A 54,510-nucleotide genomic window follows, 5' to 3' on the forward strand; every position below is an offset into this window, starting at 1 on the left:
CCGTCGATCAGCGGGCGGACGGCAGCGCGGCCGACGCGGTCGAGCCGGGCCTTGACGTCATCGACGTCGCCGCGCAGCGCCTCGACGGCGGCTTCGGTGGCGTCCTGGCGGGTGACCAGGTCGAACGAGGCATCGAGCGCCTCGACGGGGGTGGGGGATTCCATGGGGCATTCACCTTTCTTTGGTGGGGAAACGGGGTGGGGGAGGCGGGAACGTCGCGCCGGTCCGCGCCTGCGCGGGGACGACGGTGACCTTCAGGTAATCAGGTGCACCCGCGAGCCGTGCTGCATCGGGTGGGTGACGAGGCTGACTTCGAACAGGTCGATGTCGAGCAGTTCGCGCCCCGCTTCGCTCTGGCGGCTGGAGCGGGCGCGGTAGCCGAACGACAGGCCGGTGACGGTGCCGCGCCTGAGCGCCAGGCCCGCCGCGCCGAGCGGGTTGTCGACCCTGGCCACCACGCGCAGGCCGCGCGCGTCCTCGGCCACGGTCTCGACCCAGCCGATGCGCAGGTCGGCGCGGTGCTGCCACAGCAGCGGGACCGGATCGGCCCGCTCGGCCAGCGTCCGGGCGAAGGCGCCGGGGCGGATGACGTCGCGCCCGGCGTCGGGCTTGCCGAACAGGGCCGCGTAGCCGGCGAAGCGCAGGGTGTCGGCGCCGCTCACCGCAGCAGCCCCGTCGCGCCGAGGCGCACCGCGATGCCGAGCATGAGCAGGGCGAGCGCGCCGCGCACCGCCCAGCCCACCACGGCCGAGCGCGCGCTCGACTTGGCGTCGCGCCAGGCGCGGAGCAGTTCGCGCAGTTCGCCCATGTCGTGCGGGGCGGTCTCGTCGTCGAGGCCGATGCGGGCGAGCATGCGCCGCGCCCCCAGCTCGCTCGCTTCCTCGACGATGGCGCGCAAGGTGACGAGGTCGCCGCCTTCCATCGCCGCCTGGGCGAGCAGGCCGGCCAGCATGTCGTTGGAGTTCATGATTTGTTCTCCGTGTCAGGGGTCCGTTCGGGCAGGCCCAGCAGGGCGCGCTTCTCGTGGGCGTCGAGGAAGTCGGCGGCGCTCACCTGCGCCCACAGGCGTTCGCGGTCCTCGGCGAGCGCGGGCACGCGGTCGAGGTCGATGGCCAGCGCCGCATCGGGGAACCAGGGCGCGAGGCCCTCGCCGATGGCGGCGAAGATCTTCGAGGCAAGCGGCAGCAGCGTCAGCCGCCACAGCGCGCGGTTAGCCTCGCGGTAGTTGTTGTAGGTCGCATCGCCCGGCAGCCCGAGCAGCATCGGCGGCACCCCGAAGGCGAGCGCGATGTCGCGCGCGGCGGCGGCCTTGAGCGTGGCGAAGTCCATGTCGGCGGGGGTCATCGCCATCGCCTGCCAGCGCAGCCCGCCTTCGAGCAGCATCGGCCGGCCGGCATTGGCCATGCCCGCATAGGCGCTGGTCAGCTCCGCCTTGAGCCGGTCGAACTGGTCGCCGGTGAGGGGCGCGCCGTCGCCGGCCTCGTAGACCAGCGCGCCCGATGGCCGCGCCGCGTTCTCCAGCAGCTGGCGGTTCCAGACCGAAGCGGCGTTGTGCGTGGCGACCGCCTCGTCAGCGGCGCAGAGGCAGCCGGCGCCGTAGTGGTCGTCGCCCGGATGGAAGTGGCGGATGTGGATCAGGTTGAGCGAGGCGTCCTCGTCCAGCAGCGGGATCGACAGTCGCCGGCCCGCCACGTCGTAGGCATAGGCGGACGGCCAGCCGTCCTCGCCCGCCACGACGCTGACCCGCTCGGGCCGCAGCGCGAAGAGTTCGACGGGAACCCCGCGCGCGTCCTTCATCACCTGCACGTAGGCGTTGCCGTGCAGCAGCAGGTGCGAGGCCAGCGTCTCCAGCAGCGACTGCCCGGCGCTGGTGTCGGTGACCAGGGCGGCGAGCGCCGGGTCGGCGGGCCGCAGCGGCGCGCCGCCGATGCCCTCGGCGACAAGGCGCACCGCGCGCTGGGCGACCGGGTTCTCGAGGTAGGCCCGGCGGACCGCGGAGTTGTACTCGAAGGGGGTACGCCCGTCGCCGCAGTCGGTGAAGAACCATGGCGATGCCGAGCCGCGTGCGAGGGGCACGCGGGGGCTTGCGCCCTTGAAGGCGGCGACGAGCGATTCGAGGAAGGACATGGGGTTCCTTTCAGATGAGGTTCGAGAGGGGCTCGCGCGCGGGAGATGCGCGCAGGCGGGGACCGCGGTGATCTATGTAACCCTGACCCGGGGCTGCGAGACCTTGCCGAGCATCAGCTCGCTCAGCGCCCAGACCAGCGCGTCGGCCCGGTCCGGCGAGCGGCCCGGCCCCTGGTAGGCGCCGCCCGCGACGAGCCCGCACAGCTCGTCCTCCAGCGCCGGGTACGTCCCGGCGTGGCGCACGCGGCCGGCTTCGTAGAGGGCGGCGACCGGCTCGGCGCGGGCCGCCTTGCCGCGGCTGGCGTGGACCAGCCGCAAGGGAAGCGAGAGCCGCGCGGCGCGCAGCACCGAGGCGACCATCTCGCCGCCCTGGTTGGCCTCGGCGACGACGCGGTCGGCGTTCCACGCCTCGGCGGCGCCGGCGACGGCGCGGGCCCAGCGTTCGGGTCCGGCCTTCTCCACCGAGGCGTCGGCAAGGACATGCGCGGTGCCGTCGGCGGCGAGCCCGGCGACGACGATGCCGCAGGCGTCCCCGCCGGACGAGGCGGGCGGATCGACGGCGACGATCACGCGGGCCAGTTCGGGCGCGCCGTCCTCGCGGCAGGATTCCAGCAGGGCGCGGGTCCACAGCGCGCCTTCGACGTCGGCGATCAGCTCGCCCCCCAGTTCCTGGCGGCCAAGCAGCGAGCCGCCGAAGCTGCGGTGCACGTCGGCGAGGAAGCGCGCGGGCAGGTTGGCGCGGTTGTCCTCGGTGCGGCCGCGGGTGACGGCGATGTCGCTTTCCGGCGCGGCCATCAGCCGCTGGACCAGCGGCACCGCGCGCGGGGTGGTGGTCGCGGTGACGCGCGGGTGTTCGCCGAGCCGCAGGCCGAGCAGCAGGTTGTCCCAGGCCCGCGTCGCGCGGGCGGAGGCGTTGTCCCACTTGGCGATCTCGTCGCACCAGGCATGGCTGTGCTGGGGACCGCGCAGCGCCTCGGGTTCCTGCGCCGAATAGAGCATGGCCTGCGCGCCGTTGGGCCAGACCACCCGGCGCAGCGAGGGTTCGAACAGCGGACGGCTGCGCTCGGGGGCGATGCCCAGCACGCCGCTTTCGCCCTCGACCATCACCGCGCGCACTTCGGGCAGGGTCGCGCCGACGAGCGCGATGCGGGCGCCAGGGTCGGCATCGGCGACGGCGCGGACCCATTCCGCCCCGGCGCGGGTCTTGCCGAAGCCGCGTCCGGCCATGACCAGCCAGGTGCGCCAGTCGCCGGGCGGGGGAAGCTGCTCGGGCCGGGCCCAGAGCTTCCAGTGGGTCGCGAGTTCCTCCTGCTCCTCGGGCCGGAACTTGCGCAGCACGCCGAGGCGGTCGGCCAGCGGCAGGGCTTCGAGCGTTGCGAGCTGGTCACTGATCCGCATCGACGACCGCGCCGGGGAGGGAAGGGGCCGCGAGGCGGCGCTGCTTGATCTTCTCGATCTTGGCGTTGATCGCCTCGATGATGGCCTCGGAATTGCGGTTCTCGATCACCGCGCGCTGGCGGGCGGCGGTTTCGCGGTGAGCGACCAGCAGGCGCAGCGCGGTGGCGTTGTCGTAGACGCGCACCCCGCGCCGGGCGCCGGAGGCGGGCTTGATCTCGCCCTCGCGCAGGCGGTGGAGCAGGTTCATCTCGAGCAGGTCGTAGCCCTCGCAGAGCGCTTCCTGCCATTCGCGGTAGAACACCGGGTCGGCGCGGCGCGTCTCGTAGGCGGTCGTGGTGCTGACCTGCGCCGCCCGCGCCGAGGCGGCGACGTTGGAAGTCGCGGCGAGTTCGGCGAGGAACACGCGGCGCCAGGTCCGGGCGGGTTTCGCGGGCGCGGGTTCGCGCTTTCGAGGAGGGCTCTTGTCCGCCATCGTACAGGTCCGTTCATCGAGTGTGGGAGCGGGAGAAGGGGCCTGCCGAAGCGGCCCGTTCCTGCGCTGTTCCTGATGTGTACCGATACGACATGCCAATGTCAAGCATAAATAACCAAATAGGTTTTACGCTTCCTGCTTGCCGCAGTGCAGCGCGGCCCCTAATCAGGGCGCGACAGACCTCCGGGGGGAATTCCATGCTGCGCCGCCTCTACGACTGGACCATGGCCAAGGCCGCGCACCGCCACGCGGAGTGGTGGCTCGCCGCCTTCGCGTTCATGGAGGCGAGCTTCTTCCCGGTGCCGCCGCACCCGCTGCTCGGGCTGATGTGCCTGGCCGAACCGAAGAAGGCGATCCGCTTCGCGGTGATCGCCACGCTCGGCTCGGTGCTGGGCGGGCTGCTCGGCTATGCCATCGGCCACTTCGCCTATGCCGCGTTCGGCGAGGCGCTGCTCCACGCGCTGGGGCTGGCGGAGAGTTTCCCCAAGGCCGCCTGCTACCTGCGCGACTACGGCGCGGAAATCATCATCGTGAAGGGCGCGACGCCGATCCCCTTCAAGCTGCTGACGATCACCGCCGGCTTCATCGGCATGAACCTGTGGGTGTTCATCGGCGCCTCGATCGTCTCGCGCTCGATCAGCTTCATGATCGTGGGCGTGCTGTTCCGCCTGTTCGGCGCGCCGATCAAGGCGGTGATCGACAAGCACCTGGGCAAGGTGACGGCGGCTTTCGTGGTGCTGGTCATCGCCGGCTTCCTTGCGGTCACCCTGCTGGGCGGCGGCTCCAAGCAGACCTCCGAGAAGTGCGCCTCGGCTGTGGCGGCAAAAACCGCCTGAGCGACTTTACCCCCGCGGGCGGCGGGGCATACCTTCCGGGGAAATAATTCCGGGAGAGCCGCCAAGATGTCATCCTTCACCACCGCCCCGCTGCAGGAGGGCCTGCCCTTCGGCGTGCGCATCGGCGGGCTCACCCGCGCAGCGCTCGCCGACGAGGCGGTGCGGGGCGCGATCGACGCGCTGTTCGTGGCGCACGGCATGATCGTGTTCGAGGACGTCGAGCAGACCGACGCCATGCAGCTGGCGATCAGCAGCTGCTTCGGCCCGCTCAAGGAACACCCGGTCAAGGGCGTCGGCCGCGTCGATGGGGACCGGATGCCCGGCGTCATTGAGATCCGCAGCCGGCGCGGGCGCGGCATCGTCGAGGTGGACGGGCAGCGGCTTTCGCACTGGCTGCCCTGGCATTTCGACCACTGCTACAACGACGAACTCAACCGCGCCGGGGTGCTGCGCTCGGTCGAACGGGTGGAGGAGGGCGGGATCACCGGCTTCCTCGACGGCGTGGCGCTCTACGCCGCCTTCCCCGAGGACCTGCGCCGCCGGATCGAGGGCGCGGAGGTGGTCTACACCCTCAGCACCCAGTACGACGACCTGAAGTTCGGCCGCCCCGACGAGTACCGCATGGTCGAGCCCAAGCCGATGCCCGCCGGTTTCGCCGAACAGGTCGCCGCCATGCCGCGCGCCATCCACCCGGCGGTCTGGACCCGGCCGACCGGCGAGAAGGTGCTCCACGTCTCGGCCTACATGGCGCAGGGTCTGGTCGGCGACGAGACCGCGGCAGGCGACGCGCTGCTCGAGGAGGTGTGCCAGGAGATCAACCGGCTCGGCCAGTCGTGCAGCTACCACCACAAGTGGCGCGAGAGCGACATGGCGATCTGGGACAACCTGCGCATGCTCCACTGCGTCTCGGGCAACGACCCGGAGGACGAGCGGCTGATGTACCGCACGACGATCGCCGGAGACTACGGGCTGGGCCGCTGGGAGACTGCGCCCAAGCAAGCCGTCGGCGCGGACGCGATGGTTTGAACATGGCGAAGATCGAGGTGAACGGGCTGACGCTCGACTACGAGCTGCTCGGCGACGAGGGCGCGCCGCCCCTGGTGCTGACGCCGGGCGGGCGCTATCCGCGCGAGACGGCGGGCGTGCCGGAACTGGGCGCCAAGCTCGCCGAGGGCGGCTACCGCGTGCTGCTGTGGGACCGCCCGGGCTGCGGGGCTTCGGACGTCGCCTTCACCGCGCCCAGCGAATCGGTGATGAACTGCGAGGCGCTGGTCGGGCTCGTCGATGCGCTGGGCATGAAGGACGTGACGCTGGTCGGCGGCTCGGCGGGATCGCGCATCACCCTGATGGCGGCGGCGCGGATGCCGGACAAGGTGCGCAAGATGGCGATCTGGTGGATCAGCGGCGGCCCGGTGGGCCTCGCCGGCCTCGCGTGGTTCTACTGCGGCGACCAGATCGCGGCGGCCAGCAGGGGCGGCATGGAGGCGGTCGCGGCGCTGCCGAGCTGGGCCGACCAGACCGCGCGCAACCCCAGGATCCGCGACATCCTGCTCGCGCAGGACCCGGACGAATATATCGCGACGATGCAGCGCTGGGCCAAGGCCTTCGCCTATTCCGATGAGACGCCGGTGCCGGGCATGGCCGAGGCGGACTTCGCGAAGCTGACGATGCCGGTCATGACCTTCCGCTCGGGGAAAAGCGACATGGCGCACACCCGCGAGACGTCGGAATGGGTCCACCGCCTGCTGCCCAATTCCACGCTGTTCGAGCCGCCGTGGGACGATCAGGAGTGGAACTACGTCTCGACCTTCCCGGTCGATACCGCCGCCCGGCGCGGCCGGTTCGAGCGCTGGCCGCTGATGGCGCCGATGCTGCTCGACTGGTTGAAGGACTGACCATGGACCTCGCGGAACTGATCGACCGCCACGCCATCCACCAGGTCCTGCTGCGCTACGCGCGCGGGCTCGACCGGCTCGACAACGCGCTTGCGCGGGGGTGCTACTGGGACGATGCGATCGAGGATCACGGCCATTTCGTCGGCACGCCGGACGACTTCGTGCCCTGGGCGGACGGCACCACGCTGCTATTCGAGGCCACGCAGCACGCCATCCTCAACCACGTCTGCGACCTGCAGGGCGACGAGGCGTTCTGCGAGACCTACTACCACTTCTCCGGGGTTACCGCCGAAGGGCCGAACTTCATGTCCACCGGACGCTACATCGACCATTTCCGCAAGCGCGGCGGCGAATGGCGGATCGCCAATCGGGTGACGATCGTCGAGGGCACTTACGACGTGCCCAAGGCCGGCCTCGCGCCCTCGCCGATGACGGCCTACACGGCGGAGGAGCCCTGCCAGGCCCGGCGGGACCGCAGCGACGTGAGCTACCACCGCCCGCCCGTGCCGAGACAGCCTAAGGCGATTTAAGCGCCTACAGGCCTCACCCCTTCGCTCGACACGAATAGGAAGGCAGGCCGCTTTTTGTCCGCTCTTCCAGCCGCTTGACTGCCGCCGCCAATATGTCATCTTTCCACTGCTGCACCGCAACATGGAGCAGGGCGCTCCATCCGCACGCGGTGTCGGAAGGAGGAACATGGCCTGCCTGCCGCCTGCAACCACGACCCAAACCTCGCCGGATTTCCTGCGCCAGCTCGAAGGCTACGGCCTGACCACGATCGAGGTCCATTACTTCCTCCCCGACCATCCCAGCCTCCTGCAACTGTTCGCCTTCCAGCAGTACGACGTCGCCCCGCGCTTCCCGGTGCTGCGCGGGTTCCTCGACCACTGGCGGCGCGAAATCGAGGGGGCGCTGCATTCGGTGCGCATTGCCCACCGGCATCTCATCGGCCCGCAGGAATGGCGCGCGGTGGACGGGATCATCTCGATCCATTGAGGGGGCGCAAGGCGCAAGCCATGCCACATATCCCGTCGTCCCCGCGCAGGCGGGGACCCCGCTTGTTTCTTCGACCTCGCGGTCAGCCGCAAGGAAGCGGGGCCCCCGCCTTCGCGGGGGCGACGGGAAGTTGAGGCCGACGTTCCTGGTCCGCGCCGCGTTTCTGCCTCCATCCGCCCGCGCGCGATCGCGACGAGGGAACCGCCGCCGCCCGAACGGTCTTTCTCCCGACACCGAATGCGGCGATCCTCGCCCTCGGCATCATGACCCCAAAAGGAGCCATCCATGTCCCTCAAGATCGCCGTCGTCGTCGGCAGCCTGCGCGCCGGGTCCTACAACCGCCAGCTGGCCGAGGCGCTCACCCGCCTGCCCGCCGCCGAAGGCCACGAATTCACCTTTGCCGACATCGGTTCGCTGCCGCTCTACGACCAGGACGACGACGCCGACCAGGCGGGAAGCGTCAAGGCGCTGAAGGCGCTGGTTTCGGGCTCGGACGGGGTGATCTTCGTGACGCCGGAATACAACCGCTCGATCCCCGGCGTGCTCAAGAACGCCATCGACCATGCCTCGCGGCCTTATGGACAGAGTGCCTGGGCGGGCAAGCCGGCGGGCGTGATCGGCGTTTCGGTCGGCGCGATCGGCACGGCGCTGGCGCAGCAGCACCTGCGCAACGTGCTCGCCTATCTCCACATGCCCACGCTCGGCCAGCCCGAGGCGTTCCTGCAGTGGAAGGACGGGCTGCTGAACCCCGACGGCACCGTGGGCGCGGGCTCGGCCGAATTCCTCGGCGGCTGGCTGTCGGCGTTCCTGGGACTGGCGCAGGTCCACAAGGGCTGAGGACCAGGATTGTACGGTACAAGGTATTTCGACAAAAACGCCGTCGTCCCCGCGCAGGCGGGGGCCCCGCTTCTTTTTTCCGAGGGCCGCTAAACCGCCGGCAAAGCGGGGCCCCCGCCAGCGCGGGGGCGACGGCGTTTGTAAGGGCAGGCTTTTCCGGTGCTAGCCCAGAATCCCGACCGCCTTGCCGGCGCGGGTGAACATGCCGATGATCTGCTGCACCTGCTCCGCCGTATGCTCGGCGCAGAGCGAGCAGCGCAGCAGGGTCATGTTCGCAGGCGTCGCCGGCGGGCGGGCGAGGTTCACGTAGAGGCCTTCGTGCAGCAGCGCTTCCCACATCGCGGCGCCGCGCTCGAGGTCGGGCATGATGACGGCGATGATCGCGCTCTGCGGGCTTTCGGTGCCGAGCTGGAAGCCGGCGTCGCTCAGGCCCTTGTGCAGGACCTTGGAGTTTTCCCAGAGGTGCTCGCGCTTGGCCTTGCCGTCCATCAGCTTGCGGATCGAGGTGGCGGCGGTGGCGACCACGCTCGGCGGCAGGCTGGCGGTGAAGACGTAGGGGCGGCAGACCAGCCGCATGATCTCGAACTTGGGATGGTTCGAGACGCAGAAGCCGCCGACGGTGCCGACCGACTTGGAGAAGGTGCCGATCACGAAGTCGACGTCGTCGAGGCAGCCCTGGTCCTCGGCCACGCCGCGGCCGTTGGGGCCGATGAAGCCCATCGAGTGCGCCTCGTCGACCAGCACCATCGCGCCGTACTTCCTGGCGATGGCGATCATTTCCTTGAGCGGGGCGATGTCGCCCATCATGGAATAGACGCCTTCGAGGATCACCAGCTTGCCCGCGCCCTCGGGGATGCGGCGCAGGCGCTTTTCCATCGCCTCGATGTCGTTGTGCTTGAAGGGCACGACCTCGGCGTCGCCCATCTTGCAGCCGTCCCAGATGGACGCGTGGCTGTCGATGTCGAGGATGATGTAGTCACCCTTGCCGGCGATGGTCGAGATGATGCCCAGGTTCGCCTGGTAGCCGGTCGAGAACACCATGGCGTGATCCATGGCGTAGAAGTCGCAAAGCGCCTGCTCGACCACTTTGTGCCCGGCGTAGGTGCCGTTGAGCACGCGGCTGCCGGTGGTGCCGGCGCCGAAGTCGTCGAGCGCCTGCTTGCCCGCCGCGATGACGTCGGGGTCGAAGGTCATGCCCATGTAGTTGTAGGTGCCGAGCAGGATCGTCTCGCGCCCGTTGCAGATCGCCACGGTGGGCGAGACCACGCGCTCCATCACCATGCCGAACGGATCGGTCACGCCGGTGGAGAGCAGGTCGGTGCGCATCTGGATCAGCGAATCGAACTTGCTGAACAGATCCTTGTCGCCGCCCACGAGCGTCTCGGGCTGGTCGGGCTGGTTCACGGCTTCGGTCATGGGTATTCTTTCTCTCAGCCCTGGAGCTTGACCACGGCGTCGACGAGCTGGCCGTAGGTCTCGATCTCGGCCTGGGCGTTCATCGAGATGATGATGTCGAACTCGTCCTCGATGGCGGCGACGAAGTCCATCACCGTCAGGCTGTCGAACTCGAGGTCGTCGGTGAAGCGGGTGGCATCGGTCACGGCGACGCCCTTCTTGTTGAAGGGCTCGATGAGGCCGGCGATGCGGGCCGAGGTCTCTGCGCGGTCCATGGGTATCCTTCCGAAAGGGTCGTCGGCGCTGTGGCCGGGAATTGCGGCGCAAAAGCGGCGCGAGGGTATCATGTCAAGCGGGGTGTATCAGAGAAGCGCCCGCACCGCCTGCATGAAGGGCCCGATCGACACCGGCTTGGCGAGGTAGCCCTCGGCCCCGGCTTCGCGGATGCGTTCCTCGTCGCCTTTGCCGGCGTAGGCGGTGACGGCGAGGATGGGGATCGCGCGCAGCACCGGGTCCTTCTTCGCCGCCTCGATCAGGTCCAGGCCCGAGACATTGGGCAGCTGGATGTCCATGATGACGAGGTTGGGCACGAACTGGCGCGCGCGTTCCAGCGCGTCGAGCCCGTCCGCCACCGGCTCCACGGCGAAGCCCTGGCTGCGGAGCACGTCGCAAAAGAGCTTCCGGTTGAGATCGTTGTCCTCGACAACGAGGATTCGCTTTGCCATTCGACGCCCTGATGACCATCTGGAGGGAACAGACCCCTGCCAGGGTTCGGCACAGGTCTATTGCACGAGAGCGAGGCTGACAATTCTTCGAGATCCGCCATCCCCATCCGCCAACGATCCCCAGGCCCTGGCGCTCAACGCGCTGGGCTGGGTGCTGGGCGAGGATTCGCGCGCCGACCGGTTCCTCTCGCTCACCGGGCTGACGCCCGAGGAACTGCGCGCCTCGCTGGGCGAGCCGGCGACGCTGGCGGCGGTACTGGAATTCTTGTGCCAGCATGAGCCCGACCTGCTCGGAGCCGCCGATGCGCTCGGCGTTTCGCCCAAGGTGCTGGTGGCCGCGCGCGAAAGGCTCGGCGCATGACGCGTCCGCTGCTCATCACCGACTGCGACGAAGTGCTGCTGCACATGATCAAGCACTTCCGCGACTGGCTGGCCGAGGACGAAGGCATCGAATTCGACATGGCCGGCGGCGAGTTCTTCCGCTCGATGCGCCGCGTCGGCAGCGACGTGCCGCTGGAAAACGAGGAGATGTGGGCGCTGCTCAACCGCTTCTTCGACGGCCAGATGCACCGCCAGACCCCGATCGAGGGCGCGGTGGACGCGATCGCCGCGATCCGCGAGCATGCCGACGTGGTGGTGCTCACCAACCTGCTCGATTTCCGCCGCGAGGCCCGCGAGGCCCAGCTAGCGGGCCACGGCATGCCGCTGCGCGTCTTCACCAACCAAGGGCCGAAGGGTCCGGCGCTCCAGGCGATCCTCGACGAGTACAAGCCGAGCCGCGCGGTCTTCATCGACGACCTGTCGCAGCACCACGGCTCGGTTTTCGAGGTTGCGCCCGCCGTGCGCCGCCTGCACTTGTGCGGCGAACCGCAGATCGCGCCGGGCATCAAGTGCGCGCTGAAGCTCGGTCATGCGCATGCGCGCATCGACGACTGGGGCAGCGCGCTCCCCTGGCTGCTCGACAGTCTTACCAGTGACAGCCTGACCCGCGAAGAAGAGGACATTCATGAGCAACGTTGACGCCCGCCTGGCCGAACTCGGCCTGACCCTGCCCGTCGCCGCCGCGCCGGTCGCCGCCTATGTGGCGGTGGTCGAGGCCGGCGGCCTTGCCCACGTCTCGGGGCAGCTGCCCTTCGTCGAGGGCAAGCTCGTCACCGGGCGGCTGGGCGAGGACGTCTCGCTGGAGGCCGGGACCGAGGCCGCGCAGGCCTGCGCGGTGATGATCCTGGCGCAGCTCAAGGCCGCGCTCGGCTCGCTCGACCGGGTGGAGCGCATCGTCAAGCTCGGCGCCTTCGTCAATTCGGCCGCTGACTTCACCGACCAGCCCAAGGTCGCCAACGGCGCCTCGGAGCTGATGGTCGCGGTCTTCGGCGAGGCGGGCAAGCATGCCCGCAGCGCGGTCGGCGTGCCCGTGCTGCCACTCGGCGCCGCCGTCGAAGTGGACGCCATCGTGGCCGTTCGCCCTGCTTGACCGCTGGCTTTCCCCTGTGCCCGATCCGCGCAAGGTCGCGTGGATCGGAGCGCAGGACTTTGCCCATCGCGGGCTGCATGGGGGCGGTATCCCCGAAAACTCGCGCGCGGCCTTTGCGAAGGCCATCGCGCAGGGCCACGGCATCGAGCTGGACGTGCAGCGCTCCAGCGACGGGCAGCCGGTGGTCTTCCATGACGACGCGCTCGACCGGCTGACCGCCGAGACCGGCCCGGTCCTGCGCCGCAGCGCCGCGCAACTGGGCGCGATTGCGCTCGCCGGGACCGAAGACACCATTCCCACCCTGCGGCAGGTGCTCGCCCAGATCGGCGGGCAGGTGCCGGTGCTGATCGAGATCAAGTCCGACCGCCAGACCCGCATCGCCGCGCTCTGCCTCGCGGTGCGCCGGGTGCTGGAAGGCTATACCGGCCAGCATGCGGTGATGAGCTTCGATCCGCGCGTGGCGCGCTGGTATCGGCTCCACTCGCCCCACACCGTGCGCGGCCTCGTCGTCTCCGAGGGCGAGGACCGGGCGCTGCCGGGCAAGATCCGCCGCCGCCTCTGGCTGTGGTGCGCGCGGCCCGATTTCCTCGCCTACGACGTGCGCGACCTGCCGAGCCGCTTCGCCGCCCGCCAGCGCCGGCGCGGCGTGCCGGTCGCGACCTGGACGGTGCGCGAGGCCGAACACGACGAGCGCGCCGAGGCCTATGCCGACGCCGCGATCTTCGAGACCGGGAGCGAAGCGCAGCTGTGAGCGCCAACGAACATAGGGGCAGCTTCACCGCACGGGTCCTGGGCGGCGTCGGCGAACTTCCGGCGCAGGCGTGGGACGCGCTGACCGGCGGGAGCAATCCCTTCGTCTCCCACGCCTTCCTGACTGCGATGGAGCAGTCGCGCAGCGTCGGCGGGCGCAGCGGCTGGACCCCGCTGCCCATCGTCATCGACGGCCCCGACGGCAGCCTCGCCGCCGCGCTGCCGGCCTATCTCAAGGACCACTCCCAGGGCGAATACGTGTTCGACCATGCCTGGGCGGATGCGTGGCACCGGGCGGGCGGTTCGTACTACCCCAAGCTCCAGATCGCGGTGCCCTTCACGCCCGCCACCGGCCCGCGCCTGCTGACCCCGCATCCCGAACTCGCCCTGCCGCTGCTGCGCGCGGCCGAGACGCTGTGCCGCGACAACGGCTTCTCCTCGGCCCACGCGACGTTCATCGAGCCCGATCAGGTGGCGGTGTTCGAGGCGGCGGGCTGGCTGCTGCGCGAGGATATCCAGTTCCACTGGGAGAACCGGGGCTACGCCAGCTTCGAGGATTTCCTCGCCGCGCTCTCGTCGCGCAAGCGCAAGGACCTGCGCAAGGAGCGCGCGAAGGCGCAGGAAGGCGTGGAGATCCGCGCGCTTACCGGCGCGGAGATCACGGAGGCGCACTGGGATGCGTTCTGGGATTTCTACCAGGACACCGGCGCGCGCAAATGGGGCCGCCCCTACCTCACGCGCGAGGCGTTCAGCCTGCTCGGCGCGACGATGGCGGACAGCATCCTCATGGTGCTCGCCTTCGACGAGCACGGCGAGGCCATGGCCGGCGCGCTCAACTTCATCGGCGAGGACGCGCTATATGGGCGCTACTGGGGCGCTAATGTCGACAAGCCGTTCCTGCATTTCGAGCTGTGCTACTACCAGGCGATCGACGCCGCGATCGCGCTCGGCCTCAAGCGGGTCGAGGCGGGGGCGCAGGGCGGCCACAAGCTGGCGCGGGGATACGAGCCGGTGCGCACGGTTTCGGCGCACTACATCGTCCACGAATCGCTTCGCGCCGCTATCGCCGACTACCTCGCGATGGAGCGGGCCGGGATAGCGCAGGACCAGCTGTCGCTCGGCGGACGGACGCCGTTCAGGAAAAGCTAGGATTCACGCCGCCTTGCGCATCGAACCCGCCAGCCACTGGCGCGCGCGGCGCTGGGCTTCGGCGATCTCGCGGGCGGTCATGTCGTCGGACACTTCGGCGCGGCAGGTGGCGGCTTCCTCGTGGCCGGCGACAGCGGCGAGGTTGAACCACTTGTGGGCTTCGACGAGGTCGCAGTCGACGCCGTGGCTGCCGGTCGAGAAAGCGACGCCGAGGTCGAAGTAGGCATCGCGGTCGCCCGCGGCGGCATCGGCGAGCGCTCCGGCCACCACCATGTCACCGGCGGCGAAATCGAGCACGGCGGCGGCGGCCGCATCGGTATGCTTAATCCAGACAGCTTCCATCGTCAGTTCCATCAGGTTCGATCGACGCATTCCTTTGCAATCGATGATCGGAATTTCGATGATTCGCCCGAACATATAGTTAACGCTGGCTGCGCGTCTCTCCGTTACGCAGGCGGCACCTGTACCGCCCCGGCATTTCGTTAAGATTTTTGTGGACGATCGATCATATCCGCTTGTGCCCGGATTCATGCGCAACTATAGGCCGCTCGAACCGCGGATCGTTGTTGGGTTACCGGAAAAAATCCGGGGCCGCAGGGCGTTGGCGATCCGATGGAGACACTTGCGGAGTTTCTCTGGATGGCAACGGCCCTTGCTGACGAAATCGATGTCCTGGCAAAAGCGAAGCGTGCGATTGGCGGCGCCTATCTTCCTTCTGCCGACGAATCCTACATGAACGAAGGGCAGCAGGATTATTTCCGTAAGCTGCTCATGGCCTGGAAAAGGTCGATCCTCGATGCTTCGGCAGGTACGCTGCAGCAGTTGCAGGACGGCCCGATCCGCGACGCGGACCTCAACGACCGCGCCTCGAGCGAGACCGACTGGGGTATCGAACTGCGCACCCGCGACCGTCAGCGCAAGCTGATCGCCAAGATCGATTCGGCACTGCGCCGGATCGAGGAAGGCGAATACGGCTACTGCGAGGTCACCGGCGACCCGATCGGCCTGGGCCGTCTGGAAGCCCGCCCCATCGCGACGATGACGGTCGAGGCGCAGGAAGCCCACGAGCGCCGCGAAAAGGTCTCGCGCGACGACTGAGATCGGGTGATGGCCCGGTCGCCGGGGGAACCGGGACCGGGCTATTAAGCCTTTGTTTGCCATTGGCCGCTAGGCATGGAGGCTGAGGCGCGTTATCCTGCGCGGGCCCGCTCTCCATGGCCCGACCGAACGGAGCGTGCAGGTCGAATGCCGGACGGAGCGCATGAACGAAGGTGAAAATCGGCAGATCGCGCGCGACAGCCTGTTCCTCATGGCTGACTTGCGCGTCGATGGCCTGGACGGCGATTTCCGCATCAAGGTACGCAACCTCTCTGCCGGCGGAATGATGGGCGAAGGCTCCGTGCGCGTGGTGCGCGGCACCGTGGTGCAGGTGAACATCCGCAATGTCGGCTGGGTCGATGGCTCGGTCGCCTGGGTGCAGGACAGCCGCTTCGGCGTCGCCTTCCGAGAGGATATCGATCCTCGCCTCGCGCGTGAGCCGGTGGGCCGGGTCGCGGACCCGACGCCGGAATTCATCCGCAGCGCCCAGGCCCGCGTGCCCAGCGATACCGTCCTGCGCAAGATCTGACGTCGCTGCGGAAACCGTCGCGACCGCCGTTTTTCCACCCTCGCGCATTTGCGGCGCGCGCCAAATGGACTAGTCGGTCCTTCATGCTCTTCCAGCGCCCCAAGCCTGCTGAACGTCGGGTCCTGGCCGTTTTGGCTGCGCTGTCGCTCGCCTCGTGCAGCGCCTACGACAATTCCGCGCTCGACGTGGCCGTGGTGGACGGGCCCTCGCGGCGGCCCGACGAAGACAGCCGCCCCGCTCCCGCCGAGCAGCTGCTGCGCGCCGCGACCGCCGAGGGCCTGGTCGCCTTCGACGAGGCCGGCCGGGTAATCCCCGCGCTCGCAGATCGCTGGATCGTCACCGACGACGGGCAGAGCTACATCTTCCGCCTGCGCGAAGGGAACTGGCCCGGCGGCGAGGCGCTCACTGCCGATTCGGCGCGGCGGGCGATCCGCGCGGCGCTGAAGGCGCTCGGCGACACGCCGCTGGCGCGCGATCTCGACGCGATCGACGACGTGCGCGCGATGGCCGGGCGCGTCATCGAAATCCGGCTCAAGCGGCCGATGCCCTACCTGCTGCAGCTGCTCGCCCAGCCCGAACTGGGCCTCGACCACAAGGGCAAGGGCGCCGGACCGATGACCCTATCGCGGCAGGGCGACATCGCCGCGCTCACCCCGATCGAGCCCTCGCGCCTCGGCCTGCCGGCGATCGAGAACTGGGCCGAGCGGACCCGCCGTGTCCAGCTCCACGCCCTGCCGGGCCCGGCCGCTATCGAGGCATTCAATGCGGGCGAGGTCGACCTCGTGCTTGGCGGGCGGATCCAGGACTTCATGCTGACGCGCTCGGTGGGCATCCTGCGCGGCACCATCCAGCTCGACCCGGTGGTCGGCCTGTTCGGGCTGCAGGTGCTGACCGACAAGGGCTTCCTCGCCGATCCCGCCAACCGCGAGGCGCTGGCCATGGCAATCGACCGTCCCGGGCTGATCGCGCCGTTCGGCGTCGGCGGCTGGTCGCCGACGACGCGGATCGTCAGCCCCAGTCTCGACGGCGATCTCGGCACCACCGGCGAGCGCTGGGGCGAGCTGTCGCTCGAAGACCGCCGCGCGCAGGGCGCCGCGCGGGTGCGCGGCTGGCTGGCACGGGCGAAAGGGGAAGGGGCGCTGCCCGCCTCCGGCCTCGTGCGCCTGAGTGTCTGGCTGCCCGAGGGCGGAGGATCGAAGCTGCTGTTCGGCCGCCTCGTGACCGACTTCGCCGCGATCGGCGTGGGGCTGGAGCGCGTCTCCGAAGCGGAGGGCGCGGACCTCGCGCTGGTCGACGACGTGGCGCGCTATCCGCGCGCTACATGGTTCCTAAACCGTCTTTCCTGCCAGGGCGGCAGGGGGCTCTGCTCGCCCGAGGCCGACGCCCGCGTCGCCGAGGCCGCGCAGGCCGCAACCCCCGCGGAACGGGCGGCGCTGCTGGCTCAGGGCGAGACGGAGCTGACTTCCGCCAACGTCTTCATCCCCTTCGGCACCCCCATCCGCTGGTCGCTGGTGCGCGGCAGCGTCGATGGCTTCGCCACCAATGCCTGGGGCTGGCATCCCTTGATGCCGCTGTCCTGGCTCCCCAAATAGAGCGGAGCGGCGCTCGGCCGCGTTCGACGAGAGGTCAGGCATTTGGTCACAGGATCAGGCAGCACGCAGGCCCGCACCGCCCGCCGCATGGATATCGACCTCCCACTCGGCAACGATCCGGCATCCATACGCCGGCGCGTCGAGGGGCTGGAGCGTGTGCTGGAGCGCGCCATCACGGTGCCCGGCATCAACCGTCAGGTCGGGCTCGATGCCATCGTCGGGCTGGTGCCGGTGGCGGGCGACCTGGTCTCGGCGGCGATGGGCCTGTACCTCGTCTGGGAAGCGCGCAACCTCGGGATGTCGAAGTGGCAGCTGACGCGCATGACCGCCAATGTCGGCTTCGACACGCTGGTCGGGGCGATTCCGGTGGCTGGCGATCTGTTCGACTTCGTGTTCCGCTCGAACAGCCGCAACCTGAAGATCATCCGCAGGCATCTCGACAAGCACCACCCGCACACGCGCGTGATCGAAGCCTGATGCTTCCGCCGCGCGCCGCGGCGCGCTATGGAACAGGCATGAAACCGGCCCGCCTGATCCCGTTCTGCATGGTTCTCGCCGCGAGCGCCTGCTCCAAGCCCGACACTGCGCCCGGCCCCGGCGGCGTCACCATGGGCGAGGCCCGCGCACTGGACGAGGCCGCCGCCATGCTCGACGAGCGCCGTCCTCCGGCGCAGGCGCTGCAACCCTCGCAGGTGCCGGCAAAGCGCTGACGGAAAGGCCGGCGAAAAAGCTTCAGTCGAAACTGACCTTGCCGCGGCCGGCCTTGACGTTGCCGCGCAGTTTCTTGCCCTTGATGCGCTGTTCCTTGCCGACGCGGTTGAGGCGGCTCTTGGCGCGCTTTTCGGGGAATTTCTGGGCCTGTTCGAGCAGTTGGGCCATGCGTTCGCGGGCATCGGCGCGGTTGGCCTCCTGGGTGCGGAAGCGGCGGGCGCTGATCACCAGTTCGCCGCGCAGGGTCATGCGGCTGCCCGCCAGTTCCTTTAGCCGCGCGAAGACCTCGGGGCTGAGGCGCAGGGCATAGCAGTCCAGCCGCAGCTGGCAGGCGCTCGCCACCTTGTTGACGTTCTGCCCGCCGGGGCCGGTGGAGGCCAGGAAGGTCTCGGTCGCCAACGCCTGCGCGCGTTCGACTATCTCATTCATCGGTCGCTTCGGGCAGCTCTTCCGCGCTGTCCTGCAGCGCGTCGGGCGTGGTGAAGCCCAGCGCGCGGAAGTCCGCCGGCATCGGGCTCACGGCGACGATCGGCGCCTTTTCGCCGCGCGGGACAGTGAGGCCGGCGGCGTGGAGCATTGTGCGGCGGGCGCCTTCTGCCGTGCCGTAGACCGGATCGCCCAGCAGCGGTAGGCCGAGGCCCGAGGCGGCGTGGACGCGGATCTGGTGGGTGCGGCCGGTCTCGGGACGGAACTCAACGAGGGTCATGCCGCCGACGACCTCGAGCTTGCGCCAGTGCGTCACCGAGGGCTTGCCCTTGCGCGCCGGGATCATCCGCCAGCCGTCCTTCACGGTGCTGACCTTGGACAGCGCCAGTTCGATGGTGCCGTTCTCGCCCTCGACCTCGCCCGCCACTACGCCGAGGTAAATCTTGGCGACCGTGCGCTCCTCGAAGGCGGCGGAGAAGCGCTTGAGAGACTTGGGATTGCGTGCCAGCAGCAGGCAGCCCGAGGTGTCGCGGTCTAGGCGGTGGACCGGGAAGGGCTCGCGCTGGAAGCCCAGCTTCAGTTCGTCGAGCCGGTCCTCGATGCTCGGGCCTCCGGCGCGCGGGCGGTCGAGCGGGAGACCGGCGGGCTTGTCGATGACGAGCGCTTCGCCGTCCTCGAAGAGGATTTCCAGTTCCATGGTATTCGTTTTTCCAAGTTCGTCGTCCCCGGCTCGACCGAGGACCGCTGGCAGTGCTTTAGGCGCTGCGTCGCCGTAAGTCTGCGCCTAAAGAGTACCCAGCGGTTCCCGCCTTCGCGGGGACGACGGTTTTACGCGACTGCCGCCGCGATCCGGCGGCACGCCTCGACCAGTTTCGCCTCGTCTGCCGCGAAGCTGATGCGGAAGCCGTCGCGGTGGCCGAAGGCCGAGGCGGGGACGATGGCGACGCCGTGGTCGAGCAGGTGGAGCGCGAGCGCGGCGTCGTCGCCGAAGCGCTCCATCAGCGGGGCGGCATCGACCATGCAGTAGAACGCGCCGTCGGGCACGGGGGTGGAGAGACCGGGAATCGCGTTGATGGCTGAAACCACGAGGTCGCGACGGGTTCGGAAGCGCTCGCACCACTGACCGAGGAAGTCCTGCGGTCCCTCGAACGCGACGACAGCGGCGGCCTGGCTGACCGAGCAGGGGTTGCCCGAAGAGTGCGACTGCAGCCGTTCCATCGCCTTGATGAGCCACTCCGGCCCGGCGGCGACGCCGATCCGGAAGCCGGTCATCGCGTGGCTCTTGGAGACGCCCGAGATCGTCAGGATGCGGTCGGCAAGGTCTGGGCACAGGTTCGCGAGCGTCGCGTGGGCGCCGCCGGTATAATTGATCGGCGCGTAGATGTCGTCCGAGAGCACCATGACGCGCGGGTGGTGGCGCAGGACTTCACCGATGCCGAGCAGCGTCTCGGCGGGCAGGCAGGCGCCGGTCGGGTTGCCCGGGCTGTTGAGCAGTAGCCAGAGCGTGCGCGGGCCGATCTGCGCCTCGAGGTCGGCGGGGGTGAAGCGGAAGTTGTGGTGGGCGTGGGTGTGCAGCGGGACCACCTTGCCGCCGGCGAAACGCACGATCTCGGGGTAGCTGACCCACCACGGGGCGGGGACGATCACCTCGTCGCCCTCACCGATCGTGGCGAGCAGGGCATGGAAGATCGCCTGCTTGCCGCCGGCGCAGACGGTGACCTGAGAGGTGGGCACCTCGATCCCGAGGTCGCGCGCGAAGTGCAGCGCGGCGGCCTGCTTGAGCCGCGAGGTGCCGCCGACCGGGGTATATTTGGTATCCCCCCGGTCGAGCGCGGCCTTGGCGGCTTCGACGACGTGCGGCGGGGTGGCGAAGTCGGGCTCGCCCACCGAGAGCGAGATCACGTCGCGCCCGGCCTCGCGCAGCTGCGTGGCGCGGTCGGTCATCGCGCTGGTCTGCGACGGGGCGATGCGGGAGAGAGCGGTGGAGATGTGCATGGCGGGTGGCTCTAGCGCAGGATCGGCAGGATTTGAAACGGGGTTTGCCAATTCGTCGTCCCGCACTGGATCCGGGACCGCTGGATACTCTTGAGGCGATAGTTCGCCATGGGCCGCTGCGGCGCGGCGTCTTGTCTGGGCCTGGGCGCTGCCTTGCCAGCGGTCCCCGCCTTCGCGGGGACAACGGTTACGTCAGCAGCCGTGCCGGGATCAGGCCCCGCAGGGCGTTGCCGATGAGGAATCCGTCCGCCAGATCCTCCAGTGTCAGCTCCGCTTCCACCGCGCGGCCGGATTCCAGCAGCGAGCGGCGCAGCACGCCGGGCAGCAGGCCGAGGCTGGCGGGCGGGGTCAGCAACTGGCCGGCGCGCTCGACGAACAGGTTGGTGAAGCAGCCCTCGGTGACAAGCCCGTCGTCGCGCAGCAGCAGGGCCTCGTCGGCGCCGGCGCTTTTGGCCAGCGCGAGGCCCTTGTCGTAGAAGCCGCGGTCGCTGGTCTTGTGGCGCAGGCGCCAGTCGCTCCCATCGACCGGCAGGCGCAGCACCGCGACGGTCGCGGGCTGGGCCAGCACGGGCGGCAGCGCGGCGAGTTCGAGCGCGAAGGCGCCGGTGCGGCCGACCACGAGGCGCAGCTTGGATGGCGCATCGGCGTCGAAGCAGAGCGCCTGGATGGCGTTGCGCACGGCGTGGCGGTCGAACCCGAAGCCCAGCTGCGATGCGCTTGCGCCGATCCGTTCGAGATGGAATTCGAGGAGGCCGATGCCCTCCTCGGGCGTGAACCGCATCGTCTCGATCAGGTCGAAGCTGGCCGGCGAGGTAGCCCCATCCGTCACTCGTGCTTCCGAATCCCGCACGAAACCCCCTTTGACCAGGCATTCCCGCCACTCGGGAAGCGCTTGAGAATCCGCGACGATCGCCGATCCCACCCCGAGGATCGCACGTCCGCCGTTTTCGCCACCCCCGTTGCGATTGGAGACCAGGCGAAGGGTGCGGATTGCCACATTGAACGCGCCGTCGCCAGAGGGTTCGATCATGCCGATCGCCCCGCAATAAGGGCCGCGCGGCCAGTTCTCCACGGCGGCGATCAGTTCCATCGCCCGGATCTTGGGCGCGCCGGTGATCGAGCCGCAGGGGAACAGCGCGCGCAGCACGTCGAACGCGCTGGTGCCGGGGGTAAGGCGGGCCTCGACGGTGGAGACCATCTGGTGGACGGTGGGATAGCTCTCGACCGCGAAGGGAGCCTCGGCCCGCACGCTCCCAGCCTGGGCCACGCGCGAGAGGTCGTTGCGCATGAGGTCGAGGATCATGAGGTTCTCGGCGCGGTCCTTGGGGCTGGCGGCGAGGTCGGCGCGCAGCCGGGCGTCTTCCTCCGGGCCGCGACCGCGAGGGCGGGTGCCTTTCATCGGCCGGACGCGGACGGCATCGCCCTCGGCTTCGAAGAACAGTTCGGGCGAGAAGCTCAGGTGCCAGTGCGCGCCGTCGTGGACCACGCCGCCATGCCCCGCCGCCGCGCGCGGGCGCAGCGCGGCGTAGAGCGCCAACGGATCGCCGCGCCAGGGTCCGGCGAGCGGGAAGGTGAGGTTGGCCTGGTAGATGTCGCCCGCCTCGATCGCCGCGTGGAGGGTGTCGAAGGCGCGCTGGTAGGTGGCGAAATCGACCTGCGGTTCGAGCGGGCCGATCGCCGGTGTGTCGGAGCTGGCATTGTCGGCCAGCCAGCGGGCGACCTCGGCGCCGGGGATCGTCTCGCAGGTTTCGAAGGCGCCGAACCAGACGAGCGGGCCCGCAGCACCGGTGCGCTCGGCGAGGAGGTGGGCGAGGCGGGGTTCGAGGGCGAGGCCGGCCTCGTAGGCGAGATAGCCCGCCACGTGCAGGCCCTCGGCCGACAGCGCTTCGATGCGGCTGAGGGCGGCCTCGACCTCGCCGCCCCGCATCGCCACGACGGTTTCGACCGGCGCGCGGTAGAGCCGGGCATCGGCGGCACTCTCGGCGCGGGCGTCATCGAGGAGGACGAAGGGTTCTGGCATGGCTGCGCGGCCTTTAGCCGCAGCGCGGGCCGGTGGCAAAAGTCGTTTGTGCGGCGATGGCCCGTCGGATCAAACTCCTCGTTGTCCCCGCGCAGGCGGGGACCCCGCTTGGTCTTTCGGGCGCGGCGCAACAGAAGCGGGGCCCGCCTCCGCGGGGGCAACGGGGTGGCGATAAGATAGACCGCTTTTGCCGAGACTTAGGCGCTGCCGGGCCAGCGGTCCCGGATTAGGTCCGGGACGACGGACGACATGTTGCCATCAAGGCCGATCGCGCTACACCCTTGGGTGCAACGGGACAGGCTTGGAGACGCGGACTTGAGCGAGATCTTTCTGGGACTGGGCGCCAATGGCGAGCGGCAGGTTCTGCGCCTCGGGCGGGCCAACCGGCACGGGTTGATCGCGGGCGCCACCGGGACCGGCAAGACGGTCACGCTCCAGACGATCGCCGAGCAATTCTCGGCCGCCGGGGTGCCGGTGTTCCTCGCCGACGTGAAGGGCGATCTCTCGGGCATCGCCATGTCCGGCAGCCCGCAGTTCAAGAACGCCGCGATCCTCGAAGCGCGCGCCAAGGAACTGGGCATCACCGACTACGCCTATTCCGACAATCCCGCGGTATTCTGGGACATCTACGGCGAGCAGGGCCACCCGGTGCGCACCACCATCTCCGAGATGGGCCCGCTGCTGCTGGCGCGGCTGATGGACCTCAACGACACGCAGGAAGGCGTGCTCAACGTCGTCTTCCGCTTCGCCGACGACCAGGGCCTGCTGTTGCTCGACCTCGACGACCTGCAGGCGATGCTCGCCTATACCGCCGAGCACGCTTCGGAGCTTTCGACAAAGTACGGCAACGTCACCAAGGCCAGCGTCGGCACCATCCAGCGCCAGCTCCTCGCGCTCGACAGCCAGGGCGCGGCGCAGTTCTTCGGCGAACCGGCGCTGGAGATCGCGGACTTCATCAGGTGCGACGAGCAGGGCCGCGGCTACATCAACGTGCTCGCCGCCGACAAGCTGATGCGCAGCCCCAAGCTCTACGCGACCTTCCTGCTGTGGCTGCTGTCCGAGCTGTTCGAGGCGCTGCCCGAGGTAGGCGACCCCGACAAGCCCTGCCTCGTGTTCTTCTTCGACGAGGCGCACCTGCTGTTCGACGATGCGCCGGGGGCGCTGCAGGACAAGGTCGAGCAGGTGGTGCGGCTAGTCCGCTCGAAGGGCGTGGGCGTCTACTTCGTCACCCAGAACCCGATCGACATTCCCGAGAAGATCGCCGGCCAGCTCGGCAACCGCGTCCAGCACGCCCTGCGCGCCTTCACCCCGCGCGACAAGCGGGCGATCAAGGCGGCGGCCGAGACCTTCCGCATCAACCCGGACCTCGACGTGGAGGCCGCGATCACCGAGCTGAAGGTGGGTGAGGCGCTGGTTTCTACCCTCAACGACGACGGCTCGCCCAGCGTCGTCCAGCGCACGATGGTGGCGCCGCCGCGCTCGCGGCTCGGCCCGGTGACGGCGAAGGAGCGCGCCATCGTCCAGTCGATCAGCCCGGTCGAGGGCAAGTACGATACCCGTGTCGACCGCGAGAGCGCCGAGGAAGTGCTCGCCGCCAAGGCCGCCGACGCTGCCGCCACGGCGCAGCAGGTCGAGGAACAGGGCGAGGAGGTCGTCCGCAGGCAGGAGCGCCGCAGCCCCGGCCTGTGGGACGGGCTCGGCGGCAAGGTCGCGCGTGCCGCTGCCGGGGCCGCCGCCGGGAGCGCCGGATCGATCCTCGCGCAGACGATGCAGGGCAAGAAGAGCCGCGCCAACCCCCAGGCCTCGGCCGCCAGCGCCGCCGCCGGGACCGTGGGGGACGCCTTGGGCCGGGCGATCGGCTTTCCCGGCCTCGGCCGCTTCGCGCGCAACCTCATCGGGGGGCTGATGCGCTGACGGGCGGGGCCGATGATTATGGCAAGGCACTGAGTTTCGTTCGTTTCGAGCGAAGTCGAGACCCGCCAGCCCGTCGCCAGCGTGTCTCGACTTCGCTCGACACGAACGGGAGATGGCTGGGTAGTCTAGGTGGGCTGTTTCCGGTCGTGCTGTCCGCCGCCTTCCTCGTAGCCCCGGCCCATGCGCGGGAGGCGATCGTCGTCACCCCCGCTGCCGAGGGCGTCCCGCTTGGCCGGCTGGGCGAGGCTGTGAAACCCGCCGCCTACCGGCTCGACCTAACCGTCGACCCCGCGAAACCGCGCTTCTCGGGCCATGTCGAGATCGACGTGACGCTCGCCTCGCGGGCCTCGACCATCGACCTGCACGGTCGCGGGCTCGCGGTCTCGCGCGTGGTGGCCACCGCTGGCGGGCGCACGTTTGCCGGCCAATGGCGCGAGGTCGATCCCGGCGGCGTTGCCCGCGTGACCTTCGCGCAAGACCTCCCCGCAGGCCCGGTGACGCTGGCGTTCGACTACGACGCCGCCTTCGCCGACGGCCCCGCGGGCCTGTTCCGGCTGGAGGTCGAAGGCGCGTGGTACGGCTGGACGCATTTCCAGCCGATCAATGCGCGTGCCGCGTTTCCCTGTTTCGACCAGCCGGGCTTCAAGACGCCCTTCGCGCTGACGCTGCGCACGCCGCCCGGCCTGACGGCAATTGGCAATGCGCCGGAAACCGGGTCGGCGGCGATCGAGAACGGCTTGGCCGTCCACCGTTTCGCCGCCACCGCCCCGCTGCCGACCTACCTCGTGGCGATGATGGTCGGGCCTTTCGCGACGCTTGCCGGAGACGCGGTCCCGAACGCGGCGCGCAGCGCGCCGCTGCCGGTGCGGATCGCCTCGACCTCCCCGAATGCCGGCGAACTTGCCTTCGCGCTGCGCGGGTCGCAGCGGATCGTCGCTCTGACCGAGGACTATTTCGGCGAGGCATTCCCTTTCCCGAAACTCGACCAGGTGACCACACCGATCCTGCCCGGCGCGATGGAGAATGCCGGCGCCAGCCTCTACCGCGACGATCTCCTGGTGATGGACGCGCGGGCCCCCGTGCTGCAGCAGCGCAGCTTCGGCATGGTCGTCGCGCACGAGATCGGCCACCAGTGGTTCGGCGATCTCGTGACGCCCGCATGGTGGGACGACCTCTGGCTCAACGAGAGTTTCGCCAACTGGATAGGTTACCGCATCGGCGACCAGTGGCGCCCGGACCTGGGCATCATGGGGGACGCGCTGGGCACCGGCTACGAGGCGATGGAAACCGATGCCCTGCTCGCCGGGCGGCCGATCCGCCAGGCGATAGCGCGCAGCAACGACATCGATTCGGCCTTCGATGCGATCACTTACGGCAAGGGCGGCCACGTCGTCGGCATGATCGCGGGGTGGCTGGGCGACGACACGTTCCGTGAGGGCGTGCGCCGCTACATCGCCGCGCACCGTTTCGGCAGCGCCACGAGCGAGGACTTCTTCGCCGCGCTGGCCGAAGTCGCCGGCAATCCCGAGCTGGTCCCCGCGATGCGCAGCTTCGTCGAGCAGCAGGGCGTGCCGCTTCTGGCGATGAAGCAGAGCGGCGACCGGGTGGCGGTGACGCAGCTGCGCTACACCACGGCGGGGGTGGCACCGCCCGAGTCCTTCTGGACGATCCCGCTGTGCCTGCGGCGCGGCGCCAACCGCCAGTGCTTCATCATGGACCAGCGCACCCAGAGCTTTACGATGGCAGGGCAGGGGCCGATATTTCCCAATGCCGGCGGTACCGGCTACTACCGCTTCGAACTGACCGCGAAGCACTGGCAGGACCTCATCGCCAGCGCCGACACCCTGCCGGGCGGCGAGGCGCTGGCGCTGGTCGATTCGCTCTGGGCCTCGATCCGGGGCGGGCGTGGCACCATCGGCGAGATGGCGCGGCTCGCCAAGAAGCTGATCCATCATGCCGACCCGCACGCTGCCGACGCGCCCGACAAGGCGCTCAGCCGCCTGGTGCGCGAGAACATCGTCGGCGCCCAGGGCCGGCGCGGCTTCCGCCTGCTGCGCGAGAAGCTCTACCTGCCGCTGCTCAAGACATACGGTTTCGACCCGCATGCCGGCATCTACGCGCACGAGGCCTCGGCGCGGGCGCAGCGGCGGGTGCAGGTGGTCAATGCGCTGGTCGGCACCGAGAGCGGCAAGGACATCCGCCGCAAGCTCCAGGACGCCGTGGCGGCCTATCTCGCCGGGGACAAGACGGCGCTGGACCCGGCGTGGTTCGACCACGCACTCGACATCCACCTGTTCGGGCAGGACGCGGATGCGGTCCACCGGCTGGTCGATCAGGCGCTGTCCTCGGAAGACCCGGTGTTCCGTCCCGCCGCGCTGGGAGCCGCCGCGCGCTTCGGCGATCCCGCAGTCGCCGCCTGGCTCCTCGCGCTCGACGATCCGCGCCTGCGGGACGGTGAGAAGCGCGATTTCCTCGATGGCGTCATGTCGCGCAGCTCGACGCGCGAATACGGCTATGCCTGGGCACTGGCGCAGTCGGGCACGCTTCTGGCGGGGAGTAACGGTCCGTCCTTCGCCCGCCGCCTGCCGCAGATGCTCGGGCGGTTCTGCTCGGTGGCCTGGAGTGCGCGTATCGAGCGCGAGTTCGGCGCCAGGCTGGCTGCTACCTCCGGTGCGCTGGAACTGGCGCGCGCGAGCGAGCGGGTGCGCAACTGCGGCCTGCTCGATGACATGATGGGCCCGCAAATCGACGCCGAGTTCGCGGCAATGCGGTAAGGCGGAGTAAATCCGTCAGCGAGTGTTCTCGGGTCAGCCGATCGGGATTTCCAGCCGCGCCGTCAGCCCCTCGACGGTCCCCGTTGCCGACAGCCGGTTCGCGAGGACCAGCGCGCCGCCGTGCTGGTCGGCGATGGCGCGGGCCAGCGCGAGGCCGAGCCCGGCACCGCCGGTGGTCGAGTTGCGCGAGGGGTCGCCGCGCACGAAGGGGTTCATCATATCCTCGATCGTTTCGGCCGGGATGCCCGGGCCGTCGTCCTCGATCAGGATCACCGCGCGGTTGCCCTCGCGCACCAGGGTGACGCGGGCGCGCTGACCGTAGCGCAGGGCGTTGCCGATGAGGTTGCGCAGCGCGCGCCGCAGCCAGGTGGAGCGCAATTCGAGGACGATCCGCTGGGTGTCTCCCAGTTCGACCGGGTCGCCCATGTCCTCGTATTCCTCGACCACCGAGGCGACCAGCGCCGACAGTTCGGTCCGCTCGCGCGGATCGCTCGGACGGCCGACGCGGGCCAGCGAGAGGATGTCGTCTAGGGTGCGCACGATGTCCTCGATGGTGCTCGCCATGCGCCCGCGCTCGACGTCGTTCTCGACCGATTCGATGCGGACGCGCAGGGCGGAAAGCGGGGTCTTGAGATCGTGGCCGATGGCACCGAGCATCACGTCCTTTTCATCCAGCATGGCGACGATGCGCGCTTCCATGGCGTTGTGCGCCACGATCAGGCGCTGCATGTCCTCGGGGCCGCTGGGCTCCAGCTGCCCGGCCGAGCCGGGGGCGACGGCGAACTGCTCGACCCGGCGGGTCAGCGCCGCCAGCGGCCGGGTGATCCGCCGCAGGATCAGCGCCACCGCGCCCACCAGCACCAGGTAGATGATGAGCGTCTGGACCAGCAGCGGCTGGAGCAGCACGTTCATGGCGCGCGGGCTGCGCACCCGCGCAATCAGCCAGGTATCCTTGGCGGGCTGGCGCACGGCGACCACGAGCAGGTTGTCGTCCATCATGTCGGCCAGCTTGCCGTCATCCATCCGACGCCTGGCAGCGCGCTTCCGGACAGTGCTGCTGGCGACGGGATCGCTTTTCACGGTGCGGTGGACGACGGCGATGTCGGTTGCGGGGAATTCCTGGTCCTCGAGGATGCGGGCAAGGCGGACTTGCGCGCGGGTGTCGCGCGTCTCGTCCGCCCCGACCGGCGAGGTGGTGCCGAACTCGACCGGGAATCCGCGCGGCTGGGGGCCGCCGAAGGGGCCGCGGTCGCCCCGGTCGCCGCGTCTCATGCGGTCGAAGCCGCCGAACCCGCGCGTCTCGGCGACGAGGCGGAAGGCGGCGGCGTTGACCATGCCGACTTCGAGGCTCTCGCGCTGGGCGCGGTAGACGAGAATCGCGCCGATGCCCTGGACGAGCAGCAGCGCTGCCGCCACGGCCATCAGCATCTGGCCCATCAGGCTTTTCGGGCGGGGAAAAGGCATCAGTCGTGCAGCGTCACGCGGCGCACGTCGGTGGCGAGCATGTAGCCGCCGCCCCAGACGGTCTGGATCAGCTGCGGGTTGCGGCTGTCGACCTCGACCTTGCGGCGCAGGCGGCTGACCTGGTTGTCCACCGCGCGGTCGAACAGGTGCGCCTCGCGGCCCTGCACCATGTCGAGCAGGCGGTCGCGGTTGAGCACCTGCCGGGGATGTTCGAGAAACGCCATGAGCAGCCGGAACTCGACCGAGGAGATCGCGACGATGGCGCCTTCGGCATCGATCAGGCGGCGCTTGAGCGGGTCGAGGCGCCAGCCCTCGAATTCGAAGGCCTCGTTCTCCGCGTCGTTCACGACGGCGCTGCGCGAGGCGCGGCGCAGGACGCTGCGGATGCGGGCGACCAGTTCGCGCGGCTCGAAGGGCTTCACCACATAGTCGTCGGCGCCGATCTCCAGCCCGACGATGCGGTCGGTCGCCTCGCCGCGCGCGGTAAGGAAGATCACCGGGACATCCTGCGTCTCGATAAGGTGGCGGCAGAGCGAAAGCCCGTCCTCGCCCGGCATCATGATGTCGAGGAGAACGAGATCGAAGCGCCCCTCACAGGAGGCATCGCGCAGGCGCGAACGGGCCTCGGCCGCGCTCGAACACTCGACGACGGCGAACCCCTGCCGCGAGAGATATTCGCCCAGGGGTTCGCGCAGCGCCGCCTCGTCATCGACGAGAAGCAGTTTGGAGGGCGCGGTGTCGTTCATCGGCAATCCTTGTACTAACCGCGCCGTCCTGTCAGTTTGCGGCCTTGTTGTCAGCCTTCTTGTCGGCCCGCTTCTGCTGCCATTCGGCCTTCTTCGCCTCGCGGGCAGCCTGGCGTTCTTCCTTGGTCACCTTGCCATCCTTGTTGGTGTCCTCGGCATCGAAGCGCTTGGTGGCAGCGGCCATGAATTCGGCCTGGCTGATGGCGCCGTCGTTGTTGGTGTCGGCCTGCTTGGCCATCCACATCATGCCGCCGCCGGGGCCACCGTGACCGAAGCCGTGGCCGCCCCGCTTGCCGTGGTGGCCGCGACCGTCGCGCGGGCCGTCCTTGCCAGGACCGGCCTTGCCCGGACCGTCACCGCGCGGACCACCCGGGGGCGGCGGCGGGCCGTCGCCTTCGGGACCGCCCTGGGGACCGGGGCCTCCCGGGCCGCGCTCGGCGGAGAACTCGGCCTTGGAGATCGAGCCGTCGTTGTTGGTGTCGAGACGCGCGAAACGGGCGTCCTGCATCTGCTGGCGGGCCAGTTCGCGGTCGGCCTTGTCGAGCTTGCCGTCCTTGTTGACGTCCATCTTGGCGAACATCGCGGTCGCGGCGGCCTGGGCCTCGGCGCGGGTCACGGTGCCGTCGCCGTTGGCGTCGATCTTAGGGCGTTCCATCTTGGGCGGGTTGGCGGGCGCCTGGGCGCACGCGACGCCGCCGATGGTGAGTGCGGCGGCCGAAATACCGAGCGTCAGCTTCTTGAAGTTGGTCATCATGGCGTTTCTCTCATCCGTTCGAATAGGATGAGAACCGCGGGGCGGGCAGGGAGGGGAAGGAATGCCCCGCGGCTCTCTGAAGCCTGTTCTATGACTGTCTTGTCGCGCATTTATGCCGGGAGAGGCGTTTATTGTCGCCAATTGTCACACCTGCACCGACCTGTTCATGAACGCGCAAAGCCGATGAATGGTTGTGCAGAGATGTGATCCGGATCTAGCGCGGACGGCCTTCGGTGCCTTCGCCGGCGGTGATGAACAGAGCCGTGGCGGTCTCGGCGATGTTGGCGGTGTGCCAGGTGCCGGCGGGGTTGATGAGGTACTCCCCGGCGCGAAGGGGCTCGGAATGGAGGCTGCCGTCGGCGCGCTCCTGGATCAGCGTCATTTCGCCGGAGATGCACACCACCACCTCGTCGCCGGCAGGGTGCATCTCCCAGGAATCCCAGTCCGAGGTGAAGTCGAACAGGCTGACGAGGCGACCTTCGCTGCCGTCCGCCACGGTGCGCGCCGCATAGGCCTCGTACCATTCCATGCCGGTGAAGGCGGGCTGGGCCGAGGCGTGGGCGCCCAGACCAAGGTGGATCGGGAAGGTCCGAAGGTCGCGGCCCAGCGTGGTCATGTCAGGAACTCCCGGTCAGAGGGGCGCACACTGCGCTTCGAGCCAGGCCTTGGCAGGGCCGTCGAGCTGCGGGCCGACGATTTCCAGCACGCGGGCGTGGTAGCCATTCCACCATGCCAGTTCGGTGGGGCCGAGCAACGAGAGGTCTACCAACCGCCGCTCGATCGGAACGTGGGTGAGCGTCTCGAAGCCGTAGAACTCGCCTTCCGCGCCCTCGATGGCGCGCGGCTCGACCAGCACGAGGTTCTCGATGCGGATGCCGTATTCGCCGGTCTTGTAGTAGCCCGGCTCGTTCGAGAGGAACATGCCCGGTAGCAGCGCCTGGTCGGTGCCGGCCTGGCCGCCGGCCGACTTGGCGATGCGCTGCGGTCCCTCGTGGACCGAGAGGAAGCTGCCGACGCCGTGGCCGGTGCCGTGCGCGTAGTCGAGCCCGACCTGCCACAGGGCATGGCGCGCCAGCACGTCGAGCTGGCTGCCCGCCGTGCCCTGTGGGAAGACCGCGAGGGCGAGCGCGATGTGGCCCTTGAGCACACGGGTGAAGCGGTCCTTCACTTCTGGCCACGGCTCACCCGGACCGACCCAGACGGTACGGGTGATGTCGGTGGTGCCGTCGGGGTACTGCCCGCCCGAATCGACGAGGTAGACCGAGCCGGGCTCGAGCGTACGGTTGGTCTCCTCCGAGACGCGGTAGTGGACGATCGCGCCGTTGGGGCCAGCGCCCGAGATCGTGTCGAACGACAGGTCGCGCAGGTCGCCCGCTTCCTGCCGGCAGGCCTGCAGCTTGTCGGCGGCGGTGATCTCGGTGACCTCGCCCTTGGGGCCCTCGACCGCGAGCCAGTGCAGGAAGCGCGAGACGGCCGCGCCGTCGCGGGCCTGCGCGGCGCGGTGGCCGGCCTGCTCGACCGGGTTCTTGACCGCCTTGGGCAGCACGGTGGGATCACGCTCCTCGACCACGGTGGCATGGGCCTTGCGCAGTTCCTCGAAGATCGCGCTCACCGCCCGCTCGGGATCGACGGCGACGCGCTTGCCGGCGAGGCTCCGCAGCGCATCGACGAAACCGTCGCGGGGCTTGATGCTGACCGCGTTGCCGAGGTGGCGGCGCAGGTCGTCGGTCACCTTCTCGGGCGCGATGAACAGGTCGGCGGTGCCGTCCGCCCGCGCGATGACGTAGGAGAGCGCGACCGGCGTGCGCTCCACGTCGGTGCCGCGGATGTTGAGCAGCCAGGCGATCGAATCGAGCGCGGTGATGACCGTGGCATCGAGATTCTGCGCCTCCAGCCATTCGGAAATGGCGCCGCGCTTGGCCTCGCTGGTCTCGCCGGTGAACTCGTCGGGGTGGACGAGGGCCGGCGCGGGCGAGGGAGCGGGCTGGTCGTCCCACACCGCATCGACCGGGTTGCCGTCCACCGCGACGAGGGTGCCGCCCTTGGCACCGAGCGCTTTGGACACGCCCTGCGCCCACTTCGAGCCGTGCAGCCAGGCGTCGTAGCCGATCTTCCCGCCCGTCGGTGCGTGCTTGCCGAGCCAGCCCGCAATGCTGGTCTGCGGCACGCTTTCGTAGGCGTAGAGACGTCCATCGACCTGGTCGCGCACCTGCAGCGTGTAGCGCCCGTCCACGAACATCGCGGCCGAAGGTACCAGCGCCGGGTCGGTCAGCACCACCGCCGTCCCCGCCGAGCCGCCGAAGCCGGTCAGCCATTCGAGGCGCTGGGCATAGCCGCCCACGTACTCGCTCATATGCTCGTCCGAGATCGGGATCACGAAGCCGTCGAGGCCCCGCGCCTTCAGTTCCTTGCGGAGGGCTTCGAGGCGCGGTTCGTGGGTATTCATCAGCATGTAGGGGGTATCCGGCTTGCGGGTGTCATGCAGCGAACATAGATGGGACCGATGGCAGATTCCACCCAGACCCTCATCGGTCCCCCGCTGGCGGCAAAAAAGCCGCATTCCGTCACCCACCACGGCGTGACCGTGACCGACGACTACGCCTGGCTGCGCGATGCCGGCTATCCCGAAGTGACCGACAAGGAAGTGCTCGCCCACCTCCAGGCCGAGAACGGCTGGTTCGAGGCGCGCATGGCCCCGCACAAGGGCCGGATCGACGCGCTGTTCACCGAAATGCGCGGCCGCATCAAGGAAGCCGACGCCTCGGTTCCGCAGAAGGACGGCGACTGGCTTTACTGGATCGATTTCGATGAAGGCGCCGAATACAAGAAGTGGTGGCGCCGCCCCGTCGCAGGCGGCCCCGATGAACTCATCCTCGATGAAGTCGCGTTGGCCGAGGGCAAGGAATACTTCCGCCTCGGCGCGATCTCGACGAGCGCCAACGGCAAGCTGCTCGCCTATGCGATCGACGATAACGGTTCCGAGCGCTTTACTGCGCGGGTCAAGAACCTGGAAACCGGCGAACTGCTGGCCGACGAAATCCCCGGCACCCTCTCGGGCCTGATCTGGGTCGCGAACGACACCGGCCTCGTCTACTCGCTCGCCAACGAGCAGTGGCGCACCGACAATGCCCGCCTGCACTGGCTGGGCCAGCCGCTGGAAAACGACGTCGAACTCTACCACGAGGACGACGAGGGCTTCCGCGTCGGCTCCTCGCTGTCGGCGAACGAGAAGTGGCTGCTGATCGGCACGAGCGACCACGAGACCAGCGAATGCCGCATGGTCTCCGCCGACGATCCGCTGGGGCCGCAAATCCTCGTGAAGGCGCGTGCCAAGGGCGTCGAATACGACGTCGATGAGCGCGAAGGCGTGCTCTACATCCATACCAACGACACCCACGAGAACTTCCGCCTCGCCACCGCCTCGCTGGACAATCCGGGCGAGTGGACCACGCTGATCGAGGGTTCGGACGCGTTCTACCTGCTGGGCGCAGACCTGTTCCGGGACTTCTACGTCATCGAGGGCCGCCTCGCAGGGCTCGACCAGATCCAGGTGCGTTACTATGACGATCCGGCCCGCGTGGAGGCGATAACCTTCCCCGAGGCGAGCTATTCGGCGGGGCTTTCGAACAACCCCGAATGGCACATGACGACCCTGCGGCTCAGCTACGAGTCGATGGTCGCGCCGTCCTCGGTGCTCGACTACGATGTCGCCGCGCGCACGCTCGAGACGCTCAAGGTCCAGGAAATCCCCTCGGGCTACGACGCCTCGCTCTACGCCACCGAGCGCCTGGAGATCATCGCCCGCGACGGGACCGCGATCCCCGTCTCGATCCTGTACCGCCGGGACAGGGCCGAAAAGTTCGATGCCGCAGGGCCGCTGCACCTCTACGGCTACGGCGCCTACGGCATCAGCATCGACCCCGGCTTCTCTACCTCGCGCCTCAGCCTCGTCGACCGCGGTTTCGCCTATGCCATCGCGCATATCCGCGGCGGCGACGACATGGGCCGCGCTTGGTACAAGGCCGGCAAGCTGGAGCGCCGCAACAACACCTTCAACGACTTCGTCGACGTCGCGAAGGGCTTGGTGGAGCGCGGCTTCACCTCGGAAGGCAAGATCAGCATCTCGGGCGGCTCGGCCGGCGGCGAGTTGATGGGCGCGGTCATCAACTCCGATCCCCACCTGTTCGGCGCGGTGGTTGCGCACGTTCCCTTCGTCGACGTGCTCCACACCATGCTCGACGAAACGCTGCCGCTGACGCCGGGCGAGTGGCCGGAATGGGGCAATCCGATCGAGGACAAGGCCGCCTTCGATCTCATCCTGAGCTACAGCCCATACGACCAGGTCAAGGCACAGGCCTATCCGCCGCTGATGGTCACCGCCGGCCTCAACGACCCGCGCGTGACCTACTGGGAGCCCGCCAAGTGGGTCGCAAAGCTCCGCGAGCTCAAGACCGACGACAACGAACTGGTCCTCAAGACCAACATGGGCGCCGGCCACGGCGGCAAGTCGGGCCGCTTCGAAAGCCTGAAGGAAACGGCGGAGGAATTCGCCTTCATCCTGTGGCAGCTCGGCGTCGAGGGGTGAGCGCCCGATGAGCGAAGGCCGCTTCACCCTGACCTTCACGGCACAGGCCCATGACATCGACATCATGGGCCACGTTAACAACGCGGTCTGGGTGCAGTGGATGGAGGCGATGGCGGGCGCGCACTGGGCCGCCGTCGCCCCGGAGGAACACCAGGCAAAATACGCCTGGCTCGTGACCCGCCACGAAATCGATTACCGCGGCAACATCCGCGAGGGCGAGAGCGTGACCGGCGAGACCTTCATCCCCGAAGGCCCGAGCGGGGCGAAGTTCGATCGCAGGGTCGACTTCCGCAACGCCGCCGGAAAGGTCATCGTTTCGGCCCGTACGACCTGGGCGATGATCGACATTGCCACCCGCCGCCTGATGCGAGTCCCGCCGGAAGTGGCGGCACCGTTCGTGGGCGGGGCGTAATCCTCCGTCGTCCCCGCTCTCTCGGTGACGACGGAGCGCCTCACATCGCTCCGCCCTCGCGCGGCTCGCGGGTGCGCTGGGTGATGATGCGGTCGCGCGCGGTGCGCAGGTCGCCGGATTCGTATTGGGCCGAGAGCCGCTCCTTGTCGCGCAGGCGGTAGGTGTCCTCGGCCTTGGCGATCTCCTCGCGCGAGACGCCGAGGCCGCCGAGCGCATTGCGCGCCAGCAGCACCGCCGATTCGCGGACCTCGCGGGTGATCGACTTGACCGGCGAATCCTTGAGCCGCAGCAGTGCGCGGCGGTCGAATACGCGGGCGTGGATATCGGCGCGCGGGAAGGCGTCGTGGACGGCGTGGAGGAAGGCCTCGGTCAGCTGGTCGCCGTCGATGCAGAACACGATCAGCTCGGCCTCCCCCGCGCCGGCCTGGCGCAGCAGGTCGATGCGGGTGCCGTCGCCGAAGTAGACTTTGGCGCCGAACCCGCCGGCGACGTCGATCATCTCGATGTCGGTGTCGATCAGCGTCACCTCGATGTCGGCGGCGATCAGCATCTGCGCCACCGTCTGCCCGAAGCGGCCGTAGCCGACGACGAGGGCGTTGGCGCCGTCGTCCTGCGGTTCCTCGCGACTCTCGGTGCTGGCGGGCCGCTCGCGGATGCGGCGCGTGGCCATCATCAGGAACGGCGTGGTGACCATCGAGAGGGTGACGATGGCGCTGAACAGGCTGGTCGCGCCGGCATCGACCAGCATCGATTCGCTGGCCTGCGCGAAGAGCACGAAGGCGAACTCACCGCCCTGGCTCAACAGCAGGCCCAGCGCGAGCGCGCTGCGCCACTCCATGCGGAAGGCGAGGCCGAGCAGGAAGATGATCGTGGCCTTCACGGTGATAAGCGCGAGTGCCATTGAGACCACGAACAGCGGCCGCTCGGCGATGGCCGAAAGGTCGAGCAGCATGCCCACCGACATGAAGAACAGGCCAAGCAGGATCGAGCGGAACGGCTCGACGTCGGCCTCCAGTTCGTGGCGGTAGGGGCTGTCGGCCAGCATGACGCCGGCGATGAAGGCGCCCAGCGCGGTCGAGAGGCCGAGCGCCTGCATCAGCGCGGCCGAGGCGATCACCGTGAACAGCGCGGCGAACACGAACATCTCGCGCTCGCCCAGGTTGCCGATCAGGCGGAACAGCGGGCGAATCGCGAAGCGGCCCGCGAGGATCAGCCCGGCGATCGCGGCGGCGGTCTCCAGCGCGAGGATCCAGCCCGGCGGTCCCTCGGGCAGCGCCGGATTGCGGTTCATCGCCGCAATGATCGTGATGAGCGGGATGATCGAGAGGTCCTGGAAGAGCAGGATCGCGAAGGAGCGCTCGCCGAAGGGAGTGTGGAGGCGCCCGGCGCTCTGCAGCATTGGCAGGACCTGCGCGGTCGAGGACAGGCCGAGCGGGAGCCCCAGCGCCAGCGAGGCCTCGATGCTGAAGCCGGTGAAGACATAGATGATCCCCGTCACCGCCACTCCGCACAGCGCCACCTGCAGCAGCCCGAGCCCGAAGATCTCGTGCCGCATCCGCCACAGGCGCGGTGGCGCGAGTTCCAGGCCGACGATGAACAGCAGCAGGGTGATACCCAGCTCGGCGATGCCCATCTTGCTCTCGGGATCGCCGATCAGCCCCAGCGCATAAGGCCCCAGGATCGCGCCCGAGAGCAGGAAGCCCAGCGTGGCACCCAGCCCGAGCCGCCGGAACAGCAGCACGAAGATGAGCGCGGTGCCCAGCAGCAGGAACCCGTCCCGCAGCAGGAAATCCTGTGCATGTTCTTCCATGAGAGCCTTTCGATCGGGAGAGAGCCCATTTCTTAGAGCGAGGTGGGCGCGGGGCCAAGGCCTACCTTAGGTCCGGGTGGCGTCCGAGCAAGTTGCCTCGCCGGCCAACCTCCTACCCACCTATTTCGTCATTCCCGCGAAGGCGGGAACCCAGCGGGCGCCCCTTCGTGTGGCAGCCTCATCAGATGGGTCCCCGCCTTCGCGGGGATGACGAGACAAGCGAATGACGAGAACGAGGGATCACGAACGAGGGGATCACGAAAAATAAGCAACTACCTCGGCAAGACCCCGGTGCAGACATAGCGCAGGGCCCTGCCGTCCTCGCTGTCCCACTGGACGCGCGTGACCGCGCTTGTGCCCGTCGAAGCGGCCAGCGCGGCGCCGGTCGGGCCGATCACCTGCCACTGCGCCGTCACCACGCGCCCGCCGGTGCAATCCACGCTGCGCTGCGCGAAGCGGGTGGTACCGCGCGGATAGGCGCGGCTGGCGCGGTTCATGACCTCGGCCTGCCGGAAGGTCCGGCCGAGCCCCCCGGCGCCAACGCTGGCGGTGTCGATCCGCACGCTGCGACCGAGCGTCCGCTCCACGTCGAGCGTAAAGATTTTGACCCAGCTCCCCGCCGTGGTGGCGAGCGTCTGCGCGGCTGCCGGGGCGGCGGCGAGGGCGCAGAGAGCCAGGGCCGCCCCGCCCATAAAGCCCGGCTTCACAGCGGGTTGCCGTTCTCGTCGCGGTAGATGTCGCGGCGGCCGACGTGGTTGGCCGGGCCGACAAAGCCGTCGTTTTCCATGCGTTCCACCCACTTGGCGGCAGTGTTGTAACCCACGCCCATCTGGCGCTGCAGCCACGAGACCGAGACCTTCTGGTTCTCGAACACGAGGTGGCAGACCTGGCGGTACTTGCGCTCGTCGGGCGCGTCCGAGGCGGTGGCGTCGAGGTCGTCGAAGCCGAAGCTGCCTTCCTCGGGCTCCTCGGTGACGGCGTCGACGTAGTCGGGCTTGCCCTGGCCGCGCCAGTGGGTGGCGACGAGTTCGACTTCCTCGTCCGAGACGAAGGGGCCGTGGACGCGCTTGATCGGGTCCGAGCTGGGCTTGTAGAGCATGTCGCCCTTGCCCAGCAGCTGCTCGGCGCCCTGTTCGCCCAGGATCGTGCGGCTGTCGATGCGGCTGGTGACGGCGAAGGATACGCGGGTCGGCAGGTTGGCCTTGATGACGCCGGTGATGACGTCGACCGAGGGGCGCTGCGTCGCCATGATGAGGTGGATGCCCGCCGCGCGGCTCTTCTGCGAGAGGCGCTGGATCAGGACTTCGATCTCCTTGCCGACGGTGACCATGAGGTCGGCCAGCTCGTCGACGATGAGGACGATCTGCGGCAGTGCCTCATAGTCGAGCTGGCGGTCCTCATAGAGTTCCTCGCCGGTGTCCGGATCGAAGCCGATCTGGATGCGGCGGCCGAGCGGCTTGCCCTTGGCGGCGGCGGTGCGGACCTTCTCGTTGAAGCTGGCGAGGTTGCGCACGGAGATCTCGCTCATCATCCGGTAGCGCCGCTCCATTTCCTCTACCGCCCACTTGAGCGCGCGGATGGCCTTGGGCGGCTCGGTGACGACGGGCGAGAGCAGGTGCGGGATGTCGTCGTAGCTCTTGAGTTCGAGCACCTTGGGATCGACCAGGATCAGCCGGCACTGCGCCGGGGTGAGCCGGTAGAGCAGCGAGAGCAGGATGGCGTTGAGGCCGACCGACTTACCCGATCCTGTCGTACCCGCAACCAGCAGGTGAGGCATCGTCGCAAGGTCGGCGACCACGGGCTCGCCCGCGATGTCCTTGCCCAGGATGATCGGCAGCATGCCCTTGTGGCTCATGAACGCCTCGGAGGCGACCATCTCCTTGAACGAGACCATCTGGCGGTCGGCGTTGGGCAATTCGATACCCATGACGGTGCGGCCGGGGATCGAGGATACGCGCGCCGAGATCGCCGACATGTTGCGGGCGATGTCGTCGGCCAGCCCGATCACGCGGCTGGCTTTGATGCCGGGGGCGGGCTCCAGCTCGTACATGGTGACGACTGGGCCGGTGCGCACGGCGGTGATCTCGCCCTTGACGTTGAAGTCGTCGAGCACCGTTTCCAGCAGGCGCGCGTTGCGTTCCAGGCTGAGCTTGTCGATCTTGGGCTGCGAATTGGGCTGCGGGTCCTCGAGCAGCTCGAGCCCGGGCAGCGTATACTTGTCGAACATGTCCTTCTGGCGGTTGCCGAAGCCAATCTGCGCGGGCGTGGCCGATGCCCGGGGTTCGGCGATCTCGGGCGCCTTGCGGGACTTGTCGGCGGCGGCGGCGGGGCTTTCGGCCACGCGCGGCGCGGCCTCTGGCTTGGGGGCCGGCTTCTCCTTGCCGGCCTTGAACGGGATTTCGTCCGGTGCGGGCAGGGCCCGCGGCAGGTGGCCGATCCGGCCCGGCAGCGTCAGCAGGCGCACCCAGTCGAGCGCGAAGACGCGGCCCGCCAGCAGCACGCCCGAGCCCAGGCACACCAGCGCGAGGGCGAGCTTGATCCAGTTCTGCACGATGGGCGGCGAGAGTTCGGCGAGCACGGTGACCGCCTTGGCGCCCAGCAGCCCGGTGATCCCGCCCATCGAGGCGGGCAGCGATCCGCCCGGCTGGGTGAACCACAGCGAGAGCACGGTCGCGATCAGCAGCATCGCTGCCGCCAGCACACCCACCGGGCGCCACCAGCGCTGGTCGGAATGTTCGATCTCGCTGTCGTCCTCTTCGACCAGCAGCCACAGCTTGCGGCCGAATACGTAGAGCAGGGGGACAAGCAGCGCCGCGACCGGGCCGAATAGCACCAGCACGCTGTCGGCCACCCAGGCGCCGACAGGACCCATCCAGTTCTGCACCATGCCGCCCGCGGCGGTGGAGGTCGACGGGTCGGTCTGGTGATAGCTCACCAGCGACAGCGCCAGGAACGCCATGCCGGCAAACAGCGCGACCGCGCCCGACAGCTCGCTGGCGCGGCGCAGCGAGCGCTTCAGGATGGCGCGCCAGTCCGGCTTGGCGATTCGCCGACCGGGCGCGATGGGCCGAGTAGCCATTTCAAAATTTCCCCAGGGTTCGGCCCCGATTATGCGGCGGGCGAGGAGTCCGCGTCAAGAATGGATCGGGAACGCGGCTGTGGGAGCCCTTTGCTCCTTTCCCCCCTTCGCGGGAATGACCGGGCATTGGGGAGGGCCAACCCGTCGATCGCCGCCCATCGCCGCATGCCGTGGAGCCGCGCCCGCTCCGCCGTCACGCCGCCGAGCGCTATCACCGGCATCCGCGAGCGGGCCGCAATGAGCCGCCAGCGCACGGGCCCCAGCACGTTGCCGCCGGGATGCGAGGTGGTCGGGAAGACCGGCGACAGCAGGACCGCATCCGCCCTCGCCCGGTAAGCCTTGGCCAGTTCGCGCAAGCTGTGGACGGTGACCAGCCGCACCGTGCGCGGTCCCCGGGCCAGCCGCTCCGGCGTCCCGTAGGCTCCGTCCGCACCCCATCGCCGCGCGGCCCGCGCATCGCCCGACATGACCACCATATGCCCGAACCGGCGCGCCACGCGGGCCAACGCCTCGAACCGCGCCCGGCGCTCATCCGGCGGCAGGTGGTAGTGCCGGAACACCAGCCCGGAGCCGCGCGGCAGGCGCGCCAGCGTGGCCTCCAGCACCGCGTCGTTGCGGGCATCGCTCACGAGCCAGAGCAGGGGAATCGACGGCTGGCGGATTGTCACGGGGACGCTATAGCAGCGCGCCATGGATCAGCTAGAAGACATCCGCGCCCGCATCGCCCAGTCTGCGCGCATCGCCGGACGCAAGCCCGAGGCGGTCGAACTCGTCGCCATTTCCAAGACCCAAGATGCGGCAGCCATTGAACCGCTGCTCGCCGCCGGGCAGCGCGTGTTCGGCGAGAACCGGGTGCAGGAGGCGCAGGCCAAGTGGCCGGCGCTGCGCGAGGCTTACGCCGGCGTTGAGCTGCACCTGGTCGGCCAGCTCCAGTCGAACAAGGCCGAGGATGCCGTCGCGCTGTTCGACTGTATCCACTCGCTCGACCGACCCTCGCTCGTCGCCGCGCTCGGCAAGGCGATGGAGAAGGCGGGGCGGAAGGTGCCCTGCTTCATCCAGGTCGACATCGGCGAGGAGGAGCAGAAGGGTGGCTGTCCGATCGCGGACGTCCCCGCGCTGCTCGCCTCGGCGCGTGAGGCGGGGATCTCCGTCGTCGGCTTGATGTGTGTGCCGCCCGCCGGGATCGAGGCGGCGCCGTTCTTCGCGCTGCTTGCCAAGATCGCCGCCGACAATGGCCTCGACCAGCTCAGCATGGGCATGAGCGAGGACTTCGAGACCGCCGTGCTGCTCGGCGCGACGCACGTCCGCGTCGGCAGCGCGCTGTTCGGGGCGCGCGGCTGAAGCCTCGGCCGCTGCGCGTCAGGCCGCGCGGAACGCCAGCAGGGACAGGCCGAAGCCGGCGAAAAGCCCCCCCGTCAGCCGGTTGAACAGGCGCTTCACGTCGCTACGCTGGAGGTGGCGGGAGAGGGCGCGGCCGCTTACCGCGTAGACGCCGTACCAGAATGCCTCGATCACCGCGAAGACGCCGACGAGGATCGCGAACTGGGGGGGCTGCGGGCGCGCCGGGTCGATGAACTGCGGCAGGAAGGCGGCGGCGAAGACGATCGCCTTGGGGTTGCTGATCGCGATGGCATAGCCGCCGCGCAGCAGCGCCAGTGCGCTCACTTTCTTGCGCACCGCGGGGGTCTCGCCGTCGTCCTCGCCGACGGGCGCGCGCCAGGCCTTGACCGCCAGGTAGAGCAGGTAGGCCGCGCCCACGATGCGCAGCGCGGTGAATGTGCCGGGCAGCGCATGGAGCAGCGCGCCGAGCCCCAGCGCGGAGGCCGCCAGCAGGGTCACGAGGCCCAGCAGGCAGCCCACCATGGCGGCGAGAGTGCGCTTCATCCCCAGCTCCACGCTGCGCGACAGGACGTGCAGCATGTTGGGCCCCGGCGTCCCGCTCAGCAGGAAGACCGCGATCGCGAAGATCCAGAGGGTATGAAGCGCCACTTTGGTTCCCTTACTTGGGGGTATCGAGTTCGTTGCCGGTCAGGGTCACGATGTGCAGCAGGTTGGTCGAGCCCGGCACGCCGAACGGTACGCCTGCCAGCGTCACCAGCCGCGAGCCGGCGGCGCCGAAACCATGGCGCAGCGCCATACGCTTGCCCTTGGCGATCATCTCCTCGAAGCTGCCGATATCCCGCGTGATGACGCAGTGCGTGCCCCACAGCAGCGCGAGGCGGCGCGCGGTCTTCTGCAGCGGGGTCAGCACCAGCATCGGCGCGGCAGGCCGCTCGCGCGCCACGCGGCGGGCCGAGATGCCCGAGCCGGTGAAGACGACGATGCCCTCGATCGTCAGGGTGTCGGCGATCTGGGCGCAGGATTCGGAGAGCGCGTCTGCCGAGGTCGCGTCGGGCGGGGTCTGGGCGATGTGGATGCGCTGGCGGTAGGTCGGGTCGCTTTCGACCTTGATGGCGATGCGGTCCATGATCGTCACCGCCTCGACCGGCCACTGGCCCGCCGCCGTCTCGGCCGAGAGCATCACCGCGTCGGCGCCGTCGTAGACCGCGTTGGCGACGTCGGACACCTCGGCGCGGGTGGGCGAGGGGCTGGTGATCATCGATTCGAGCATCTGCGTCGCGACCACCACCGGCTTGCCCTGGGCGCGGGTCTTCTCGACGATGTGCTTCTGGATCGGCGGCACTTCCTCGGGCAGCAGTTCGACGCCGAGATCGCCGCGCGCGACCATGATGCCGTCGGACAGCTCGATGATCTCGTCGAGGCTTTCTACCGCGGCCGGCTTCTCGATCTTGGCCATGATCGCGCCGTGGCCGCCGGTCAGGCGGCGTGCTTCGGCGACGTCCTCGGGGCGCTGGACGAAGGAGAGGCCGATCCAGTCGGCGCCCATCTCGACCGCGAAGGCGAGATCGCGGCGGTCCTTCTCGGTCAGCGCCGGGATCGGCACGAGCGCATCGGGGATGTTGACGCCCTTGCGGTCCGAGATCGGCCCGCCGACTTCGGCGCTGCACAGGATCGCGTCGGGTTCGGCGCGGATGACGACGAGGCGCAGCTTGCCGTCGTCGATCAGCAGGCGCTGGCCCTTCTGGAGGATGCCGAACAGCTCGGGATGCGGCAGGCAGACGCGCTCGTCGTTGCCCGGCGTGGGATCGCGGTCGAGCGTGAAGTGGGCGCTGTGGCGGATGAAGGCCTTGCCGCCCTCGAAGGTGCCGACGCGCAGCTTGGGGCCCTGGAGGTCGCACAGGATGGCGATCGGGCGCTCGAGGTCGCGTTCCACCGCGCGGATGTTGGCGATGGTTTCGCGGTGGGTGTCGTGGTCGCCGTGGCTCATGTTGACGCGGAAGGCGTCGGCGCCGGCCTTGAGCAGCCTGGCGATCATCTCCCTGTCGCGGCTGGCGGGGCCGAGCGTCGCCAGGATCTTCACCTTGCGCTGGCGCTTGATGCCGCGGTGATGCGGCGAGCGGCGGTAGGGGACGGTCGCGGAGGGAGGGATGCTGGCCAAGTTGCTGTGCCTCTTTCAGGAAGGGGGGCTCTTTCAGGAACGGTGCGTCATATGGCAAAGGCAGCATTACAAACCAAGGACGATTGGCAGAATATGAACGATAGTGACCGTATTGACGCGCTGGACGACAGGGTCGCCGCCGCCGCTTTCCGCCGCCTGGTGCGCCATCTCCAGCACCGCAGCGACGCCGAGAACATCGAGCTGATGGGCCTCGCCGGCTTCTGCCGCAACTGCCTGGCCGACTGGATCCGCGACGCCGGCTTTGAGGGCGACAAGGCCGATGCCCGCGCCGTCATCCACGGCATGCCGTTCGGCGAGTGGAAGGACAAGTTCCAGTCCGAGGCGACGCCTGAACAACTGGCGCGCATGGAGGAGAGCGTGAGGAAGAACGCGCCGGGGCATTGATCTCCCGTGGCCCTGCCTGCGCGAGGACGACGGGATAGCGCAATCACGCCGCGCGATTTTCCACAGGGCGGTGCTTTGCCCGAATCCTCGCGGCTCGCTATCAGCCCGGCCAACCGATTCACGATTATCACCGGAGCACCTATTCCCATGGCCGAAACCACCGACGATCGCCTGCGCCTGCTGATCGAGCGCGTCGAGCGCCTCGAAGAGGAAAAGAAGGGCATCTCGGACGACATCCGCGATGTCTACAACGAGGCCAAGGCGGTCGGTTACGACGTCAAGATCATGCGCCAGATCGTCCGCATCCGTAAGATGAAGCCCGACGATCGCCGCGAGATGGACATGCTGCTCGACACCTACAAGTCGGCGCTGGGCATCGACTAAGTCGAACTTTCAGCTTTCCCGCCTCGGAGCACTACTGCGTCTGGGGCGGGACGGCCGAGATCGGCGTGGTAGAAGTTTGCGCTTCCACGCTCTGCTGCAAGATTATCTCGTTTAAAGTCGGCTGCAGGGCCGCAACGGCGGCTTTGTCGCCCCGATCAGTCGCAAGCTTGATCTGCTCTGTCAGCACGCCGATCATTTGGCTCACATTGGCACTACGGATGGCTGTCTCGGCACCTTGCTTGCTGATCGCTGCGTCAAGCAAGAGCTGAATTCCCCGTTCGAAGGAGCACGCCTGATGGTAGTCGTTCACGGTGCGGACCATCTCGTCGGCAGTAAATAGCGAGACCGGTTGATTTTTTTTAGCATTCAGGGCGTCGATAATCCGCTTGCGTTCCGTGTCCATGACTTTTGTGATGGCCGGGACGATCTGGCTTTGGTATATGGATGCATCAATGTTGCTGCGAGTGGATGTCGCGAATGCCGCACCTCCCGATAGGATCGACTTGGCTAGTTCGCCACCCACGATGCTGCTGGTGATGCTCAATCCTGAACTGACGATATCGAATAGCGCGTTCGATGCAGCTTTGTTCGCGTAAATTCTCCCCTTTTCTTCTTGGCATATGCTGTTCGCGTGATTGACGAGGATTTCTTGCAGTCGGTTGCGGTAATATAGCCTGTCTTCCGGATTCGGGGCTGCGACCGCAAGCGCATAGGCGGTATTCCCTGCAAACACCGGCGGTGGTGATTCCGAATCCAGCGATTGGCGCGCCTCCGGAAATCGAAAGCAGGACAGATCGATCGACATTTTGGCGTCGTTGACATGGTCTGCCGTCAAAGCGCATCCGTTTTGCCGCAATTGTGGCGTGGTTACCGTCGTCGGATTGACCCTGGCCATTCGCCCCATTGTTCCGCATCCGGATAGTCCGACACAGAAAAAAATTGAGACAATCGCTATTCTGGAAAAAGACATGCTGAACCCCCGCTCACAAGTCATCTTGCACGATGACGAAATGATCGGATGTCGCAACAAAAAATTGTACCGGATGCGATTAAATATTTTCAGAAACGGCGTGTCGGCGAAAATTTACTGGCTGGACAATCTTATCCAGCCGTCGCCAGCGCCATGCTTGCCGCATTGGCGGCGGCGTGCTGGAGAATAGCGGCGGCCAGGCCGATCCGCTGGCGGGTGAAACCCAGCAGCGCGGCTGCCCACAGCTGCGGCAGGACCATCGGCAGCGACAGCACCGAAGTTGTCGGATAGTTCATGAGGTGGACCGCGGCGAACAGCAGCGCCACGATCCAGAACAGCGCCGGATAGAGCGTGCGGTAGAGGCGCGGCGCCTCGCGTCGGCGCAACCACCACCAGCCCCCGGCAGCGGCCGCCGCAAGGGTCAGCAGCAGCCCCGGCAGGACGAGCGGCGCCACCGCCCTCGCCGCCATCACCAGTACGCTGAACAGCGCGAAGCAGGCCAACAGCCACAACGCCCGCGGCCGACCGGTCTGCCAGCCGCGAAAGATCGTCTCCTCCAGCACCGGCGCGACGATCACCGTAATCGGCAGCAGCCACCCGCCCGGCAGCTTGCCAAAGGCATCGGGCAGCGGCAGCGCGAACCGGTGCTGCCAGAACGCGATCAGCGGCATGATGATCAGGAACAGGCCGCCAACGTGCAGGGCGACCAACACGCCCAGCGGAGCCCAGGTCTGGCGTCGATGCAGACCCCAGGGATGCAGCACCGTCGGCCGCTTCAGGAATGCAGCCAGTTCGCGCAGGATGGGGCGGGCGCCGGTGACGGCAGGAGTGTGGATCTGTGTGGCCATACTGCCTGCTAGCCGCCTTTCCCTTGCGATTTCCTTGCCGTCCCGGTGGTCCTGCCCGGCTGGCGCGACGGAGGCTGGTGGCAGCGGCTGCTCTAGCGGCGGTTGCCCTTGGGGCCCGCCCTGTTGTAAGGCCCGCGCCACTTCATTCATCGAGACCCGCGCCTCTGATCGCGGACAGCAAACGAGCGGACCCATGGCAGGCCATTCCAAATTCAAGAACATCATGCATCGCAAGGGTGCGCAGGACAAGAAGCGCTCGGCGCAGTTCAGCAAGCTCAGCCGCGAAATCACCGTCGCGGCGAAGATGGGCATGCCCGACCCGGACATGAACCCGCGTCTGCGCGCCGCCGTCAACGCCGCCAAGGCGCAGTCGATGCCCAAGGACAACATCCAGCGCGCCATCGACAAGGCGACCAAGGGCGACGGCGAGAACTACGAGGAAGTGCGCTACGAGGGCTACGGCCCCAGCGGCATCGCCATCATCGTCGAGGCCCTGACCGACAACCGCAACCGCACCGCCACCAACGTGCGCACCGCGTTTGCCAAGAACGGCGGCAACCTCGGTGCTTCGGGCGCGGTCAGCCACGGCTTCGAGCGCCTTGGTCTGATCGAGTACCCCGCCAGCGTGGGTGACGAGGACAAGGTCCTCGAAGCTGCGATCGAGGCGGGCGCCGAGGACGTGCAGAGCGACATGGGCGACGGCGACGAGAACCCCGGCGGCCACCAGATCTGGGTCTCGGTCGATTCGCTGCACGAAGTCGCGCGCGAACTCGAAAAGACGCTCGGCGAGGCCGAAGGCGTGAAGCTCGCGTGGAAGCCCAACCTCGCCGTCGACGTCGACGCCGATACCGTCGGCACGCTGATGAAGCTGGTCGACACCCTCGAGGAGGACGACGACGTCCAGACCGTCTGGGGCAATTACGAGATTTCCGACGACGTGATGGAGACGCTGGGCTAAGCGCCCCGCATGATCATCATCGGCATCGACCCCGGCCTGACCTGCACCGGCTGGGGGATCGTCGCCAAGAGCGGCAGCCGCCTCAGCCACGTCGCCAACGGCCAGATCCGCACCGATGCAAAGGCCGGCATGGCCGAGCGGCTGGTCGAACTCGACGCTGGGCTCACCGACGTCATCCTCCTCCACCGACCCGATAGCGGCGCGGTCGAGGAGGTGTTCGTCAACGTGAATCCGCAGTCGACGCTCAAGCTCGGCCAGGCGCGCGGCGTCGCCATGCTCAGCCTCGCACGCACCGGGATGCCGGTGGCGGAGTACTCGACCAAGGTGATCAAGAAGGCGCTGGTCGGCACCGGCGGCGCCGACAAGAAGCAGATCCAGGCGATGCTGAAGGTGCTGCTCCCCGGCGTGAAGCTGGCGGGTGAGGACGCTTCGGATGCGCTGGCGGTGGCGATCACTCATGCGAACATGATGGGCAGCCACCGGTAGGTCGTTCCATTCCCCCTCCAAAGGGGCTGGCGCGGCGAATCGCTTCCTGCCATAGGAACAAACCATGATCGCCAAGCTGACAGGATTGCTCGACGATACCGGCCCGGACTGGGCGATCATCGACGTGAACGGGGTGGGCTATCTGGTCCACTGCTCGGCGCGCACGCTCGACCATCTCGGCATCCGGGGCGACCGCGTTGTCGTGCATACCGAGATGCAGGTTTCCGAAACCGACCAGCGCCTGATCGGCTTCACCAGCGGGGCGGAGCTGGCCTGGTTCCGGCTGCTTACTGCGGTGCAGGGGGTGGGCTCCAAAGTGGCGCTGGCGATCCTCTCGGCGCTGACCACCGACGAACTCCAGCGCGCCTGCGCCGGCGGCGACGCCGCGATGGTGGCGCGCGCGAACGGCGTCGGCCCCAAGCTCGCCAGCCGCATCGTCAACGAACTCAAGGACAAGGCCGGCGCGCTGCCGGTGGCGCCGGGCCTGCCCGGAGCGATCGTGACGGCGCCCCCGGGCTCGGCCAGCGCGGATGCGGTCTCGGCCTTGCAGAACCTCGGCTTCAAGCCCCCCGTCGCTGCCATGGCCGTCAGCAGGGCGGTCGAGGAACTGGGCGAGGACGCGGGGCTCAACGACCTCGTGCGCGTCGCGCTCAAGCGGGCTGCGGGATAACAGATGACCGACAACCCCATCCTCACCCCCGCGCGCCAGCCGGAGGACGCCGATGCCGCGCTCCGGCCCAAGACCCTGGCGGAGTTCGTCGGACAGGCGGCGGCGAAGGACAATCTCTCGGTGTTCATCGAAAGCGCCAAGTCGCGGCGCGAGGCGATGGACCATGTACTGTTCTTCGGGCCTCCGGGCCTCGGCAAGACGACGCTGGCGCAGATCGTCGCGCGCGAACTCGGCGTGGGCTTCCGCGCCACCTCGGGCCCGGTGATCGCCAAGGCGGGCGACCTCGCGGCCCTGCTCACCAATCTCGAGCATGGCGACGTGCTGTTCATCGACGAGATCCACCGCCTCAATCCCGTGGTCGAGGAAGTGCTCTACCCGGCGATGGAGGACCGCGCGCTCGACCTCATGATCGGTGAGGGGCCGTCGGCGCGCTCGGTGCGGATCGACCTGCCGCCCTTCACGCTGGTCGGCGCCACCACCCGCGCAGGCCTGCTCCAGACGCCGCTGCGCGACCGTTTCGGCATCCCCGTGCGGCTCCAGTTCTACAGCGTTGACGAGCTGATCAAGGTCGTGACCCGCGGCGCCGGGCTGCTCGGCATCGGCATGGACCACGGCGGGGCGACCGAGATCGCCCGGCGCGCGCGCGGCACTCCGCGCGTGGCGGGGCGGCTGATGCGGCGCGTGCGCGATTTCGCCCATGTCGCCGGCTCCGAGGTCGTCACCCGCGCCATCGCAGACGATGCGCTCAACCGGCTGGAGGTCGACGCGATCGGCCTGGATGCGCAGGATCGGCGCTACCTCAGGATGATCGCGGATATCTACAAGGGCGGCCCGGTGGGCGTGGAAACGCTGGCGGCGGGCCTGTCCGAGCCGCGCGACACGATCGAGGAAGTGATCGAGCCCTACCTCATCCAGCTCGGCCTCGTGGCGCGCACCGCGCGGGGGCGCTGCCTCAACGACCGGGCCTGGCGGCACCTTGGCATGACCCCGCCGCAGGCCCCGCAGAGCGGGCTTTTCGATTCGGAAGGCTGAGCGCCAGGCCGTTGAATTAGGCCGCAAAACCGTCGGTCCAGTTTACACCGCCGGGGCGCGACAGTCCCGTTTCGGTACACCCTGTCAGTTAGAACGATAAATTAACCAGTTTTCCCGGCTTGGGACGCTGGAATTGCGGTTAACGCCGTTGTCGCGTTAACCGGTCTCTGCGTTGTTTCTGGCAGATGGGTCGCAGGTGTCCGCTTGATGGCGTTGCCGGCAACCTCACGGGAAACAAAAGAGAGCAAACATCATGTCCGTTCGGATGGCCCTTGCGAAACTGTCTGCCTGCGCGGCCGGCTGTGCGATCATCGGTGGCGGCGCCGTCCACGTGGCGGAGACGCAGAAGCAAACCACCGAGTACCGCAAGCTCAAGATGGCCAAGACGGCGCAGCCCTCCAAGCGCCCCGCCGCGCGCGTGGTGCGCAAGGACGAGCCGCGCACCACCCGGCGCGTGCGCAAGATCATCAAGCGGACCTGCTGCGACCAGCCGCAGATGGCGATGGTGCCGCTGCCCCCGCCGTACATTCCGCCCGCTCCCGCGCCCTATGGCGGCGGTGGCGGCGCCGCGCCTGTGGTGATCGGCGGCGGCCCGGTGGGCGGCTTCGGCGGCGGGTTCTTCGGCGGCTTCTTCGGCGGTGGCGGCGGTGGAGGCGGCGGTGGCAACATCGTCATCACCTCGACCACGGGGGGATCGACCTCGAACGGCGAGATCACCTCGACGACCACGACCACCGGCGGCGTGACCTCGACCAGTTCGGGCAACGTGTCGACCTCGACTTCGGGGAACCTTTCGACCTCGACCTCGGGCAACGTGTCCACCTCCACCTCCGGTAACGTGTCGTCCACGTCGTCGACCTCGGGCAATGTCTCGAGCTCGACGACGTCCGGTAACGTGTCCTCCACCAGCACTTCGGGCAACGTCTCGTCGACCACGACCAGTTCGGGCAATATCTCGAGCACCTCGGGTAACGTGTCGTCGACCTCGACGACGTCGGGCAACGTCTCGACCACCTCGGGGAACGTCTCGACCAGCACCAGTTCGTCGAGCAGCACCTCGTCGTCGACCTCGACGAGCAGCTCGACCTCGTCGTCCACCTCCAGCTCGACGTCGAGTTCCACTTCGACCAGTTCGGGCGGTTCGACCTCGACCTCGTCGGGCGGCACCGACGTGCCGGCCCCGCCTATGCTGATCCTGTTCGGCGCCGCCGCCGCCGCGATCACGGCCCGACGCCGCCGCGCGCGCGCCAGGGCGGCCTGAGGCGAGAACTACGGCGGGCGCCGCTCGCAGTGGATGATGTGGAAGGGGCGGTGCGGGGCACCGCCCTTTTTCGTTGGCGCCGAGGGCATGCGGACCCGGCTGCCGCGCCCCGATCCCGGCCCCGATACCTGCAGTCCGACCACGCTTCTCCCATAGAAAAACCCCGCCCGGCTTGCACCGGACGGGGTCTGTCTGACGCTTGAAGCGCCAGCGGCTTATCAGGCCGCCAACTTGCGCAGCACGTACTGCAGGATGCCGCCGTTCATGAAGTACTCGACTTCGTTGGCGGTATCGATGCGGCACAGCGCGGTGAAGGTGAACTGCGTGCCGTCGGCGCGCGTCACTTCGACTTCGACGTCCTGCTGCGGCTTGAGGCTGGCGACACCCTTGATGGTGAAGGTGCAGTCGCCGTTCAGCGCGAGGCTGTGGCGGCTCTCGCCGTCCTTGAACTGCAGCGGCAGCACGCCCATGCCGACCAGGTTCGAGCGGTGGATGCGCTCGAAGCTCTCGACGATGACGACGCGCACGCCCAGCAGGTTGGTGCCCTTGGCGGCCCAGTCACGCGAGGAGCCGGTGCCGTATTCCTTGCCGCCGATGACGATCAGGGGCGTGCCTTCGGCCTTGTGCTTCATGGCCGCGTCGTAGACGGGCATGGGCTCGGTGCCGTAGCGGCTCATGCCGCCCTCGATGCCGGGGACCATCTCGTTGCGGATGCGGATGTTGGCGAAGGTGCCGCGCATCATCACGTCGTGGTGGCCACGACGCGCGCCGTAGGAGTTGAAGTCCGCTTTGGCGACCTGATGCTCCATCAGCCACTTGCCCGCCGGGCTGTCGGCCTTGATCGAGCCGGCCGGCGAAATGTGGTCGGTGGTGATCGAATCGCCGAGGATGAGCAGCGGCTTGGCCTCGATGATGTCGGAGACCGGAGCCGGGGTCATCGTCAGGCCCTCGAAGTACGGCGGGTTGGCGACGTAGGTCGATCCGGCGCGCCACGAGTAGGTGTCCGAACCGACGACGTTGATCGCCTGCCAGTGCTCGTCGCCCTTGTAGACGTCGGCGTAGCGGGCCTGGAACATGGCGCGGTCCATGCAGCCTGCCATGGTCTCGGCGACTTCGAGGTTGGTCGGCCAGATGTCCTTGAGATAGACATCGACGCCGGCCGTGCTCTTGCCGATCGGGGTGGTGGTGAAGTCCTCCACCACGGTGCCCTTGAGCGCGTAGGCGACGACCAGCGGCGGCGAGGCGAGGAAGTTGGCGCGCACGTCGGGCGAGACGCGGCCCTCGAAGTTGCGGTTGCCCGAGATCACCGCCGCGGCGACGAGGCCGTTTTCGTTGATCGCCTTGCTGATCGGCTCGGCGAGCGGGCCCGAGTTGCCGATGCAGGTGGTGCAGCCATAACCGACGAGGTTGAAGCCGATGTTGTCGAGGTGGACCTGCAGGCCGGCGCGGTTCAGGTAGTCGGTGACGACCTGCGATCCGGGGGCGAGCGAGGTCTTGACCCAGGGCTTGGGCCTCAGACCCAGCTCGTCGGCCTTCTTGGCGACGAGGCCGGCGGCGACCAGCACGCCCGGGTTCGAGGTGTTGGTGCAGCTGGTGATCGCCGCGATCATGACGTCGCCGTCACCGATGTCGAAGTCCTTGCCGTCCACAGGAACGCGGGCGGGGGTCTTCTTGTAGGTCGCGGCCATGTCGGCGTTGAAGACGTCGTCGACCTCGGGGAGGGCGACCCAGTCCTGCGGGCGCTTCGGACCGGCGAGCGAGGGCACGACGGTGGCCATGTCCAGCTCGAGGGTGCTGGTGAAGATCGGGTCGGCGGCGCCGGGTTCGATCCAGAAGCCCTGCTCCTTGGCGTAAGCCTCGACGAGGGCGATCTGCTCCTCCTCGCGGCCAGTCAGGCGCAGGTAGTCGATGGTCTTGTCGTCGATGCCGAAGAAGCCGCAGGTCGCGCCGTACTCGGGCGCCATGTTGGCGAGCGTCGCGCGGTCGGCCAGCGACAGCGAGGCGAGGCCGGGGCCGAAGTACTCGACGAAGCGACCGACGACGCCGTGCTTGCGCAGCATCGAGGTGCAGGTGAGCACGAGGTCGGTGGCGGTGACGCCTTCCTGGAGTTCGCCGACCAGCTTGAAGCCGACGACTTCGGGGATGAGCATCGACACGGGCTGGCCGAGCATCGCGGCTTCCGCCTCGATGCCGCCCACGCCCCAGCCGAGCACGCCCAGGCCGTTGACCATGGTGGTGTGGCTGTCGGTGCCGACGCAGGTGTCGGGATAGGCGACCAGCTCACCGTTCTGGTCGTCGCTCGACCACACGGTCTTGGCGATGTTCTCGAGGTTGACCTGGTGGCAGATGCCGGTGCCCGGGGGGACGGCGTAGAAGTTGTCGAGCGACTTGGAACCCCACTTGAGGAAGTCGTAGCGCTCCATGTTGCGCTGGTACTCGATCTCGACGTTCTGCTCGGCCGCCTTGGGGTGGCCGAACTCGTCGACCATGACCGAGTGGTCGATCACGAGGTTGACGGGGACCAGCGGGTTGATCTTGCTGGTGTCGCCGCCGAGCTTGGCGATGGCGTCGCGCATGGCGGCCAGGTCGACCACGCAGGGAACGCCCGTGAAGTCCTGCAGCAGCACGCGCGCGGGGCGGTACTGGATTTCCGCGCCGGTCTTGGGGTCCTGCTGCCAGTCGACGATTGCCTTGATGTCGTAGGTGGAAACGGTGAACCCGCCGTCTTCGAAGCGGAGGAGGTTCTCGAGGAGGACCTTCATCGAGAACGGCAGGCGGCTGACGTCGCCGATCTTCTCGGAGGCCTTCTTCAGGGAGTAGTAGGCGACGTCCTTGCCGCCGACTGTCATGGTGCTGCGGGTCCCGAGCGTGTCCTGTCCGACCTGGGTCATAGTGGGTTTTTTCCCCTTAGAGTGAGGCCTGCCTGCTGCTTCGCGGCGCTCCTGAACCGTGTTGCAGTGCGACAAGCGGATTCGTCGGCCCGCCGATGCGCGCTAAGGGCCGGAAGGTCAAGGGGCAGGGGGGTGGAGTTTTGGTCGGGAAAGCCGTGCGGTGATCTAGATCAGTGTGTCCTCTTGTGTCCTGCGCGTGCCGATCCAACAACCGAGCACGATCAGGGCGGCCCCGGCAACGACCCCTGCGCCCGGCGCCTCGCCGAAGACCAGCCATCCCATCAGCGCCGCCCAGAGGAAACCGGTGTACTCCACCGGGACCAGCACCTGCGCCTCGGCCCGGGCATAGCCCCAGGACAGGAACAGCAGCGCCGTGGTCGCCAGAGCCGCGCCAAGGGCGGCCCAGCCCAGGCTCACCGCGTCCGGCATGGTCCAGTAGAACGGCGCGATGACGAGGAAGATCAGCGCGACGTTCATGTTCTGGAACATCGCGATCTCGACCGGCCCCGCCAGCATCGCCTGCTTGCGCTGGAGCACGAGGTTGAGCGCATAGAAAACCGCCGAGAAGACGATGGCGATCGTGCCTTCTATCGCCTCGGGTCCGTATTCTCCGGCGCCGAAGCGGTCGGCGCCGATCACCACCATGCCCACCAGCCCCAGCAGCGCTGCAAGGATGGCTCGCGGGCGGATCGTCTCGCCCAGCAGCAGCGCGGCGAAATAGAGTGCGATGATGGGGGCGAAGAACGAGATCGCCATGCCCTCGGCCATCGGGATACGCACGAGACCGTGGAAGAACAGCGCCGCCATGATCGCGGTGATGCCTGACCGCTGGAGATGCAGCACCGCCACCTTGCGGCTCGGCACGGGGCGCCCGGCGACAAGCCAGATCGGCAGCATCATCGCGGTGCCCAGCAGGTTGCGCAGCAGCATCGCGGTGCCCACGCCGACCATGAGCGAGGCCGCCTTCATCGCCGCGTCCATCACGCTGAACGCGGCGATCCCCGCGATCACGGAAAGGACCGGCAGCAGGGTGGACGCAGGAGGGCTCGAAGGGGCTCGCATGACCGCTCGCCTGTCGCCCCGCGCAAGGTTGTGCGCAAGCAATTCATGCCTGCGACAGGTCGCATCCTTGAAGAAAGATGCGTA

57 protein-coding genes (1 of these 57 running past the window's edge) are annotated in these 54,510 nt (G+C 68.5%); 28 read left to right on the forward strand and 29 right to left on the reverse strand.

All coding sequences use genetic code 11. The features are described from left to right. From AC07M9_RS00805 to AC07M9_RS00830, 6 genes are all read right to left on the reverse strand, one after another. Positions 1–164: the 5' end (the start) of a phage major capsid protein gene (locus AC07M9_RS00805; RefSeq protein WP_494880514.1), read on the reverse strand. The gene continues 976 nt to the left of window position 1, outside the view; only the first 164 of its 1,140 coding nucleotides appear in the window; the start codon lies at positions 162–164; its stop codon lies off the left edge, out of view. Between the two features lie 90 nt (positions 165–254). Continuing rightward, positions 255–662, reverse strand: a complete 408-nt coding sequence (locus AC07M9_RS00810; protein WP_494880516.1) for an HK97 family phage prohead protease — start codon at positions 660–662, stop codon at positions 255–257. Next, positions 659–967 (reverse strand): DUF6127 family protein, encoded by a 309-nt coding sequence (locus tag AC07M9_RS00815; protein ID WP_494880518.1) that lies wholly within the window; start codon positions 965–967, stop codon positions 659–661. The genes AC07M9_RS00810 and AC07M9_RS00815 overlap by 4 nt, the downstream gene beginning before the upstream one ends. Continuing rightward, positions 964–2,127: a phage portal protein gene (locus tag AC07M9_RS00820; protein ID WP_494880520.1), complete on the reverse strand. Its 1,164-nt coding sequence runs from the start codon at positions 2,125–2,127 to the stop codon at positions 964–966. Before AC07M9_RS00820 ends, AC07M9_RS00815 begins: the two co-directional genes overlap by 4 nt. A 72-nt stretch (positions 2,128–2,199) precedes the next feature. Then, positions 2,200–3,525: a DNA-packaging protein gene (locus AC07M9_RS00825; protein WP_494880522.1), complete on the reverse strand. Its 1,326-nt coding sequence runs from the start codon at positions 3,523–3,525 to the stop codon at positions 2,200–2,202. Further along, positions 3,512–3,997 (reverse strand): hypothetical protein, encoded by a 486-nt coding sequence (locus AC07M9_RS00830; protein WP_494880523.1) that lies wholly within the window; start codon positions 3,995–3,997, stop codon positions 3,512–3,514. Before AC07M9_RS00830 ends, AC07M9_RS00825 begins: the two co-directional genes overlap by 14 nt. A gap of 197 nt (positions 3,998–4,194) precedes the next feature. Between AC07M9_RS00830 and AC07M9_RS00835 the strand changes: the two genes are divergently transcribed. The 6 genes from AC07M9_RS00835 to AC07M9_RS00860 all read left to right on the forward strand — a co-directional run bounded on the left by AC07M9_RS00835 (position 4,195) and on the right by AC07M9_RS00860 (position 8,561). Beyond that, positions 4,195–4,833, forward strand: a complete 639-nt coding sequence (locus tag AC07M9_RS00835; protein WP_494880525.1) for a YqaA family protein — start codon at positions 4,195–4,197, stop codon at positions 4,831–4,833. A 66-nt stretch (positions 4,834–4,899) separates the two neighbouring features. Beyond that, positions 4,900–5,859 carry a TauD/TfdA dioxygenase family protein gene (locus AC07M9_RS00840; protein ID WP_494880527.1) on the forward strand — a complete coding sequence of 320 codons (960 nt, stop codon included), beginning with the start codon at positions 4,900–4,902 and terminating at the stop codon, positions 5,857–5,859. 2 nt (positions 5,860–5,861) lie between these two features. Then, positions 5,862–6,728, forward strand: a complete 867-nt coding sequence (locus AC07M9_RS00845; protein ID WP_494880528.1) for an alpha/beta fold hydrolase — start codon at positions 5,862–5,864, stop codon at positions 6,726–6,728. A 2-nt stretch (positions 6,729–6,730) separates the two neighbouring features. Further along, positions 6,731–7,258: a nuclear transport factor 2 family protein gene (locus AC07M9_RS00850; RefSeq protein ID WP_494880529.1), complete on the forward strand. Its 528-nt coding sequence runs from the start codon at positions 6,731–6,733 to the stop codon at positions 7,256–7,258. Between the two features lie 166 nt (positions 7,259–7,424). After that, positions 7,425–7,724, forward strand: a complete 300-nt coding sequence (locus AC07M9_RS00855; protein ID WP_494880530.1) for an usg protein — start codon at positions 7,425–7,427, stop codon at positions 7,722–7,724. 285 nt (positions 7,725–8,009) lie between these two features. Further along, positions 8,010–8,561, forward strand: a complete 552-nt coding sequence (locus tag AC07M9_RS00860) for an NADPH-dependent FMN reductase (RefSeq protein ID WP_494880532.1) — start codon at positions 8,010–8,012, stop codon at positions 8,559–8,561. Between the two features lie 162 nt (positions 8,562–8,723). Here the strand turns inward: AC07M9_RS00860 and spt are convergent, their stop codons facing one another. From spt to AC07M9_RS00875, 3 genes are all read right to left on the reverse strand, one after another. Continuing rightward, on the reverse strand, positions 8,724–9,977 hold the full coding sequence (gene spt, locus AC07M9_RS00865; RefSeq protein ID WP_494880533.1) for a serine palmitoyltransferase: 1,254 nt from the start codon (positions 9,975–9,977) through the stop codon (positions 8,724–8,726). Positions 9,978–9,991: 14 nt separating this feature from the next. After that, positions 9,992–10,231, reverse strand: coding sequence for an acyl carrier protein (locus AC07M9_RS00870; RefSeq protein ID WP_494880534.1), 240 nt, complete (start codon positions 10,229–10,231; stop codon positions 9,992–9,994). An 87-nt stretch (positions 10,232–10,318) separates the two neighbouring features. Continuing rightward, the gene (locus AC07M9_RS00875) at positions 10,319–10,681 is read right to left on the reverse strand and encodes a response regulator (protein WP_494880535.1); all 363 of its coding nucleotides are present in this window, start codon (positions 10,679–10,681) and stop codon (positions 10,319–10,321) included. On the opposite strand from AC07M9_RS00875, the gene AC07M9_RS00880 reads away from it, so the two are divergent. From AC07M9_RS00880 to AC07M9_RS00900, 5 genes are read left to right on the forward strand one after another with little or no spacing between them, the layout of a single operon-like run. Continuing rightward, positions 10,650–11,042, forward strand: coding sequence for a DUF3572 domain-containing protein (locus AC07M9_RS00880; protein WP_494880537.1), 393 nt, complete (start codon positions 10,650–10,652; stop codon positions 11,040–11,042). The two genes, AC07M9_RS00875 and AC07M9_RS00880, sit on opposite strands and share 32 nt — an antisense overlap. Further along, complete coding sequence (locus AC07M9_RS00885; RefSeq protein WP_494880538.1) at positions 11,039–11,701, forward strand: HAD family hydrolase; 663 nt, start codon at positions 11,039–11,041, stop codon at positions 11,699–11,701. Before AC07M9_RS00880 ends, AC07M9_RS00885 begins: the two co-directional genes overlap by 4 nt. After that, entirely contained in the window at positions 11,688–12,152 is a 465-nt protein-coding gene (locus AC07M9_RS00890) for a RidA family protein (RefSeq protein ID WP_494880540.1), read from the forward strand. The genes AC07M9_RS00885 and AC07M9_RS00890 overlap by 14 nt, the downstream gene beginning before the upstream one ends. A 16-nt stretch (positions 12,153–12,168) precedes the next feature. Beyond that, positions 12,169–12,903: a glycerophosphodiester phosphodiesterase family protein gene (locus AC07M9_RS00895; RefSeq protein WP_494880542.1), complete on the forward strand. Its 735-nt coding sequence runs from the start codon at positions 12,169–12,171 to the stop codon at positions 12,901–12,903. Then, on the forward strand, positions 12,900–14,051 hold the full coding sequence (locus tag AC07M9_RS00900; RefSeq protein WP_494880544.1) for a GNAT family N-acetyltransferase: 1,152 nt from the start codon (positions 12,900–12,902) through the stop codon (positions 14,049–14,051). Before AC07M9_RS00895 ends, AC07M9_RS00900 begins: the two co-directional genes overlap by 4 nt. 3 nt (positions 14,052–14,054) lie before the next feature. Here the strand turns inward: AC07M9_RS00900 and AC07M9_RS00905 are convergent, their stop codons facing one another. After that, positions 14,055–14,393, reverse strand: a complete 339-nt coding sequence (locus AC07M9_RS00905) for an SEL1-like repeat protein (protein WP_494883856.1) — start codon at positions 14,391–14,393, stop codon at positions 14,055–14,057. A 297-nt stretch (positions 14,394–14,690) separates the two neighbouring features. Here AC07M9_RS00905 and dksA point away from each other — a divergent pair, with 297 nt between their 5' ends. From dksA to AC07M9_RS00930, 5 genes are all read left to right on the forward strand, one after another. Beyond that, on the forward strand, positions 14,691–15,149 hold the full coding sequence (dksA, locus tag AC07M9_RS00910; protein WP_494880546.1) for an RNA polymerase-binding protein DksA: 459 nt from the start codon (positions 14,691–14,693) through the stop codon (positions 15,147–15,149). Between the two features lie 163 nt (positions 15,150–15,312). Then, positions 15,313–15,678 (forward strand): PilZ domain-containing protein, encoded by a 366-nt coding sequence (locus AC07M9_RS00915; RefSeq protein WP_494880548.1) that lies wholly within the window; start codon positions 15,313–15,315, stop codon positions 15,676–15,678. Positions 15,679–15,761: 83 nt separating this feature from the next. After that, the gene (locus tag AC07M9_RS00920; RefSeq protein WP_494880550.1) at positions 15,762–17,270 is read left to right on the forward strand and encodes an ABC transporter substrate-binding protein; all 1,509 of its coding nucleotides are present in this window, start codon (positions 15,762–15,764) and stop codon (positions 17,268–17,270) included. Positions 17,271–17,357: 87 nt separating this feature from the next. After that, positions 17,358–17,747, forward strand: a complete 390-nt coding sequence (locus AC07M9_RS00925; protein ID WP_494883857.1) for a DUF4112 domain-containing protein — start codon at positions 17,358–17,360, stop codon at positions 17,745–17,747. Positions 17,748–17,785: 38 nt separating this feature from the next. After that, on the forward strand, positions 17,786–17,980 hold the full coding sequence (locus tag AC07M9_RS00930; protein ID WP_494880552.1) for a hypothetical protein: 195 nt from the start codon (positions 17,786–17,788) through the stop codon (positions 17,978–17,980). A gap of 22 nt (positions 17,981–18,002) precedes the next feature. Here AC07M9_RS00930 and arfB read toward each other — a convergent pair whose 3' ends face one another. The 4 genes from arfB to pabB form a co-directional block, all read right to left on the reverse strand. Then, positions 18,003–18,410, reverse strand: a complete 408-nt coding sequence (arfB, locus tag AC07M9_RS00935; protein ID WP_494880554.1) for an alternative ribosome rescue aminoacyl-tRNA hydrolase ArfB — start codon at positions 18,408–18,410, stop codon at positions 18,003–18,005. Continuing rightward, positions 18,403–19,104, reverse strand: coding sequence for an RluA family pseudouridine synthase (locus tag AC07M9_RS00940; RefSeq protein ID WP_494880556.1), 702 nt, complete (start codon positions 19,102–19,104; stop codon positions 18,403–18,405). The genes arfB and AC07M9_RS00940 overlap by 8 nt, the downstream gene beginning before the upstream one ends. A 131-nt stretch (positions 19,105–19,235) precedes the next feature. Beyond that, complete coding sequence (locus AC07M9_RS00945) at positions 19,236–20,402, reverse strand: pyridoxal phosphate-dependent aminotransferase (RefSeq protein WP_494880558.1); 1,167 nt, start codon at positions 20,400–20,402, stop codon at positions 19,236–19,238. Positions 20,403–20,589: 187 nt separating this feature from the next. Further along, on the reverse strand, positions 20,590–22,422 hold the full coding sequence (gene pabB / locus AC07M9_RS00950) for an aminodeoxychorismate synthase component I (protein WP_494880559.1): 1,833 nt from the start codon (positions 22,420–22,422) through the stop codon (positions 20,590–20,592). 315 nt (positions 22,423–22,737) lie between these two features. Between pabB and AC07M9_RS00955 the strand changes: the two genes are divergently transcribed. Further along, positions 22,738–24,336, forward strand: a complete 1,599-nt coding sequence (locus AC07M9_RS00955) for a helicase HerA-like domain-containing protein (protein ID WP_494880561.1) — start codon at positions 22,738–22,740, stop codon at positions 24,334–24,336. Positions 24,337–24,482: 146 nt separating this feature from the next. Beyond that, positions 24,483–27,110 (forward strand): M1 family metallopeptidase, encoded by a 2,628-nt coding sequence (locus tag AC07M9_RS00960; RefSeq protein ID WP_494880563.1) that lies wholly within the window; start codon positions 24,483–24,485, stop codon positions 27,108–27,110. Between the two features lie 33 nt (positions 27,111–27,143). Here the strand turns inward: AC07M9_RS00960 and AC07M9_RS00965 are convergent, their stop codons facing one another. The 5 genes from AC07M9_RS00965 to AC07M9_RS00985 form a co-directional block, all read right to left on the reverse strand. Then, complete coding sequence (locus tag AC07M9_RS00965) at positions 27,144–28,574, reverse strand: sensor histidine kinase (RefSeq protein ID WP_494880565.1); 1,431 nt, start codon at positions 28,572–28,574, stop codon at positions 27,144–27,146. Next, entirely contained in the window at positions 28,574–29,320 is a 747-nt protein-coding gene (locus AC07M9_RS00970; protein WP_494880566.1) for a response regulator, read from the reverse strand. Before AC07M9_RS00970 ends, AC07M9_RS00965 begins: the two co-directional genes overlap by 1 nt. Before the next feature lie 31 nt (positions 29,321–29,351). Then, positions 29,352–30,074 (reverse strand): EF-hand domain-containing protein, encoded by a 723-nt coding sequence (locus AC07M9_RS00975; protein WP_494880567.1) that lies wholly within the window; start codon positions 30,072–30,074, stop codon positions 29,352–29,354. 214 nt (positions 30,075–30,288) lie between these two features. Beyond that, positions 30,289–30,690, reverse strand: a complete 402-nt coding sequence (locus tag AC07M9_RS00980) for a cupin domain-containing protein (RefSeq protein ID WP_494880569.1) — start codon at positions 30,688–30,690, stop codon at positions 30,289–30,291. Between the two features lie 15 nt (positions 30,691–30,705). Next, complete coding sequence (locus tag AC07M9_RS00985; protein ID WP_494880571.1) at positions 30,706–32,526, reverse strand: aminopeptidase P family protein; 1,821 nt, start codon at positions 32,524–32,526, stop codon at positions 30,706–30,708. Positions 32,527–32,577: 51 nt separating this feature from the next. Between AC07M9_RS00985 and AC07M9_RS00990 the strand changes: the two genes are divergently transcribed. Continuing rightward, the gene (locus AC07M9_RS00990) at positions 32,578–34,659 is read left to right on the forward strand and encodes a S9 family peptidase (RefSeq protein WP_494880573.1); all 2,082 of its coding nucleotides are present in this window, start codon (positions 32,578–32,580) and stop codon (positions 34,657–34,659) included. A 7-nt stretch (positions 34,660–34,666) separates the two neighbouring features. Continuing rightward, complete coding sequence (locus tag AC07M9_RS00995) at positions 34,667–35,071, forward strand: acyl-CoA thioesterase (RefSeq protein ID WP_494880574.1); 405 nt, start codon at positions 34,667–34,669, stop codon at positions 35,069–35,071. Between the two features lie 40 nt (positions 35,072–35,111). Here the strand turns inward: AC07M9_RS00995 and AC07M9_RS01000 are convergent, their stop codons facing one another. From AC07M9_RS01000 to AC07M9_RS01015, 4 genes are all read right to left on the reverse strand, one after another. After that, positions 35,112–36,881: a cation:proton antiporter domain-containing protein gene (locus AC07M9_RS01000; protein ID WP_494880575.1), complete on the reverse strand. Its 1,770-nt coding sequence runs from the start codon at positions 36,879–36,881 to the stop codon at positions 35,112–35,114. A gap of 272 nt (positions 36,882–37,153) precedes the next feature. Further along, entirely contained in the window at positions 37,154–37,588 is a 435-nt protein-coding gene (locus tag AC07M9_RS01005) for a hypothetical protein (RefSeq protein ID WP_494880576.1), read from the reverse strand. Further along, the gene (locus AC07M9_RS01010) at positions 37,585–39,960 is read right to left on the reverse strand and encodes a DNA translocase FtsK (RefSeq protein WP_494880578.1); all 2,376 of its coding nucleotides are present in this window, start codon (positions 39,958–39,960) and stop codon (positions 37,585–37,587) included. Before AC07M9_RS01010 ends, AC07M9_RS01005 begins: the two co-directional genes overlap by 4 nt. Positions 39,961–39,989: 29 nt before the next feature. Further along, positions 39,990–40,628: a thiamine phosphate synthase gene (locus AC07M9_RS01015; protein ID WP_494880579.1), complete on the reverse strand. Its 639-nt coding sequence runs from the start codon at positions 40,626–40,628 to the stop codon at positions 39,990–39,992. 22 nt (positions 40,629–40,650) lie between these two features. Between AC07M9_RS01015 and AC07M9_RS01020 the strand changes: the two genes are divergently transcribed. Next, positions 40,651–41,301 (forward strand): YggS family pyridoxal phosphate-dependent enzyme, encoded by a 651-nt coding sequence (locus tag AC07M9_RS01020; RefSeq protein WP_494880580.1) that lies wholly within the window; start codon positions 40,651–40,653, stop codon positions 41,299–41,301. Positions 41,302–41,319: 18 nt separating this feature from the next. Here the strand turns inward: AC07M9_RS01020 and AC07M9_RS01025 are convergent, their stop codons facing one another. Both AC07M9_RS01025 and pyk read right to left on the reverse strand, forming a co-directional pair. Then, positions 41,320–41,949, reverse strand: coding sequence for a LysE family translocator (locus AC07M9_RS01025; RefSeq protein ID WP_494880582.1), 630 nt, complete (start codon positions 41,947–41,949; stop codon positions 41,320–41,322). Between the two features lie 10 nt (positions 41,950–41,959). After that, complete coding sequence (pyk, locus tag AC07M9_RS01030; RefSeq protein WP_494883858.1) at positions 41,960–43,450, reverse strand: pyruvate kinase; 1,491 nt, start codon at positions 43,448–43,450, stop codon at positions 41,960–41,962. Between the two features lie 102 nt (positions 43,451–43,552). On the opposite strand from pyk, the gene AC07M9_RS01035 reads away from it, so the two are divergent. Together AC07M9_RS01035 and AC07M9_RS01040 are read left to right on the forward strand one after the other, a co-directional pair. After that, positions 43,553–43,864, forward strand: coding sequence for a DUF1244 domain-containing protein (locus AC07M9_RS01035; protein ID WP_494880584.1), 312 nt, complete (start codon positions 43,553–43,555; stop codon positions 43,862–43,864). 147 nt (positions 43,865–44,011) lie between these two features. Continuing rightward, complete coding sequence (locus tag AC07M9_RS01040; RefSeq protein ID WP_007679276.1) at positions 44,012–44,248, forward strand: DUF2312 domain-containing protein; 237 nt, start codon at positions 44,012–44,014, stop codon at positions 44,246–44,248. 31 nt (positions 44,249–44,279) lie between these two features. Here AC07M9_RS01040 and AC07M9_RS01045 read toward each other — a convergent pair whose 3' ends face one another. Both AC07M9_RS01045 and AC07M9_RS01050 read right to left on the reverse strand, forming a co-directional pair. Continuing rightward, a complete protein-coding gene (locus AC07M9_RS01045; protein ID WP_494880586.1) occupies positions 44,280–45,143 on the reverse strand; it encodes a hypothetical protein in 864 nt (287 codons plus the stop codon). 206 nt (positions 45,144–45,349) lie between these two features. Further along, the gene (locus AC07M9_RS01050; protein ID WP_494880588.1) at positions 45,350–46,066 is read right to left on the reverse strand and encodes a CPBP family intramembrane glutamate endopeptidase; all 717 of its coding nucleotides are present in this window, start codon (positions 46,064–46,066) and stop codon (positions 45,350–45,352) included. 193 nt (positions 46,067–46,259) lie between these two features. Here AC07M9_RS01050 and AC07M9_RS01055 point away from each other — a divergent pair, with 193 nt between their 5' ends. The 5 genes from AC07M9_RS01055 to AC07M9_RS01075 all read left to right on the forward strand — a co-directional run bounded on the left by AC07M9_RS01055 (position 46,260) and on the right by AC07M9_RS01075 (position 50,473). Next, positions 46,260–47,024 carry a YebC/PmpR family DNA-binding transcriptional regulator gene (locus AC07M9_RS01055; protein WP_494880590.1) on the forward strand — a complete coding sequence of 255 codons (765 nt, stop codon included), beginning with the start codon at positions 46,260–46,262 and terminating at the stop codon, positions 47,022–47,024. Between the two features lie 9 nt (positions 47,025–47,033). Next, a complete protein-coding gene (ruvC, locus tag AC07M9_RS01060) occupies positions 47,034–47,510 on the forward strand; it encodes a crossover junction endodeoxyribonuclease RuvC (protein ID WP_494880591.1) in 477 nt (158 codons plus the stop codon). A gap of 64 nt (positions 47,511–47,574) precedes the next feature. Next, positions 47,575–48,180: a Holliday junction branch migration protein RuvA gene (gene ruvA / locus AC07M9_RS01065; protein WP_494880593.1), complete on the forward strand. Its 606-nt coding sequence runs from the start codon at positions 47,575–47,577 to the stop codon at positions 48,178–48,180. A gap of 3 nt (positions 48,181–48,183) precedes the next feature. Continuing rightward, positions 48,184–49,212, forward strand: coding sequence for a Holliday junction branch migration DNA helicase RuvB (gene ruvB, locus AC07M9_RS01070; protein WP_494880594.1), 1,029 nt, complete (start codon positions 48,184–48,186; stop codon positions 49,210–49,212). A gap of 253 nt (positions 49,213–49,465) precedes the next feature. Further along, the gene (locus AC07M9_RS01075) at positions 49,466–50,473 is read left to right on the forward strand and encodes a PEP-CTERM sorting domain-containing protein (RefSeq protein WP_494880596.1); all 1,008 of its coding nucleotides are present in this window, start codon (positions 49,466–49,468) and stop codon (positions 50,471–50,473) included. Between the two features lie 218 nt (positions 50,474–50,691). On the opposite strand, the gene acnA is transcribed toward AC07M9_RS01075, so the two are convergent. Both acnA and AC07M9_RS01085 read right to left on the reverse strand, forming a co-directional pair. Continuing rightward, positions 50,692–53,364, reverse strand: coding sequence for an aconitate hydratase AcnA (acnA, locus tag AC07M9_RS01080; protein ID WP_494880598.1), 2,673 nt, complete (start codon positions 53,362–53,364; stop codon positions 50,692–50,694). 165 nt (positions 53,365–53,529) lie between these two features. Further along, positions 53,530–54,426, reverse strand: a complete 897-nt coding sequence (locus tag AC07M9_RS01085) for a DMT family transporter (protein ID WP_494880600.1) — start codon at positions 54,424–54,426, stop codon at positions 53,530–53,532. Positions 54,427–54,510: the final 84 nt, after the last annotated feature.

The sequence above is a fragment of the Novosphingobium sp. GW821-FHT09E05 genome (assembly GCF_059416165.1).

Excerpts from the sequence above, each read along its gene's own strand:
- AC07M9_RS00815 (WP_494880518.1), bottom strand. The coding sequence starts at position 967 with ATGAACTCCAACGACATGCTGGCCGGCCTGCTCGCCCAGGCGGCGATG.
- AC07M9_RS00820 (WP_494880520.1), bottom strand. The coding sequence starts at position 2,127 with ATGTCCTTCCTCGAATCGCTCGTCGCCGCCTTCAAGGGCGCAAGCCCC.
- AC07M9_RS00825 (WP_494880522.1), bottom strand. The coding sequence starts at position 3,525 with ATGCGGATCAGTGACCAGCTCGCAACGCTCGAAGCCCTGCCGCTGGCC.
- AC07M9_RS00830 (WP_494880523.1), bottom strand. The coding sequence starts at position 3,997 with ATGGCGGACAAGAGCCCTCCTCGAAAGCGCGAACCCGCGCCCGCGAAA.
- AC07M9_RS00835 (WP_494880525.1), top strand. The coding sequence starts at position 4,195 with ATGCTGCGCCGCCTCTACGACTGGACCATGGCCAAGGCCGCGCACCGC.
- AC07M9_RS00840 (WP_494880527.1), top strand. The coding sequence starts at position 4,900 with ATGTCATCCTTCACCACCGCCCCGCTGCAGGAGGGCCTGCCCTTCGGC.
- AC07M9_RS00845 (WP_494880528.1), top strand. The coding sequence starts at position 5,862 with ATGGCGAAGATCGAGGTGAACGGGCTGACGCTCGACTACGAGCTGCTC.
- AC07M9_RS00850 (WP_494880529.1), top strand. The coding sequence starts at position 6,731 with ATGGACCTCGCGGAACTGATCGACCGCCACGCCATCCACCAGGTCCTG.
- AC07M9_RS00855 (WP_494880530.1), top strand. The coding sequence starts at position 7,425 with ATGGCCTGCCTGCCGCCTGCAACCACGACCCAAACCTCGCCGGATTTC.
- AC07M9_RS00860 (WP_494880532.1), top strand. The coding sequence starts at position 8,010 with ATGTCCCTCAAGATCGCCGTCGTCGTCGGCAGCCTGCGCGCCGGGTCC.
- spt (WP_494880533.1), bottom strand. The coding sequence starts at position 9,977 with ATGACCGAAGCCGTGAACCAGCCCGACCAGCCCGAGACGCTCGTGGGC.
- AC07M9_RS00870 (WP_494880534.1), bottom strand. The coding sequence starts at position 10,231 with ATGGACCGCGCAGAGACCTCGGCCCGCATCGCCGGCCTCATCGAGCCC.
- AC07M9_RS00875 (WP_494880535.1), bottom strand. The coding sequence starts at position 10,681 with ATGGCAAAGCGAATCCTCGTTGTCGAGGACAACGATCTCAACCGGAAG.
- AC07M9_RS00885 (WP_494880538.1), top strand. The coding sequence starts at position 11,039 with ATGACGCGTCCGCTGCTCATCACCGACTGCGACGAAGTGCTGCTGCAC.
- AC07M9_RS00890 (WP_494880540.1), top strand. The coding sequence starts at position 11,688 with ATGAGCAACGTTGACGCCCGCCTGGCCGAACTCGGCCTGACCCTGCCC.
- AC07M9_RS00905 (WP_494883856.1), bottom strand. The coding sequence starts at position 14,393 with ATGGAAGCTGTCTGGATTAAGCATACCGATGCGGCCGCCGCCGCCGTG.
- dksA (WP_494880546.1), top strand. The coding sequence starts at position 14,691 with ATGGCAACGGCCCTTGCTGACGAAATCGATGTCCTGGCAAAAGCGAAG.
- AC07M9_RS00915 (WP_494880548.1), top strand. The coding sequence starts at position 15,313 with ATGAACGAAGGTGAAAATCGGCAGATCGCGCGCGACAGCCTGTTCCTC.
- AC07M9_RS00920 (WP_494880550.1), top strand. The coding sequence starts at position 15,762 with ATGCTCTTCCAGCGCCCCAAGCCTGCTGAACGTCGGGTCCTGGCCGTT.
- AC07M9_RS00925 (WP_494883857.1), top strand. The coding sequence starts at position 17,358 with ATGGATATCGACCTCCCACTCGGCAACGATCCGGCATCCATACGCCGG.
- AC07M9_RS00930 (WP_494880552.1), top strand. The coding sequence starts at position 17,786 with ATGAAACCGGCCCGCCTGATCCCGTTCTGCATGGTTCTCGCCGCGAGC.
- arfB (WP_494880554.1), bottom strand. The coding sequence starts at position 18,410 with ATGAATGAGATAGTCGAACGCGCGCAGGCGTTGGCGACCGAGACCTTC.
- AC07M9_RS00940 (WP_494880556.1), bottom strand. The coding sequence starts at position 19,104 with ATGGAACTGGAAATCCTCTTCGAGGACGGCGAAGCGCTCGTCATCGAC.
- AC07M9_RS00945 (WP_494880558.1), bottom strand. The coding sequence starts at position 20,402 with ATGCACATCTCCACCGCTCTCTCCCGCATCGCCCCGTCGCAGACCAGC.
- pabB (WP_494880559.1), bottom strand. The coding sequence starts at position 22,422 with ATGCCAGAACCCTTCGTCCTCCTCGATGACGCCCGCGCCGAGAGTGCC.
- AC07M9_RS00965 (WP_494880565.1), bottom strand. The coding sequence starts at position 28,574 with ATGCCTTTTCCCCGCCCGAAAAGCCTGATGGGCCAGATGCTGATGGCC.
- AC07M9_RS00970 (WP_494880566.1), bottom strand. The coding sequence starts at position 29,320 with ATGAACGACACCGCGCCCTCCAAACTGCTTCTCGTCGATGACGAGGCG.
- AC07M9_RS00975 (WP_494880567.1), bottom strand. The coding sequence starts at position 30,074 with ATGATGACCAACTTCAAGAAGCTGACGCTCGGTATTTCGGCCGCCGCA.
- AC07M9_RS00980 (WP_494880569.1), bottom strand. The coding sequence starts at position 30,690 with ATGACCACGCTGGGCCGCGACCTTCGGACCTTCCCGATCCACCTTGGT.
- AC07M9_RS00985 (WP_494880571.1), bottom strand. The coding sequence starts at position 32,526 with ATGCTGATGAATACCCACGAACCGCGCCTCGAAGCCCTCCGCAAGGAA.
- AC07M9_RS00990 (WP_494880573.1), top strand. The coding sequence starts at position 32,578 with ATGGCAGATTCCACCCAGACCCTCATCGGTCCCCCGCTGGCGGCAAAA.
- AC07M9_RS00995 (WP_494880574.1), top strand. The coding sequence starts at position 34,667 with ATGAGCGAAGGCCGCTTCACCCTGACCTTCACGGCACAGGCCCATGAC.
- AC07M9_RS01000 (WP_494880575.1), bottom strand. The coding sequence starts at position 36,881 with ATGGAAGAACATGCACAGGATTTCCTGCTGCGGGACGGGTTCCTGCTG.
- AC07M9_RS01010 (WP_494880578.1), bottom strand. The coding sequence starts at position 39,960 with ATGGCTACTCGGCCCATCGCGCCCGGTCGGCGAATCGCCAAGCCGGAC.
- AC07M9_RS01020 (WP_494880580.1), top strand. The coding sequence starts at position 40,651 with ATGGATCAGCTAGAAGACATCCGCGCCCGCATCGCCCAGTCTGCGCGC.
- AC07M9_RS01035 (WP_494880584.1), top strand. The coding sequence starts at position 43,553 with ATGAACGATAGTGACCGTATTGACGCGCTGGACGACAGGGTCGCCGCC.
- AC07M9_RS01040 (WP_007679276.1), top strand. The coding sequence starts at position 44,012 with ATGGCCGAAACCACCGACGATCGCCTGCGCCTGCTGATCGAGCGCGTC.
- AC07M9_RS01045 (WP_494880586.1), bottom strand. The coding sequence starts at position 45,143 with ATGGCCAGGGTCAATCCGACGACGGTAACCACGCCACAATTGCGGCAA.
- AC07M9_RS01050 (WP_494880588.1), bottom strand. The coding sequence starts at position 46,066 with ATGGCCACACAGATCCACACTCCTGCCGTCACCGGCGCCCGCCCCATC.
- AC07M9_RS01055 (WP_494880590.1), top strand. The coding sequence starts at position 46,260 with ATGGCAGGCCATTCCAAATTCAAGAACATCATGCATCGCAAGGGTGCG.
- ruvC (WP_494880591.1), top strand. The coding sequence starts at position 47,034 with ATGATCATCATCGGCATCGACCCCGGCCTGACCTGCACCGGCTGGGGG.
- ruvA (WP_494880593.1), top strand. The coding sequence starts at position 47,575 with ATGATCGCCAAGCTGACAGGATTGCTCGACGATACCGGCCCGGACTGG.
- ruvB (WP_494880594.1), top strand. The coding sequence starts at position 48,184 with ATGACCGACAACCCCATCCTCACCCCCGCGCGCCAGCCGGAGGACGCC.
- AC07M9_RS01075 (WP_494880596.1), top strand. The coding sequence starts at position 49,466 with ATGTCCGTTCGGATGGCCCTTGCGAAACTGTCTGCCTGCGCGGCCGGC.
- acnA (WP_494880598.1), bottom strand. The coding sequence starts at position 53,364 with ATGACCCAGGTCGGACAGGACACGCTCGGGACCCGCAGCACCATGACA.
- AC07M9_RS01085 (WP_494880600.1), bottom strand. The coding sequence starts at position 54,426 with ATGCGAGCCCCTTCGAGCCCTCCTGCGTCCACCCTGCTGCCGGTCCTT.